The sequence below is a fragment of the Antarctobacter sp. genome (assembly GCF_048262615.1).
Classification (GTDB): domain Bacteria; phylum Pseudomonadota; class Alphaproteobacteria; order Rhodobacterales; family Rhodobacteraceae; genus Antarctobacter.
In genome coordinates, this window is sequence record NZ_JBLXFB010000004.1 from 273,936 (window position 1) to 323,765 (window position 49,830).

The 49,830-nt window shown below is 64.8% G+C and carries 48 protein-coding genes and 2 pseudogenes (1 of these 50 cut by a window edge); 21 read left to right on the plus strand and 29 right to left on the minus strand.

Going from position 1 to position 49,830, the window contains the following annotated elements:
* The 15 genes from ACN0S5_RS06755 to ACN0S5_RS06825 form a co-directional block, all read right to left on the minus strand.
* Positions 1-16: the 5' end (the start) of an ABC transporter ATP-binding protein gene (locus ACN0S5_RS06755; RefSeq protein WP_417207217.1), read on the minus strand. 974 nt of this gene lie to the left of the window's left edge; 16 of the gene's 990 nt are visible here — the first part of the coding sequence; its start codon is at positions 14-16; its stop codon lies beyond the left edge, outside the window.
* A complete protein-coding gene (locus ACN0S5_RS06760) occupies positions 13-966 on the minus strand; it encodes an ABC transporter ATP-binding protein (RefSeq protein ID WP_417207219.1) in 954 nt (317 codons plus the stop codon). Before ACN0S5_RS06760 ends, ACN0S5_RS06755 begins: the two co-directional genes overlap by 4 nt.
* On the minus strand, positions 963-1,898 hold the full coding sequence (locus ACN0S5_RS06765) for an ABC transporter permease (protein WP_417207221.1): 936 nt from the start codon (positions 1,896-1,898) through the stop codon (positions 963-965). The genes ACN0S5_RS06760 and ACN0S5_RS06765 overlap by 4 nt, the downstream gene beginning before the upstream one ends.
* On the minus strand, positions 1,895-2,824 hold the full coding sequence (locus ACN0S5_RS06770; protein ID WP_417207224.1) for an ABC transporter permease subunit: 930 nt from the start codon (positions 2,822-2,824) through the stop codon (positions 1,895-1,897). Before ACN0S5_RS06770 ends, ACN0S5_RS06765 begins: the two co-directional genes overlap by 4 nt.
* 152 nt (positions 2,825-2,976) lie before the next feature.
* Entirely contained in the window at positions 2,977-4,593 is a 1,617-nt protein-coding gene (locus tag ACN0S5_RS06775; protein ID WP_417207226.1) for a peptide ABC transporter substrate-binding protein, read from the minus strand.
* Positions 4,594-4,785: 192 nt separating this feature from the next.
* Positions 4,786-5,580, minus strand: coding sequence for a hypothetical protein (locus ACN0S5_RS06780; RefSeq protein ID WP_417207228.1), 795 nt, complete (start codon positions 5,578-5,580; stop codon positions 4,786-4,788).
* Positions 5,577-5,918 carry a hypothetical protein gene (locus ACN0S5_RS06785; protein ID WP_417207230.1) on the minus strand — a complete coding sequence of 114 codons (342 nt, stop codon included), beginning with the start codon at positions 5,916-5,918 and terminating at the stop codon, positions 5,577-5,579. Before ACN0S5_RS06785 ends, ACN0S5_RS06780 begins: the two co-directional genes overlap by 4 nt.
* Positions 5,919-5,994: 76 nt before the next feature.
* The gene (locus tag ACN0S5_RS06790) at positions 5,995-6,849 is read right to left on the minus strand and encodes a hypothetical protein (protein WP_417207232.1); all 855 of its coding nucleotides are present in this window, start codon (positions 6,847-6,849) and stop codon (positions 5,995-5,997) included.
* Positions 6,846-8,849: a dynamin family protein gene (locus ACN0S5_RS06795; protein WP_417207234.1), complete on the minus strand. Its 2,004-nt coding sequence runs from the start codon at positions 8,847-8,849 to the stop codon at positions 6,846-6,848. The genes ACN0S5_RS06790 and ACN0S5_RS06795 overlap by 4 nt, the downstream gene beginning before the upstream one ends.
* 54 nt (positions 8,850-8,903) lie before the next feature.
* Positions 8,904-10,064: a hypothetical protein gene (locus ACN0S5_RS06800; RefSeq protein WP_417207237.1), complete on the minus strand. Its 1,161-nt coding sequence runs from the start codon at positions 10,062-10,064 to the stop codon at positions 8,904-8,906.
* Positions 10,061-10,957 (minus strand): PP2C family protein-serine/threonine phosphatase, encoded by an 897-nt coding sequence (locus tag ACN0S5_RS06805; RefSeq protein WP_417207239.1) that lies wholly within the window; start codon positions 10,955-10,957, stop codon positions 10,061-10,063. The genes ACN0S5_RS06800 and ACN0S5_RS06805 overlap by 4 nt, the downstream gene beginning before the upstream one ends.
* Positions 10,950-11,861 carry an FHA domain-containing protein gene (locus tag ACN0S5_RS06810; protein WP_417207241.1) on the minus strand — a complete coding sequence of 304 codons (912 nt, stop codon included), beginning with the start codon at positions 11,859-11,861 and terminating at the stop codon, positions 10,950-10,952. The genes ACN0S5_RS06805 and ACN0S5_RS06810 overlap by 8 nt, the downstream gene beginning before the upstream one ends.
* A gap of 17 nt (positions 11,862-11,878) precedes the next feature.
* Positions 11,879-13,186 (minus strand): serine/threonine-protein kinase, encoded by a 1,308-nt coding sequence (locus ACN0S5_RS06815; protein WP_417207243.1) that lies wholly within the window; start codon positions 13,184-13,186, stop codon positions 11,879-11,881.
* Positions 13,187-13,402: 216 nt separating this feature from the next.
* Positions 13,403-14,005: a DedA family protein gene (locus tag ACN0S5_RS06820; RefSeq protein ID WP_417207245.1), complete on the minus strand. Its 603-nt coding sequence runs from the start codon at positions 14,003-14,005 to the stop codon at positions 13,403-13,405.
* Complete coding sequence (locus tag ACN0S5_RS06825; RefSeq protein ID WP_417207246.1) at positions 14,002-14,367, minus strand: hypothetical protein; 366 nt, start codon at positions 14,365-14,367, stop codon at positions 14,002-14,004. Before ACN0S5_RS06825 ends, ACN0S5_RS06820 begins: the two co-directional genes overlap by 4 nt.
* Positions 14,368-14,490: 123 nt before the next feature.
* Between ACN0S5_RS06825 and ACN0S5_RS06830 the strand changes: the two genes are divergently transcribed.
* Genes ACN0S5_RS06830 through kynU form a run of 3 tightly spaced genes read left to right on the plus strand, consistent with a single transcriptional unit; the run spans position 14,491 to position 18,196 of the window.
* Positions 14,491-16,158 carry a thiamine pyrophosphate-dependent enzyme gene (locus tag ACN0S5_RS06830; protein WP_417207248.1) on the plus strand — a complete coding sequence of 556 codons (1,668 nt, stop codon included), beginning with the start codon at positions 14,491-14,493 and terminating at the stop codon, positions 16,156-16,158.
* Complete coding sequence (locus ACN0S5_RS06835) at positions 16,155-17,009, plus strand: tryptophan 2,3-dioxygenase (RefSeq protein WP_417207250.1); 855 nt, start codon at positions 16,155-16,157, stop codon at positions 17,007-17,009. The genes ACN0S5_RS06830 and ACN0S5_RS06835 overlap by 4 nt, the downstream gene beginning before the upstream one ends.
* Entirely contained in the window at positions 17,006-18,196 is a 1,191-nt protein-coding gene (gene kynU, locus ACN0S5_RS06840) for a kynureninase (RefSeq protein WP_417207252.1), read from the plus strand. The genes ACN0S5_RS06835 and kynU overlap by 4 nt, the downstream gene beginning before the upstream one ends.
* 4 nt (positions 18,197-18,200) lie before the next feature.
* On the opposite strand, the gene ACN0S5_RS06845 is transcribed toward kynU, so the two are convergent.
* Positions 18,201-18,827 carry a Hint domain-containing protein gene (locus ACN0S5_RS06845; RefSeq protein WP_417207255.1) on the minus strand — a complete coding sequence of 209 codons (627 nt, stop codon included), beginning with the start codon at positions 18,825-18,827 and terminating at the stop codon, positions 18,201-18,203.
* Between the two features lie 157 nt (positions 18,828-18,984).
* Positions 18,985-19,803: an IclR family transcriptional regulator gene (locus ACN0S5_RS06850; protein WP_417207257.1), complete on the minus strand. Its 819-nt coding sequence runs from the start codon at positions 19,801-19,803 to the stop codon at positions 18,985-18,987.
* A 177-nt stretch (positions 19,804-19,980) separates the two neighbouring features.
* On the opposite strand from ACN0S5_RS06850, the gene bhcA reads away from it, so the two are divergent.
* The 6 genes from bhcA to ACN0S5_RS06880 all read left to right on the plus strand — a co-directional run bounded on the left by bhcA (position 19,981) and on the right by ACN0S5_RS06880 (position 27,180).
* Positions 19,981-21,171 (plus strand): L-aspartate--glyoxylate aminotransferase BhcA, encoded by a 1,191-nt coding sequence (gene bhcA, locus ACN0S5_RS06855; RefSeq protein WP_417207259.1) that lies wholly within the window; start codon positions 19,981-19,983, stop codon positions 21,169-21,171.
* 13 nt (positions 21,172-21,184) lie between these two features.
* On the plus strand, positions 21,185-22,159 hold the full coding sequence (gene bhcB, locus ACN0S5_RS06860; protein ID WP_417207261.1) for a beta-hydroxyaspartate dehydratase BhcB: 975 nt from the start codon (positions 21,185-21,187) through the stop codon (positions 22,157-22,159).
* Between the two features lie 67 nt (positions 22,160-22,226).
* Positions 22,227-23,390, plus strand: a complete 1,164-nt coding sequence (bhcC, locus tag ACN0S5_RS06865; RefSeq protein ID WP_417207264.1) for a 3-hydroxy-D-aspartate aldolase BhcC — start codon at positions 22,227-22,229, stop codon at positions 23,388-23,390.
* 78 nt (positions 23,391-23,468) lie between these two features.
* On the plus strand, positions 23,469-24,461 hold the full coding sequence (gene bhcD / locus ACN0S5_RS06870) for an iminosuccinate reductase BhcD (RefSeq protein ID WP_417207265.1): 993 nt from the start codon (positions 23,469-23,471) through the stop codon (positions 24,459-24,461).
* Positions 24,462-24,581: 120 nt separating this feature from the next.
* Entirely contained in the window at positions 24,582-26,105 is a 1,524-nt protein-coding gene (locus ACN0S5_RS06875) for an acyl--CoA ligase (RefSeq protein ID WP_417207267.1), read from the plus strand.
* Between the two features lie 97 nt (positions 26,106-26,202).
* Entirely contained in the window at positions 26,203-27,180 is a 978-nt protein-coding gene (locus ACN0S5_RS06880; protein WP_417207269.1) for a 2-dehydropantoate 2-reductase, read from the plus strand.
* A 58-nt stretch (positions 27,181-27,238) separates the two neighbouring features.
* Here ACN0S5_RS06880 and ACN0S5_RS06885 read toward each other — a convergent pair whose 3' ends face one another.
* A complete protein-coding gene (locus tag ACN0S5_RS06885) occupies positions 27,239-28,294 on the minus strand; it encodes a Gfo/Idh/MocA family protein (protein WP_417207271.1) in 1,056 nt (351 codons plus the stop codon).
* 81 nt (positions 28,295-28,375) lie between these two features.
* Between ACN0S5_RS06885 and ACN0S5_RS06890 the strand changes: the two genes are divergently transcribed.
* From ACN0S5_RS06890 to ACN0S5_RS06940, 11 genes are all read left to right on the plus strand, one after another.
* Positions 28,376-28,666 carry a putative quinol monooxygenase gene (locus tag ACN0S5_RS06890; RefSeq protein WP_417207273.1) on the plus strand — a complete coding sequence of 97 codons (291 nt, stop codon included), beginning with the start codon at positions 28,376-28,378 and terminating at the stop codon, positions 28,664-28,666.
* Positions 28,663-29,475 (plus strand): N-acyl homoserine lactonase family protein, encoded by an 813-nt coding sequence (locus ACN0S5_RS06895; protein ID WP_417207275.1) that lies wholly within the window; start codon positions 28,663-28,665, stop codon positions 29,473-29,475. Before ACN0S5_RS06890 ends, ACN0S5_RS06895 begins: the two co-directional genes overlap by 4 nt.
* Positions 29,476-29,644: 169 nt before the next feature.
* Positions 29,645-30,637 carry an inositol 2-dehydrogenase gene (iolG, locus tag ACN0S5_RS06900; RefSeq protein WP_417207276.1) on the plus strand — a complete coding sequence of 331 codons (993 nt, stop codon included), beginning with the start codon at positions 29,645-29,647 and terminating at the stop codon, positions 30,635-30,637.
* 483 nt (positions 30,638-31,120) lie between these two features.
* Complete coding sequence (locus tag ACN0S5_RS06905; protein WP_417207278.1) at positions 31,121-32,176, plus strand: TRAP transporter substrate-binding protein; 1,056 nt, start codon at positions 31,121-31,123, stop codon at positions 32,174-32,176.
* A gap of 71 nt (positions 32,177-32,247) precedes the next feature.
* The gene (locus tag ACN0S5_RS06910) at positions 32,248-32,841 is read left to right on the plus strand and encodes a TRAP transporter small permease (protein ID WP_417207280.1); all 594 of its coding nucleotides are present in this window, start codon (positions 32,248-32,250) and stop codon (positions 32,839-32,841) included.
* Positions 32,838-34,154, plus strand: a complete 1,317-nt coding sequence (locus tag ACN0S5_RS06915; RefSeq protein WP_417207282.1) for a TRAP transporter large permease — start codon at positions 32,838-32,840, stop codon at positions 34,152-34,154. Before ACN0S5_RS06910 ends, ACN0S5_RS06915 begins: the two co-directional genes overlap by 4 nt.
* Positions 34,155-34,238: 84 nt before the next feature.
* The gene (locus ACN0S5_RS06920) at positions 34,239-35,000 is read left to right on the plus strand and encodes an SDR family NAD(P)-dependent oxidoreductase (protein WP_417207284.1); all 762 of its coding nucleotides are present in this window, start codon (positions 34,239-34,241) and stop codon (positions 34,998-35,000) included.
* Between the two features lie 10 nt (positions 35,001-35,010).
* Positions 35,011-36,804 carry a feruloyl-CoA synthase gene (locus ACN0S5_RS06925; RefSeq protein WP_417207286.1) on the plus strand — a complete coding sequence of 598 codons (1,794 nt, stop codon included), beginning with the start codon at positions 35,011-35,013 and terminating at the stop codon, positions 36,802-36,804.
* Between the two features lie 127 nt (positions 36,805-36,931).
* Positions 36,932-37,096 carry a hypothetical protein gene (locus ACN0S5_RS06930; RefSeq protein ID WP_417207288.1) on the plus strand — a complete coding sequence of 55 codons (165 nt, stop codon included), beginning with the start codon at positions 36,932-36,934 and terminating at the stop codon, positions 37,094-37,096.
* Between the two features lie 149 nt (positions 37,097-37,245).
* Positions 37,246-38,136, plus strand: a complete 891-nt coding sequence (locus ACN0S5_RS06935) for a helix-turn-helix transcriptional regulator (protein ID WP_417207290.1) — start codon at positions 37,246-37,248, stop codon at positions 38,134-38,136.
* The gene (locus ACN0S5_RS06940; protein WP_417207292.1) at positions 38,129-38,776 is read left to right on the plus strand and encodes a 3-hydroxyacyl-CoA dehydrogenase family protein; all 648 of its coding nucleotides are present in this window, start codon (positions 38,129-38,131) and stop codon (positions 38,774-38,776) included. The genes ACN0S5_RS06935 and ACN0S5_RS06940 overlap by 8 nt, the downstream gene beginning before the upstream one ends.
* A gap of 6 nt (positions 38,777-38,782) precedes the next feature.
* Here ACN0S5_RS06940 and ACN0S5_RS06945 read toward each other — a convergent pair whose 3' ends face one another.
* From ACN0S5_RS06945 to ACN0S5_RS06980, 8 genes are all read right to left on the minus strand, one after another.
* Positions 38,783-40,189 (minus strand): PolC-type DNA polymerase III, encoded by a 1,407-nt coding sequence (locus ACN0S5_RS06945; protein WP_417207293.1) that lies wholly within the window; start codon positions 40,187-40,189, stop codon positions 38,783-38,785.
* 4 nt (positions 40,190-40,193) lie between these two features.
* Positions 40,194-40,694 carry a hypothetical protein gene (locus ACN0S5_RS06950; RefSeq protein WP_417207296.1) on the minus strand — a complete coding sequence of 167 codons (501 nt, stop codon included), beginning with the start codon at positions 40,692-40,694 and terminating at the stop codon, positions 40,194-40,196.
* A gap of 64 nt (positions 40,695-40,758) precedes the next feature.
* On the minus strand, positions 40,759-42,582 hold the full coding sequence (locus tag ACN0S5_RS06955; RefSeq protein WP_417207299.1) for a DUF294 nucleotidyltransferase-like domain-containing protein: 1,824 nt from the start codon (positions 42,580-42,582) through the stop codon (positions 40,759-40,761).
* A gap of 166 nt (positions 42,583-42,748) precedes the next feature.
* Positions 42,749-44,536, minus strand: coding sequence for a sodium:solute symporter family protein (locus ACN0S5_RS06960; protein WP_417207300.1), 1,788 nt, complete (start codon positions 44,534-44,536; stop codon positions 42,749-42,751).
* A gap of 6 nt (positions 44,537-44,542) precedes the next feature.
* Positions 44,543-44,824: a DUF4212 domain-containing protein gene (locus tag ACN0S5_RS06965; protein ID WP_417207302.1), complete on the minus strand. Its 282-nt coding sequence runs from the start codon at positions 44,822-44,824 to the stop codon at positions 44,543-44,545.
* A gap of 73 nt (positions 44,825-44,897) precedes the next feature.
* Complete coding sequence (locus ACN0S5_RS06970) at positions 44,898-45,584, minus strand: adenylate kinase (protein WP_417207313.1); 687 nt, start codon at positions 45,582-45,584, stop codon at positions 44,898-44,900.
* An 8-nt stretch (positions 45,585-45,592) separates the two neighbouring features.
* Positions 45,593-45,997 (minus strand): AMP-binding enzyme, encoded by a 405-nt coding sequence (locus tag ACN0S5_RS06975; protein ID WP_417207304.1) that lies wholly within the window; start codon positions 45,995-45,997, stop codon positions 45,593-45,595.
* Positions 45,998-46,414: 417 nt separating this feature from the next.
* Positions 46,415-47,392, minus strand: coding sequence for an AMP-binding protein (locus ACN0S5_RS06980; RefSeq protein ID WP_417207315.1), 978 nt, complete (start codon positions 47,390-47,392; stop codon positions 46,415-46,417).
* Here ACN0S5_RS06980 and ACN0S5_RS06985 point away from each other — a divergent pair.
* Positions 47,332-47,472, plus strand: a complete 141-nt coding sequence (locus tag ACN0S5_RS06985; RefSeq protein WP_417207306.1) for a hypothetical protein — start codon at positions 47,332-47,334, stop codon at positions 47,470-47,472. The genes ACN0S5_RS06980 and ACN0S5_RS06985 overlap by 61 nt on opposite strands.
* A gap of 132 nt (positions 47,473-47,604) precedes the next feature.
* Here the strand turns inward: ACN0S5_RS06985 and ACN0S5_RS06990 are convergent, their stop codons facing one another.
* From ACN0S5_RS06990 to ACN0S5_RS07000, 3 genes and pseudogenes are all read right to left on the minus strand, one after another.
* Positions 47,605-48,345, minus strand: a complete 741-nt coding sequence (locus tag ACN0S5_RS06990) for an ATP-binding cassette domain-containing protein (protein WP_417207317.1) — start codon at positions 48,343-48,345, stop codon at positions 47,605-47,607.
* Positions 48,346-48,527: 182 nt separating this feature from the next.
* Positions 48,528-49,255 (minus strand): annotated as a pseudogene (locus tag ACN0S5_RS06995) (ABC transporter ATP-binding protein).
* A gap of 88 nt (positions 49,256-49,343) precedes the next feature.
* A pseudogene (locus ACN0S5_RS07000) lies at positions 49,344-49,830 on the minus strand (branched-chain amino acid ABC transporter permease); the annotation flags it as partial.

A 49,830-nucleotide genomic window follows, 5' to 3' on the forward strand; every position in this document is an offset into this window, starting at 1 on the left:
AGATCGGGTTGGTCATGTCAACTCCTCCACCGGGCGGATACAGGCGCGACCGTCCTGCATTGTCGGCAAGGTCCGGTGGCATTCGGGGATCGCATCGACGCAGCGCGGGGCAAAGGGGCAGGCGGTGGGCGCGCCGGTCTGGTTCGGCGGGCTGCCGGGGATCGCCGACAGTTCAGCGTCGTCGTCGGTGATCCGGGGCACGGCGCGCAGCAGACCACGAGTATAGGGATGGCCGGGCGCGTCAAAGATCGACAGCGTCGGCGCGGCCTCCATCATGCGGCCACCGTATAGCACCATCGTGTCTTCACAAAAGCCAGCGACCACCCCCAGATCATGAGTGATCAACAGAACGGCGGTGCCCATGTCACGCTGAATGTCGTCCAGCAGCGCCATGATCTGCGCCTGAACGGTCACGTCCAGCGCAGTAGTCGGCTCATCCGCAAGGATCAGGCGCGGTTTGCAGATCAGCGCCATGGCAATCACGATCCGCTGCCGCATGCCGCCGGAAAATTCATGCGGATAGGCCCTGAGCCGGTTCTTGGCATCGGGGATCTTTACCGCGTCCATGACCTCTAGCGCGCGTTTGCGCGCGTCGCTGCGGCTGACCCCCTCATGCAGTTCCACCACCTCCCCCAACTGGCGTTCGATGGTCATGTAGGGGTTCAGGGAACTCATCGGATCCTGAAAGATCAGCGCGATTTCCTTGGCGCGCAGGCGGTTCAATTCGGACGTGGGCAGGCCGATCAGGTTGCGCCCGTTGTACAGGATTTCTCCCTCAATCTCGGCGTTGCGGGCCAGCAGGCCCATGATGGCCAGTGCGATCTGGCTTTTGCCCGATCCGCTTTCGCCCACCAGCGCCAGTTTCTGCCCCTCCGCCATGTCAAAGCTGACATCGTTGACCGCGTGGATCTTGCCGTCGCCAGAGCGGAAACGGATTTTGAGGTTTTGAACGGACAGCAGGGTCATCGGCGATCCTTGGGGTCGAGGGCGTCGCGCAATCCGTCGCCGATGTAGTACAGAGACACCTGCGCGATCACGAAAAAGGCGGCGGGGTAGGCCAATTGCCACAGCGTGCCGAAGGTCATGGTCTTGGCGCCCTCGGAAATCAGCGCACCCCAACTGGTGTTCGGTTCCTGAATGCCGACGCCAAGGAAGGACACAAGGCTTTCGGCCATGATGACCTCTGGGATGACAATCGAGGTATAGATCACGATCACCCAAAGGATGTTGGGGGCGAGGTGTTTGAAGATGATGGCGAAATCGCTCATCCCCAGCATCCGGGCGGCATCTACGAATTCGCGGTTCTTCAGCATCATGACCTGACCGCGCACGATCAGCAGTCCGGCGGTCCAGTTCACAAGGATGATCACAATGATCATCTGCGTCAGCGAGCGGCCAAAGAAGGCCTGCCAGACGACAAAAAAGATGATGTAGGGGATGGAAATCCAGATCGTGTAAAAGCCGACGATGATCTGATCCAGCCGCCCGCCAAAGTAACCCGCAAGCGCGCCCAGCGTGGCCCCCAGCAACACCGCCAGCGGCCCGGCGACAAAGCCCACCATCAGCGATGTGCGCGAGCCTTGGACGACGCGGGCAAACAGGTCACGGCCCAGTTCATCGACGCCGAAGTAGTGACCGTTCTCCCAGTTCGGCCCGCCCTCAGTCTTGATCTGGCCCAACAGGTTCCAGTCGATTTCTTCATAGCTCCACTGGGCAAAGGCATGGCCGAAGAGCGCGAACAGCAACAGCGCCAGCAGCATGAAGATCGAGAACACCGCCAGCCGGTGCCCCAGAAACCTGCGGCGTGCGTCGGCCCAGAAGGACCGCGAAACGATCATCTCTTCGGCGACGGTTTGGGCGAACTCTTGGGAATTCAGGCGTTTTTTGGCGTCTGTCACAGGTTGCTCCGCACCTTGGGATCGATCCAGGCGTACATGAGGTCAAGCAATAGGTTCAGCGTGAAGGTCAGCAGGCTGTACAGCACCGCTAGGCCCAGCAGCATGGCATAGTCGCGGCTATAGGCCCCGTCGATAAAGTCCTGCCCGATCCCGCCGGTCGAAAAGAACACGTCGATAAAGACCGACCCGGTGATCATGTAGACAAAGACCGGCCCCATATAGGTCAGCGTTGGCAGCAGCGCCGGTTTCAGCGCGTGCCGCCAGATGATGGTGCGCTCCGGCAGGCCTTTGGAGCGTGCGGTCAGGATGAAGGGCGCGTTTAACACCTCCAGCAGGGACCCCCGCGTCAGGCGCGCGACCCCGGCCATGTAGGATGTCCCCAGTGCAATCGCTGGCATGACGATGTATTGCCATTGGCCGCCGTTCCATCCGCCGCCGGGCAGCAATCCCCACGACAAGGTGAACAGCAGCACAAGGATCGGGGCGAGCACGAAATTCGGAAAGATCTGGGAAAAGATGGCGAGGCCCGTCATCGTGTAATCCCAGAAACTGTTGTGCCGCAGCGCGGCGATGATCCCCAGAGGGATGCCCAGCACCAACACAAAGACCGCCGACCAAAAGCCATAGGTCAGCGTCACCGGGAAACCCTGCGCGATCACGTCGTTCACCGTTCGGTCCTTCTGCGCGAAGGAGGGACCAAAGTCGAAGTGGAAGACGATGTTCTTGATGTAGGTCCAGAGCTGGACATACAGCGGCTGATCCATCCCGTAGCGTTCCAGCACGTTCTGCATCACTGCGGGCGGCAGGGGTTTCTCAGAGGTGAATGGCCCGCCCGGCGCCAGCCGCATCAGGTAAAAGGAAAAGATGATCAGCACCAGCAGCGTCGGAACGACCGTCAGGATGCGGCGCAGGGTATAGTTGAACATGAAGGGTCCAGTGCAAAGGGCGTCGGGCGCGAAACCCCGTCCCGGGCCTGATCCGGGACCTCTTGCCAGCAGCAAAAGGCCCCGGACCGGCGACAGGGCAGAGGCCCCGGATCAGGTCCGGGGCGGTGGGCCGCCAGTTGGCGCTGTCGCGCCTATTCGGCGACCTTGTAGAGGTCCTTTGCATACCATGTCTGTTCGACGTTGTTGATCGGCCAGCCCTGGATCGCGTCGCTCAGCATGATGTTGGTCGAGTAGTGGTAGATCGGGATCACCGGCATTTCGTCGGCAAGGATCGCCTCGACCTCGGCATACAGCGGATTGGTGTCCTGCGAGGATTTCGCCTCTGCCATCAACTCGTCCACACGGGCGTTGCTGAACTTGCCGTCGTTGTAGCCGGACTGCGAAGTCAGCAGGTCGAGGAAGGTCGAAGCCTCGTTGTAGTCGCCGCACCATGCGCCGCGCGCCAGTTCAAAGTTCTGGTTGCCGCGGGTTTCAAGGAAAACCTTCCATTCCTGATTTTCCAGCGTCACCTCGACACCAAGTTTCTGCTTCCACATCTGGCTGGCCACGATGGCGATCTGCTGGTGGCTCTCGGAGGTGTTGTAGAGATAGGTGAACGACAGCTTTTCGCCGTCCGGGCCGTAACCGGCCTCTGCCAGCAGTTCCTTGGCCTTCGCATCACGCTCTGCCTGAGTCATGTTGGCATAGGCAACCTCGGGGATCTCGAACCCGTCGGTGGCGCCGGGGGTAAAGGTATAGGCCGAGAACTGGCCGCCTTGCAGCACGCGGTCCACGATCACGTCGCGGTCCAGCGCGTAAGACAGCGCCTGACGCACGCGCACATCCTGAAACGGCTCTGGCCCGTTCTTGACGTTGAAGGTCATGTAGTAGTTGCACAGGCGCGGCAGGGCATAGGCCTCTGTCGGGAACTCTTCTTTCAGGGTCGGGTACTGGCCGGACGGAATTTCCGTCTTGTCGACCTCACCGGCGCGCCAGCGGGTCAGGCCCTGCGCGTCGTCGCCAATCACCAGCGTCACAACCTTGTCGAGCACGGTCTTGTCGTTGTCCCAGTACATCTCGTTGCGCTCACGCACAGAGCGTTCCTTGGGGACGTGTTCGGTCAGGACATAAGCGCCGTTGGTGACGATGTTCTCGGGGCGCGTCCACTCGGAGCCGTGTTCGTCGATCACCCACTTTGGTGCGGGGAAGGTGGTTGCATGGCTGACCATCTTGGCGAAATAGGGCAGCGGCTGCGACAGTTGCACAACCAGCGTGTGATCGTCGGGGGCCGACACACCCAGATCGGTGATCGGCTTTTCGCCCGCGATGATGGCGGCGCCGTTCTCGATCGACATCAGTTCCATGTACCACGCATAGGGAGAGGCCAGCTCAGGCTCGACCGCGCGCTGCCATGCATAGACAAAGTCACCGGCGGTGACGGGGGTGCCGTCCGACCATTTGGCATCGTCGCGCAGGGTAAAGGTGTAGGTCTTGTTGTCTTCGCTGACGGTGTGGCTGAGGGCGACGCCGGGCACGATCTCGCCTTCGGCGTTCTGGTTGTACAGACCCTCGAACAGGTCGCGCACAACCTCGGAGCCGTTCACATCCTCGACCACCTGCGGGTCGAACGACGAAAACTCGTCCAGCACCCGGTAGGTAAAGACCTGTTCGGCGGCAAGCTGCGTGCCATCGGGGACATCGGCGGCAAAAGCTGCGGTGACCAGCGTGGTTGACAACAGCATCGGAACAATCGCGGAACGAATTTTCATGGTTCTCCCCTTGGTTTGTTGATTTGGCCAAAGCGTGCCTCAGTTGACCGCCGAAGCAAAGGCTTTTCTCCGGTGGAATTGCCACGCCGTCGGGTCAACCGGAAGGGGATATGCTTTGGCGGTGCAGGACAGCGTTTGTCCGGCCAGGGCACCGCGATTGTTTCTGTTGGCGGATGACGCTGCCGCGACCAGTCACGCCGGATCGGAAATCAGCGGAACATTGGCCATGTTGGCCCAATAGGCGGCCACATCCGGCATGTTTTCAACCTTGAAGATCAAGGCCACGGGGCCGGTTTCCGGGTAGGCGAGCCCAAGTGCAAGATCCAAGTGCGACTGAGGGCAAAAAAAGAAGATTTCGTTATTTCTCAGGGGATTGTCTGGATTTTCAATGGTGTTGAAAGCCAGTTCCGCAAGCGTGGTCAATTCCTCGGCCAGGCCGGGGTCCGGCTGGGTCGGCACAGGGGCCTGACCGGGGCGGCAAACGGCGATCAGAACCTCTTCGGCCGCGTCGATCAGGCAGGCAATGCGGTCGGTAACGGCGTTGTCAAACGGCGTCAGGCCCAGGTGATGCAGCAGTGCCGGACAGGTCAGTCCGGCCTGCGCCGGATCGGGGGAGGTTGCGGGTGGGCCGGTCGAAAACGTGATGGTTTGCTCGCCCGGAAACAGCTGCGAAAGGAGGGCCGCGACCGGGTCGATATCCGCCGCCAGCAACGGACGACTCAGCAGGTCCGGGGCGGCGGCGCGCATCTTGGGGGTGACGTCGATCACGCGGGTCAGCGTGCCGGCGGCAGCCTCCAGGATCAGCAAAGGGCCAGAGCGGTCCCGGATTGTCAGACAGCGTGGCGCGACGCAGGCCGCGACCGCGTCCACCACCGCGCCGAGCGCCTCTTCCGGGGTCGCGGCCTCAACCCTGCGGCCAGAGGTGCCAAGCGCCGCCGCCCTTGACAGGATGGTGCCCAGATCGGTGGGCAGAACGTCCCCGGTCATTCCATGAACTCCTGTTGGAAAAGGTCCAGACCAGCCGCGCAGGCCGCGCCAAGGTCCGCCGACGGCCCGAACAACCCGCATAGCACCTCCGCCGTCTCGACAGGCGATTGCAGAAAGACCCGGCTGCCGGTGGGACCGGACAGGATGGCGGTGCCGGATGCGGGCAGTTCGCCGGCAAAGAGTGACCGGGCCAAACCGCAGAGGTGATCGAGCCGTTCCTGCCCGAAATGCACATCGCTGTTGGACAACAGAACGGTGCCCGTCGACAGATCGACCAGCATCAAAAGCTCGCAAGAGGCAAAACCGGCGCGAAACCGGAAAAGATCATCATGGGTCATGGGGCCGCCCTCACGTCCCAGTCATGCCCCGATGTCCGTTAATTTCACCTTACGACCGGCCCGATTGCCGGGACGCTCAGGCGGGCCGTTGCTCTGATCCGGCGCGGTGCCCGTGGGATTTGCTGCGGGTGATCCGGCGCGGCACAACCCGGCCGGGGCTTTTGGTTCCGGAAGATGTGCGGTTCTCTGCCCGCGTTTCAGGGGCGGGTCGACCGGCAGGTGGTGTCGCGCCGGGGGCGGGCGCGTCCAACCCTTCGAGCGCGTGGCACAGAAACTGCACAAGGGCGTCCGCGCCGGTCGCGGCCAGCACCGCGTCGTCATCGCGTCCCGCCAGCGCGCCGGTCAGCGAGATCGGCAACACGTCGCGAAACAGCGCCCCGGCCTCGCCGCGCACGCGGGCCATGACGCGGGCGCGGTCACGTTCGGTCTGCATCTGGTCGATGCGGGTGACAAGCAGCAGGCTCTTGGTCCAGAGCAGCGGCGGCACCTGTTCCCACAGGGCGGCCTCTGACTGCCGCCATGCCTGATTGGCAGGGGTGCACCAGATCGCAAGATCCACCTTTGGCAGGAACTCTGACCAGAAATCCGGTGCCATGTTGGGGTCTGCCGTGCCGGGCATGTCGATCAGGTCGCAGGCGTGCAGTATGTCCGCCTCCAGCGCGACGGTGATCATGCGCGTATCGTCGGGCCGCACCTGTGACCAGTTATCCATGGGCAACGGCTCTGATGCACCGTCACTGGCGATGCGCAGCACCTCTGGCGCACCTTGTCTGTACCAGACCGGCGGCAACTGGGTCGCCGTCACCTGCACCGGAGACCGGTCCTGCCCAAGCAGCAGGTTCGCCAGCGTGCTCTTTCCGGCGCTGAATTCGCCCATCAGGGCGACGCGGGGTTTGCGGGGGGCGGGGACGGTCGGGGTCTCATGTGTCATCGGGCTGACCTCTGGAGGCGGTTCACGGGGGCGACGGGCGGCAGGTCGACACGGGGTGGGGCGGCCTCCTGTTGGGCCAGTCCCAGCAGGATATCGCGCTGACCCTGAATGAAATCGGCAAGCGTCCGGCGCACGGCATCTGTAAAGGGCGCGGCGCATTGGTGGTGCAACGTGTCCACCACCGGCTTTGTCTCTTCGTGGATCAGCCGGGCGAAATCCTCTGAAAAGGCCTCATACCCGCGCTGACGACGCCAGAACCGCGCCCACCAACTGCCGCGCAGGTCAAGGGCGATGGTCTGGCCCAGGCTGATCGGCGCGGGCACGGCGGGCAGCGGCGGCGGCGCAATGGACGGCACGTCAGAGGCCAGACCGAAGGCGTGCTGATACAGCGCGTTGATGTCACTGGCGGCGGTTGTCAGGACATCGGTGCCGGTCTTGCCAGCGCCTTGGGCAAAGACCTTGTAGGCACTGCGCAGCAGCATCCGCAGGCCAGAGGGGTCATAGGTCCAGATTTCCGCCTCGCCAAATTGTTCAAGGTGTTTGACCAGCGATCCGGTCGCCCGGCCCAGAAAGGCGCGGCGGGCATTGTCGGTACGGCCGGCAAAGCTGTGATGGACCTTTTCCAGCCCTGATTCCAGCGCGGCACAGGCGCGGTCCTCGATCTGGTCGAACTGTTGCAGCAGGTCCTGCGCCGAGATTTGCAGATGCCGTGGCGTGGCGGCGCCGCTGGTGTCCGGCTGCGTCCGGGCGGCCAGCCCCGTCCGCAGGTTTCCCAGCGCCACCCCAAGCGTCTCTTCGATCCGCGCGCCGGGGCCTTTGTCGATCCGCTCTGAAATGGCGTCCCCCAGCGCACGCAGGCCGGACAGATGCCAGATGATCTCACGCGGGGACAACTGCGCCAGTGCGCCGTCCACATGCGCCTCGGCCCAGGAGACCAGCGCCTGTGCGCTGTCCGCCCCCAGATCGGCAAAGCTGCCCGCGACCGCATGATGCGCCCAGTAGCCGCTGCCAAAGAGAATCTCGGCCTCTTGCGGACCATCGAATTTGCGCAGGGTGTCGATGATGCTGGCGCGGATCTGCGGCACCGCGTGCACCGGGTCGGCCAGTTCGTCGATCCGGTTGACAAAGATGATGACCTCACGCGCCTTGACGTTGGAAATCAGCCGGATCAGCCCAAGGTCCACCGAGGACAGCGCCTGTTGCGCCGACAGGACCACCACGCACAGACGGCTGCCGCGCAGCGCGTTGACGGTGATCTGCTCGCGGATCATGAAGGTGTCGTTCACCCCCGGCGTGTCGCGCAGACACAGGGGCAGGGGCAGGTCGGGGCCGGCAAACCACAGATCGGCGGATTTGGTGATATCGGCGAAGCGGCCCTGATCGGGACTGCCGTCGGCCTCTTCCCAGAAATCGTCGCCAAGGCAGACGTATCGCTGGATCAATTCCCGATCAAAGGTTTCATAGTCATGGGTCTGACCCAGCAGCATCTGAAACTTGCGCCCCAGCCGCGCCTTGGACTTTTCGCGCATCTCGTCCAGTTGCGCGCGGACCTTTTCCAATTCATCCTCGGCCCCGGCGCGGGCGGCGATCTCTCCCACCCGACCGCCCTGACGGATCAGGTTGTCCCATTCCTCATTGGTGAAAAACCGGAACGAGGACCGCCGGTCCTGCGGGCGCAAGTGCGGCTGCATGTGCAGCGAGGTGACGACCGAGGTCCATGGGTTGACGTCGGCGGGCAGCAGGTCGGGCCAGCCGGTGAGCGCGTTCACAAGCGTGGTCTTGCCCGCCTTCACCTGACCGATCAGCGTGACCGAGGGTTCGAACCCGCGCAACTGACGGCGCAATTCGCGCGCCTGATGGGCAATCGCGTCTTCGCCGCATCCGGCCAGATCGACCAGCGACTTGTCCAGCGCGCCAAGGCGGGTAGCCAGTGCGCCAAGCCCGGCAAACGCCCCCAGCGCGGGCTTGTCCTGAGGGGCTGCGGGGGCCTGCGGTGTCATCTGTCTTGCCTCATGTGGTTTTACGCGGTTTCGTCTGTCGTGTGTTTTGCGGGCTCACGCGGCCAGCCGTTCCTCGATGTCGTAGCGGACCTGCAACAGCAGGCGCGCGGCGTCGCCGACCTGTTCCGCGCCGCCCTCGATCCGCAACAGCAGGGCAAGGTCGTGGGCCTCGATCACCTGTGTCGCCAGATCGGGCCACGTCTCTTGCAGGGTGTCGAACCCGGCGACCCGGTCTGCCAGCGTCTCGAACACCTCCTCGAACCGCGCCAAGAGCGTGTCGGCGTCGCCTGCGGTCCCATCGTGAACGCCGTGCATCAGGTCGTCGGCGGCGGTGCGGACCGCCTGAAACAGCCGCGCCAATTCGCCCGTGGCCTCGGTCGGGATATGCCGGTCCTCGGCCTGCGCGGCGGGATGCGGGATAATGGCGGTGCCAGTCTCCAGTGCGGGTGCGGCCTCGGTCGATGTCGGAGCGGCAGGCGCAGCACCGTAGCGTTGCAGGAACATCTGGGCCGCGTGGATGTCGTGCAGGATGGCCTCTTGGATGGTTCGGTCAAGGTAAGAGGTCAGTTTTGCACAGGCCTCTTCACCAGCCTGCGGAGTGCTGTTGAACTGCGCCTCGAACCCATGCGCCGCTGAATCCATTGCGGCAATACCGCCGCCGGTGGTGAACAGGATTGCATGGTTGCGCAGGCTGTCGGGGGCGGCATCCCAGATGCGCCGTTCTGCCTCTGACCAATCGACCGTACACCACAGGGCCATGTCCACCCGAGGCGCGGCCCAGACCAGACCGGCGCGCAGATCCTCGGCGCTGGCCTCGCTAGAGGCCAGCAGAACACTCCGCCCCACCAGCGCCGTGGCGGGCGACGTCACCTGCAAAAAGACCGGTTGCTGCGCCAATAACGCGGGTGTCGGCAAACCTGTGGCCGCAAGCCTGCTGCCGTCCGCCAGTATCGCCGTTGTCGCGGCGCTGGGACCATGTGAAACCTCAACAGTGGGTGGCGTACCGACCGGATCAAGCGACAGACCGCTCAGCGCGTGCAGCACGGCGCGCTTGCCGACGCCGGGCAGGCCAAACAGGCCGATCCGAACCGGCCTGTTCAGCTTTTCGACCAAAGAGGCGCAGTGCGTCTGCGCCCGCGCGGCAAGGCCACCACGTTGCCGCTCGGCGTCCAAGCCTGCCAGAGTCGCGGTTTTCAGGGCCGTCTGATCCGTCATGGACCGGCCCTCCGTCCCACGGCGCGCGGGCTTTGCAGGCGAAATGGCAACAGCCGTCGGGCCAGATCGGCGATGGGCGCCGGTAGTTGCGCGCCGGACAGCGATGCGGACAACGCGGGGGCAACCCGGATCACGACAAGCGAGACATTGTCCTGCTGCGGAGCCTTGCGGCTGCGCACCGCCTCCAGCAAGGCGCGCGTGACCGCCGCGCTGCCGTCGCGGGTGTGCCGCTGGAGGATGCGGGCGATTGCGGTGTCTTCAAGGACATTCAACCCGTCACTGGCCAGCAGAACAATGTCACCGGGCGCAAGCGTCAGCGCCTCGGCGGGGCAGTCGATGTGCGGAATCTGGCCCCCGGTCACCGCAGAGGTCAGGCAGTGGCGGTGCGGATGCTGGGCGGCGTCGCGGGCCTCCATCGCGCCGTTTCTGACCATCAAATCCAGCTGGATGGCCATGGAATGCAGTTGGTTCAGCTGCCGCAGCCGACCGTCACGATAAAGGTAGAGCGGGCTGTCACCGACCGAGATCCAGCGCAGCGCATTGCCCTCGACGGTGACGCACAGCAGCGTGCCGCCGGTGTCGTGGCTGATACACCCGGCGTCGATATGCTGTTTCAGGCGCGCATTGGTGCGGGCCAAAGCCTCTCGGAAAATCTCACCGGGGGTGTCCGGTCCGCCCTCCGCGCGCGCCGAGGCAAGAAAGACCTCGCCGAACATTTCGCTGGCAAGGAGGCGACCGGCAAGGTCGCCGTCGTCATGGCCGCCCATACCGTCCGACAGGACCGCGACGCCGGGCATGTCGCCTTGCGGGAACTGGGCAATGACCGCATCCTCCTGGCGGTTGCGATCTCCGATGTGCTGACCGCTGGCGGCCTCGGCCACAAGCTTAGCCATCCCCGACCCCCTGCGTTTCCGCGTCGGCCCATGAAAAGCCCGCGCCACACAGACCGATGAACCGCAGCACGGTCTTGCCGATCCTGATCGTATCACCGTTTGCCAGTTCCTCGGTGGTCAAGAGCGGTTTGTCGTTGTGCCGCACGATGTTGGTCTTACCGCCGTGGCCGATATAGGTCCGGTTCTCTTCGTCGTCATGCGCGATGGAAATATGCCGATCGCGAGAGATGCTGGTGTCGCCAAAGTCCAGCGTGACCGTCTGGTCCGCGTCACGCCCGACGGTCGACAGGCCCGCCGTCAGGGTAAAGGACGCGCCACGACCCGGCCCCTCAATGACCACGATCCAGCCGATGGGAAACCGTGGCGCGCTGGCGGTGCCACTGGCGGCGGGGGCGGCAAAGGGGTCCGGTCCGGCAGCCTCGGTGTGAAAGCCCAACAGACGTGTCTTGACCCGCTCAGAGGCGGGGCGCGGGGCGGCGGGGCTGGCCAGCCCGGCGGCGCTGCGTGCCAGCGCGGACAGCGCGGGGTCCGGCTGTGAGGGCTGCGGATCTGGCAGGGCAGGAGCGGTGTCCGGGGCCGGAGGGTCCAGATCCCAGATCTTTGGCGCGCCGCCAGCATTGCCTTGGGCTGGCGCATCTGTCTGCGGGTCGGGATCGGCGAGATCGGAGAGCTCTGCTGCCGACGGTGTCCATTCCTTGCGGGGCAGGGGTTGTGGCCGTTCGGGACGGGGAACGTGATCGCGTGCGGCGCGCGCCTCGTCGATGGCGCTATCCCGGTGGGCCGAGGCCGTGGTTACACGGGCCTGCAATTCTTCCCAAGGATCGACCAGCGGATCGGCGTCGGTCCTGGAAGCAGGTTCCGATACTGGCCGTCTCCGTGCAATCAGGTTCCTGATGCCCTGCATTCTCCGTCACCCTTCTGTCAAGCGTTTGTCTGTATCGAGTCGCGCGCGCTGCGAGAGGGCCACGGCAACAGGGCGCCTAGCGAAAACCGGCGCTGCCGCCGTTGCGGTGCGGCCGGTTCTTCGACCTCTGGCGGCACCGGAACGGGGTCCGGTTCGGGGGCCCAATCGGCGGGGTCTTCGTTCAGGATGGCCCAGTATTCCCGTTCCGCCGCGCGTTTCTCGGCCTCTGGGTCCGTGACCGGAGCCTGTGTCGGCGCGCGGGCAGGGCGCACGGAATCCGCCTCGATGGCCTGATGGTTGCTGGCCACCAGTTCGGCGATTTTCAACTCGATCTCGGGATCTTCCTGTGGCGGCTGCTCTGGTACGATGGGCGACGCCGCAGCCACCACCGAAGGCTGGCGTCCGGCCAGCGCGTCCAGCCAGTCATCGGCGCTTTGCAGGCGGTCCTTGGCGAACAGGTTCATGCAGCGGTCAATCGCCGCCAGCAGCCGTGGGTCCTGCTGCGGAAAGCGCCCCAGAAGGGGCTGATAGGGGTCCGGTTTCTGCTCGGCCACTGCGGCCAGACGCAGGCTGCTGTTGGGGGGCGGATGACCCGCAATCAGGTGTACGAAGGTGGCGGCAAGAGCGTATAGATCGCTGGACCGCGACTGCGCGCTGCCCGCGATGTAAAACTCTTGCGGCGAATACCCGTCCTTGACCGTGTGGACGCGGGACAGAACGCGACTGGCCTGTGACGCGCCCTGCCGGGCAGCGCCGAAATCAATCAGGACGGGTGTGCCCATCGTGTCCAGCAGGATATTGTCGGGCGAGATATCGCGGTGCAGGATGCCGTTGCGATGCACATAGCTGAGCGCCTGCAACAGGATCACCGCAAGTTCGCGGATCGCCTCGGGCGTCAGCGCGTTGGGGCTGTAGTCGATCATGTCGAAAAGATCGGTGCCTTCGACAAAATCCAGCGCCATGTAGGCGGTGCCATTGGCCTCGAATATCTGATGCACTCCGACGATGTTGGAATGTTGCAGATGCGCCAGCGCGCGGGCCTCTTTCTGGAACAGCTCGACCGCGCGGGTGAAATCCACGTCAAAGGTCTGTGACCGCAGGCGCACGGCCTCACCAGCACGGCAGCAGATCGCGTTGGGAAAACATTCCTTGATGACCACGCGGCGGCCCAGACTGTCGCGCGCCAGATAGGTGATCCCAAAGCCCCCGGCGTTCAGGTATTTTTCGATGATATACTGTCCGTTGCACAGCGTGGTCCCCGGCGGCAGCCCGTCCCCGACGTGCTGCGCGGCGGCAGAAGACTGGATGTTCGACTGATGCGTCATACCGGGTCCTCCTGTGCGAATGGGACGGGCTGTGGTCACGTCTGGACGGGGTGTCTTGCATGGACAGGGTGCGAAGACAGGGAAATTGCGATTGCGGATGCGGTCAAATCACCAGCAAATGCGGTCCGGGCCGTGTTCGAAAATGGACGAAAACATGTCGCTTGGTTCGACTAAAATTAAATATTTACAAGAGTTTATATCAAGGGCGTTTGCGGCTCACCGCGGCTTGCGCCCTTTTCGCAATTTCAGCACCAACAGCCCCGCAAGCGTTACCGTCATGGCGGCGGACGCGATCATGCCTGACCAGTTCGTGACGGCCTCTGTCAGGTCTTCAAGGCGGGTGCCAAAGGCAAAGCCAAGCGTCACATAGGCGGATACCCAGATCGTTTCCCCGGCGATATCCCAAAGCGTGAAGCGCCAGCGCGACAGCCGCGCGGCCCCGGCGATCAGGTTGACCCACGGCCCCAGCGGCGCAAACAGCCATGTCGAGAAAAAGACCCCGACGCCGCCCCACCGTTGAACAGTGTCACGCGCTTGCCCGATCAATTTGTGGCGACCTGTTCGTCTGGCGATGGCGTCGATCAGCGGGGCACCGCCCCAGCGGCCGATGTGAAACCCGGTCTGATCACCGGCCACGGCCGCCAGCCATGCGATGCCAAGGACCTGCCAGAATACCAGATCGCCCGCCGCGGCGAACCCCCCGGCGGCCAGCATCACCACCGCGGTGGGGATCGGGATCGCAAGACAGGACAGAAAGGCCGATCCGGCCACGACCCAAAGGCCGTATGTCGATACAAGCGCAAACAGGGTGTCGGTCACGGATGCGCCTCGCGGTGCGCGGCGATGGCAGCCTCTAGGTCTGCGACCAGCGTCTCGACCGGCACGCCACGTTCGGCGGCGAGTTGGCCAAGTGTGATCCGCCCCTCTCTGCGGTCGTGCGAGAGCGCCAGCGCATCGGCCACCAGATCCGGCGGCAGGTGCCATGAATGCGCGACAAAGCGCGGCGTCATCCAGGCTGCGGGCGGCACATCGCGGTGCGCCGGGTCTGCCCAGAAGATCGCGCCCATCACAAACCGGCCCGCAAAGAAAAGTGTGACGGCGCAGGCCAAGACAAAGGCGCCGCTCAGCAGCGGCGCCTCGCGCCACATCCGTCTGAATATCCCCGGTCGGGCTGCTGACATCTGTGTCTCCTTTTCGCGCCGCGCATGGTGGGCGCTTTGGGTTTCCTCGTCGGGCGCTTGCCGCTACAAACCTGCGAGGCACAACAGGGTGCCGGCGCGACACCATCTTCGAGGATATCCGACATGATACGCAACGGCGGGCAACTTTTGGTCGATTGTCTGATCGCGCTCGGCGCGCGCAAGGGGTTCGGCGTTCCGGGCGAAAGCTATCTGGCCGTGCTGGACGCGCTGCACGACACGGGCGGCAAGCTGGATTTCGTGCTCTGCCGGAATGAGGGCGGCGCGGCTTTCATGGCCGCCGCATGGGGCAAGCTGACCCGCAGCCCCGGCATCTGCTTTGTCACGCGCGGTCCCGGCGTCACCAATGCGTCGATCGGGATTCACACGGCGATGCAGGACAGCGCGCCGATGCTGATCTTTGTGGGGCAGGTGGGCACCGACATGAAAGGCCGCGAGGCTTTTCAGGAAATCGATTTCGCTGCGGTCTTTGGCACCATGGCGAAATGGGCGGTCGAGATCGACCATGTGGACCGTATCCCCGAGATCCTCGCCCGAGCGTGGAAAACGGCGGTGACGGGCCGACCCGGTCCGGTGGTGATTGCGCTGCCCGAGGACATGCTGACCAGCATGACAGAGGTCGGGCCGATCACCGGCCCCTCGGATATCCGCGAACCGTCGCCGGATGCGGCGACAATTTCGGATGTGACGGCGCATCTGCACGCGTCCAAGCGCCCGTTGATCCTGATGGGCGGCTGCAACTGGACGGATGAGGGGACGTCCGCCTTGCAGGCCTTTGCCGAAGCCTCTGACATCCCTGTCATCGCCGCCTTTCGCTATCAGGACCAGTTCGACAATTTTTCACCCGTCTTCGCGGGTGAGGCCGGGGTGGGGATGCCGCCCCATGCGCGCCGTCTGATGTCAGAGGCAGACACGATTCTGGCCATCAACGTCCGCTTTGGCGAGATGACGACCGATGCCTATACACTGCTGGAGGTGCCAGAGCCGCGCCAAAAACTGATCCATGTCCATGCCTCGGACGCTGAAATTGGCAAGATCTACGTGCCTGTGCTGGGCGTTCAGGCGGGGCCGAATGCGTTTGCCAAGGCCCTCAGCCCGGTTCAGGGCGGCTGGGCCGACTGGCGGGCGCAGGCGCGGGCGGACTTTGAGGCAAGTCTTGATTGCCCGCCGCAGCCATCCCCGGTTGATATGGGCGCTGTCATGCGCCACCTGTGGGAGGTGCTGCCGGACGACGTGATCCTGACCAACGGGGCGGGCAATTTCGCGGTCTGGCCGAACAAGTTCTATCAATTCGGCCCCAAGGCGCGCCTGCTGGCACCACAATCGGGCGCGATGGGCTATGGCTTGCCCGCCGCCATCGCGGCGCGGGTGGCGTATCCGGATCGCATGGCGCTGTGTTTCGCCGGGGACGGGGATTTCCAGATGAACCTGCAAGAACTGGCAACCGCGGCGCAGGCGGGCGCGCAGCCCATTGTCTTGATCCTGAACAACGGCATTTACGGCACCATCCGCGCCCATCAGGAACGGCATTATCCGGCGCGGGTTTCCGGGACAAACATGGTGAGCCCGGATTTTGCCATGCTGGCGCGGTCCTATGGCTTTCACGGGGAACGGGTAGAGCGGACCGAGGATTTTGCCGCCGCGTTTGAGCGGGCTTGTGCCTCTGGGACCGGGGCGGTTCTGGACCTCGTGATCTCTGAAGAGGCGCTAACCCCGCGCCGGACGCTCAGCCAAATGCGCGAGGCGGCACTGGCGGCGCAGGGACAGCCATGACCGGAAACCGTGACGAGACACCCGGTTTCGACCCGTCCACCGACGGGGCGAAGATGGGCTTTGCCGACGCCATGTCCTATGGCGACTATCTGCGGATCGAAACCCTGTTGGGGCAGCAACACTGCCTCAGCGACGCGCATGACGAACTGTTGTTCATCATCCAGCACCAGACCTCGGAACTGTGGATGAAGCTGGCGATTCATGAACTGGGCGCGGCGCGGGATGCGCTGTTGTCCGGAGACACGGCGCAGATGTTCAAGATGCTGGCCCGCGTCAGCCGGATCTTCGAGCAACTCAACAACCAGTGGGATGTGCTGCGCACCATGACGCCCGCCGATTACACGCGTTTCCGCGAGTCGCTGGGTCCGTCCTCGGGGTTTCAATCGCACCAGTATCGGCAAATCGAATACATCCTTGGCAACCGCAACACCCACATGATGCAACCGCATGAACATGTGCCAGAGGTCCGCGCGCTGCTGGAGGCGGAACTGGCGCGGCCCAGTTTCTATGATGAGGTGGTGGCGCTGCTGTTCCGCACGGTCGACGGCGACGAGGCCGCCATGCCCGCCCCGCAACTGGACACGCCGCATGCGGCTGTGCCGGAGATTCAGGCGCGCTGGAAGGTGGTCTACGAGGATATCGATACCTACTGGACGCTCTATGAACTGGCCGAAAAGCTGGTCGACCTTGAAGATTACTTTCGCCGCTGGCGGTTCAACCATGTGACGACTGTCGAACGGGTCATCGGTTTCAAACGCGGCACCGGCGGCACCTCTGGCGTGGCCTATCTGCGGCGCATGTTGGGCGTCGAACTCTTTCCCGAACTCTGGCACCTGAGAGGTGAGCTATGACCAATTTGCCCCGTAAGGAGCTGTTTCATCTGCCCGAGGGCGTCATCTATCTGGACGGCAACTCGCTGGGCGTGCTGCCGAAAGGCGCGGTCGAGCGGATGCAGCAGGTCATGACGGCGGAATGGGGGCAGGAGCTGATCCGCGCGTGGAACACCGCCGACTGGATGGCGCTGCCTGCCAAAGTGGGTGACCGCATCGGCCGTCTGATCGGTGCGCCCGCCGGGGCGGTTGCCACCGGCGACACGCTGTCGATCAAGGTCTATCAGGCGCTGGCGGCGGCGCTGAAGATGCGCCCCGACCGGCGGGTGATCCTGTCGGACGCGGGCAATTTTCCCAGCGATCTTTATATGGCGCAGGGGCTGATCGGCACAATCGACAAAGGTTATGAACTACGCACCCCCGCGCCCGAGGACGTGGCCGACGCGATCACCGATGAGGTGGCGGTGGTGATGCTGACACAGGTCGATTACCGCTCTGGCCGGATGCACGACATGACGGCGATCACCGAAGCCGCCCATGCGGCGGGGGCGGTCATGATCTGGGATCTGGCCCATAGCGCGGGCGCAGTGCCGGTGGACGTGACGGGCAGCGGGGCCGAATTCGCCGTGGGCTGCACCTATAAATACCTCAACGGCGGGCCGGGGGCGCCGGCGTTCATATATGTCCGTCCCGATATCGTCGAGACCCTCGAACCGGCGCTGTCGGGCTGGCTGGGCCATGCCGCACCTTTCGCGATGGAGCCGGGCTATCGCCCTGCCATGTCGACCGAGCGAATGCGCGTCGGCACACCGCCGATCCTGCAACTGGCGGCGCTGGACGTGGCGCTGGACGCCTGGGAGGGAGTCGACATGGGGGATCTGCGCGCCGCCTCTGTCGCGCTGTGTGACCGGTTCATCACCGAGGTCGAGGCGCGCTGCCCGATGTTGACCCTTGCCTCGCCGCGTGATGCGGCACAGCGTGGGTCACAGGTGTCCTTCGCCTTCGCCGAGGGATACGCGGCGATGCAGGCGCTGATCGACCGTGGCGTGATCGGCGATTTCCGCGCGCCTGACATCATGCGCTTTGGCTTTACGCCTCTCTACATCGACGAGGCGGATGTGGTCGCGGCGGTGGATGTGATGGCGGAAATCCTGCGCGATGAGGTCTGGCGCGATGCGAAATATCAGGTGCGATCGCGCGTGACCTGACGGCTCAGGGCGAATTGTCCCGGCCATCGCCCAGCAGCGCCTGCAAAAGCTGCGGTGGCACCGGTGGGCGGGCCGGGGGGAGCGGGCAGGTCGGCGCGTCGCATGTGGCCCCCGGCACCTGGTCCAGAAACTCCGCCGTGACGAGCAGACTGTCCGTCCATGCCCCTTCGGCCAGCAACAGCTCATGCCGGTCAAACAGCAGTTGAACAAACGCCGTGGGACGGTCGGAAAGCGCGGAAACGCCCTTGAGCCCGGTCAGTTGGGTTGCGGTCACCGTGGCCTCCGCCAGCCCGAGAAGGTGGCGCAGACGCGCGCCGCCGACAAGGAACCGCTGTCCGGGTGCAACCAGCAGGACGCGGTCCGGCACCCCGCGTCCCAGCGCCCCTTTGCGAATGCGGATTGTCATGCCCGGCACCGGGCCGGGGACAATCCGCCCGGTCCAGCGCAGCGGTTGATAACCGTTGTCGCGGGTCAGGACGGGGTCGCCGGGGCGCAGCTCGCTGGCCCGCCGCTCACCGCGCAGGGTCTTGATCCGCGCGCCACCGGGCAGCCCTCCGGTGACAAGATACGCGCCCGGCCGCACCTGACCGAGACCGATGCCGGAGTCGTCCGTGGTCTCCACCGGAAACATGCCGATGTCCGGAAAAGTACCACTGCGTTCCATCGCTGCCCCGTAACCCGTAACCCATACCTTGCTTGCCGGTAACTGTGCCCCGCGAAGGGTCAGGAATTTACCAACAAGAGGATGCGAAACGCGTGGGTTTTTAGGCGAAGTCTTTGCGCTCTGATCAGGTGCGGATCGCACCCCCCGAGAGTTCGGTGATTTCCAGTGCCGCCTCGGCCACGCGGCGGCCAAGGTCGGCGACGCGTTCACCGCTGAACCGGACCGTCGGCCCCGAGACGGAAATCCCGGCGCAGGGTTCGCCCTGTTCGTTCAGGATGGCGGCCCCGATGCAGGACATCCCGGCATAACGTTCCTCGCGGTCATGCGACCAGCCGCGCGCGGTAATGCTGTGCAGATCGGCGGTCAGGCCGGACAGCGTGACATGGGTGCTGGCGGTAAACGGCGTCAGGGCCATGTCCTCGATCAGCCGCTGCATGGCTTGCGGGCGCATGGCGGCAAGGATCGCCTTGCCGGTCCCGCTGGCGTGCATCGAGGTGCGCGTGCCGGGCGGAAAGAAGGCGCGGATCGGGTTCGGCGTCTCGACCTGTCCGACAAAGACCACCTCCGGCCCGTCCGGCACGGCAAGGTTGGCGGTCTCGCCGGTTTCCTTCATCAGGCGGCGCATGATCGGGCGGCCAATCTCGACCACGCTGTTGCGTTTCAGAAAGGCGGTGCCGGTGCGCCATGCCTCGATCCCCACCGCCCATTCCTGACGCTCTTCGTCAAAGGTGACGAAGCGGTGGTTTTCCAGCGTGGTCAGGATGCGGTGGGTGGTTGCCGTGGGAATGTCGATTTCGCGCGACAGGTCCGACAGGGTTGTCCCCTCATCCCGCGCCAGCGCGATCAACACGCCAAGCGCACGGTCAAGCGCCTGTAGCGTTCCGGCAGAGCTTTCCTTGAAGGCCGATTTGGGGCGGCCGCGGGGGCGTTTGGCGGTGGACATGAGTGGTCTCTTTCGAAAAATGTTTTCGCTGCATCTGCGAAGCTGGTGGAGTGAGAAACTGAAACGGAATTTGAATCAGTGGCTTGAGGTGATAATTCCGTAAATGAAAATGTTTTTCAAGAAAATTGCACGGGCGGGCGGAATGCAGGATTATGAGGAGGAGAAGGAGATCAAGCCATGACTGACCAGAATCCGGTTTTCATTCCCGGCCCGACCAATATGCCCGACCGTCTGCGCCGGGCGTTGCAGGTGCAGACGCAGGACCACCGCGCACCCGATTTTGTCGACACCTTCGCCCCGGTGCTGACCGACACGCTCAAGGTCTTCGGCTCCACCGCAGGCAAGGTCATCACCTTTCCCGCCAGCGGCACCGGCGGCTGGGAGGCGGCGATTTGCAACACCCTGTCCCCCGGCGACAAGGTTCTGGTTGGCCGCTACGGCGTTTTCAGCCACCGCTGGATCGACATGTGCCAGCGGCACGGGCTGGACGTGCAGATCGTCGATGTCCCGTGGGGGCAGGGCGCGCCCGCCGACCGCTTTGCCGAAATTCTGGCAGCCGACACCGCGCATGAGATCCGCGCCGTCCTGACCACGCACAACGAGACGGCGACCGGCGTTCGGTCTGACATCGCCGCCGTGCGCGCCGCGATGGATGGGGCCGATCACCCGGCGCTGCTGTTTGTCGATTGCGTCAGCTCGCTGGCCTCAATGCCGTTCGAGTTCGACGCCTGGGGCGTGGATATCGCCGTCGGCGGATCGCAAAAGGGCTTTATGCTGCCGACCGGCATGGCGATCCTGTGCGTGTCCCCCAAGGCGCTGGAGGCGATGGAAACGGCAAAGCTGCCGCGCACCTTCTTTGACTTCCGCGACATGATGAAGGCCAATGCCACCGGCGGTTTCCCCTATACGCCGCCCTTGCAGTTGATCTACGGGATGCGCGAAAGCCTGACCATGCTGTTCGAAGAGGGGCTGGAAAACGTCTATGCCCGCCACTTCCGTCTGGCCGAAGGTGTGCGCCGCGCGGTCGATGCGTGGGGTCTGCATTTGGTCGCCAAGACACCGGACCTGTATTCGCACACCGTCAGCGCGGTCTGCGTGCCCGAAGGTTTTGACAGCAATGCCCTGACCGATCACGCCTACCGCGCCTACAAGGTGTCCTTTGGCGTCGGGCTGGGAGAGTTGAACGGCAAGGCGTTCCGCATCGGCCACCTTGGCAGCCTGACCGATGTCATGGTCCTGTCCGGTCTTGCCACCATCGAGATGGCCATGGCCGATCTGAACTATCCCATCACGCTGGGCAGCGGTGTCGCCGCCGCGCAGGAGTATTATCGCCACAGCAGCGCGGTTGCGCTGAAATCCGCAGCCTGAGGAGGGGGAACACATGCTGGACGCCATGACACTGGCAGATGCGCTGACCATCGACGACATGCGCGCCGCCCACGCGCGGATCAAGCCGCACATCAACTATACGCCGGTGCTGCGCTCACAATATCTGGACGACCTGACCGGCGCGCAACTGTTCTTCAAGTGTGAGAACTTTCAGGAGGCGGGCGCCTTCAAGGTGCGCGGGGCCTGCAACGCGGTCTTTGGGCTGTCGGATGAGGCGGCCAAACGCGGCGTCTGCACCCACAGCTCCGGCAACCACGCGCTGTCGCTGTCCTACGCGGCAGGGCGGCGGGGCATCCCCTGCAACGTGGTCATGCCGCGCACAGCACCACAGGCCAAGAAGGACGCGGTGCGCCGCTATGGCGGCATCATCACCGAATGCGAGCCCTCGACCAGCAGCCGTGAGGCGGTCTTTGCCGAGGTGCAGGCCCGCACCGGCGGGGAGTTCGTGCATCCCTACAACGATCCGCGCGTGATCTGCGGGCAGGCCACTTGTTCGGCAGAACTGCTGGAACAGGTGGACGGTCTGGATGCGGTTGTGGCCCCCATCGGCGGCGGCGGCATGATCTCCGGCACCTGCCTGACGCTGTCGAACCTCGCACCGGAGGTGAAGATCTATGCCGCCGAGCCAGAGCAGGCCGACGACGCCTATCGCAGCTTCAAGGCCGGGCACATCATCGCCGACGACGCGCCCGAGACCATCGCCGACGGGCTGAAAGTGCCGCTGAAAGAAAACACATGGCATTTCGTGTCGCACTTTGTGACCGACATCCAGACCGCCTCGGAGCAGGAGATCATCGACGCCATGAAGACGACGTGGAAACATCTGCGCATCGTGATGGAGCCAAGCTGCGCCGTGCCGCTGGCGGTGATCCTCAAAAACCCCGACGCCTATCGCGGCAAGCGCGTGGGCGTCGTGATCACCGGCGGCAACGTCGATCTGGACAAACTACCTTGGCTGGTGGGTTGAAAACCCACCCTACGCAGGACCGCAGGGCAAAACCCGGCCCGCGCCACCCGACAACAGGAGCAATGACATGAAAGACGTGACCAACCTCGACGATTTCGAAGTCGGCTATGACATTCCCGCGGCCATCGGCATGAATGAGGCGGAGATTCAGACGCCTTGCCTCGTGCTTGACCTCGATGCGCTGGAACGCAACATCAAGAAGATGGGTGATTATGCCCGCGCCCATGGCATGCGCCACCGGGTGCACGGCAAGATGCACAAATCGGTGGACGTGGCCAAGCTGCAAGAAACCCTTGGCGGCTCCTGCGGGGTCTGCTGCCAGAAGGTGTCCGAGGCCGAGGTGTTCGCCCGCGGCGGCATCAAGGACGTGCTGGTGTCCAATCAGGTCCGCGACCCGGCCAAGATCGACCGGCTGGCGCGGATGCCGAAACTGGGGGCGCGCACCATTTGCTGTGTCGATGACTTTGCAAATGTGGCGGATCTGTCGGCGGCGGCTGTCAAACATGGCACCCAGATCGAATGTCTGGTGGAAATCGACTGCGGCGCGGGCCGCTGCGGCGTGACCACGACCGCTGCGGTGATCGAGATCGCCAAGGCGATCGAGGCCGCGGAGGGGCTGAAGTTCGCCGGCATCCAGGCCTATCAGGGCGCGATGCAGCACCTCGACTCGTATGACGAGCGCAAGGCCAAGATCGACGTGGCCGTGGCCATGGTCAAGGACGCGGTGGACGGGCTGAAGGCCGAGGGCATCGACTGCGACATCGTCGGCGGCGGCGGCACCGGTTCCTACTATTTCGAGTCCACCTCGGGCGTCTACAACGAGCTTCAGTGCGGCTCTTACGCGTTCATGGATGCGGATTACGGCCGCATTCTGGACAAGGACGGTACGCGCATCGACCGGGGCGAATGGGAAAACGCGCTGTTCATCCTGACCAGCGTCATGTCCCACGCCAAGGCGGACAAGGCCATCGTCGATGCCGGCCTCAAGGCACAGTCGGTGGACAGCGGCCTGCCGGTGATCTTTGGCCGCGACGACGTGGAATACGTCAAATGCTCGGACGAGCACGGCGTTGTGGCGGACCCGAAGGGCGCGCTCAAGGTCAATGAAAAGCTCAAGCTGGTGCCGGGACACTGCGATCCCACCTGCAACGTGCATGACTGGTACGTCGGTGTGCGGGGCGGAAAGGTCGAAACGATCTGGCCGGTGTCCGCACGCGGCAAGGCCTATTGAGCCTCGCAGAACGGCACGGAACGACAGGACGCCGGGCTTGTCCCGGCGTCTCCATTCGCGACAGAAGGACAAGGAAAGATGAAGGATATGCCGCAATCCAAGGGACTCGTGATCGTGGGCGAGGCAGAATGTGAACGGCTGGTCGGGCGCAAGGATGCCTTCGACGCGGTTCAGGCGGTGTTTGCCGCGATGGCCAAGGGCGACGCCCGCAACTTTCCGGTGGTGCGTGAGGCGCTGGGCCATGCGGAGGCGCTGTACGGCTTCAAATCCGGCTTCGACAAGGCGGGGATGGTGCTGGGGGTGAAATCCGGCGGTTACTGGCCCGGCAATATGGCCAAGGGGCTGACCAACCACCAGTCGACCGTCTTTCTGTTTGACCCGGACACCGGGCAATTGTCGGCGCTGGTCGGCGGCAACTATCTGACGGCGGTGCGCACGGCGGCGTCCTCTGCGGTGTCCATCGCGCATCTGGCGCGCAAGGACGCGCGCGTTCTGGGGATGGTCGGGGCCGGACACCAGTCCGCGTTTCAACTGCGGGCCGCGGCCGAGCAGCGCGCGTTTGACAAGGTGATCGCATGGAACCCGCATCCCGACATGCTGCCCAAACTGGGGGCCGTGGCCGAGGAACTGGGCCTGCCGTTTGAGGCTGTCAGCCAAGAGGATCTCGGCGCGCAGGCGGATGTGATCATCACCATCACCTCGGCCTTTGAGCCGCTGTTGATGAAGGACTGGATCAAGCCGGGCACCCATATCGCCTGCATGGGCACCGACACCAAGGGCAAGCAAGAGGTCGATGCCGCGCTTGTCGCCTCGGCCACGGTGTTCACCGATGAGGTGGCCCAGTCCATCACCATCGGCGAGGCGCAGCACGCGATTGCCGATGGCAGCGTGACCGAGGATCGCATCACCCCCATCGGCGCGGTGATCAACGGGGACCATCCCGGACGGTCCAGTGACGATGAGATCACGCTGTTCGACGGCACCGGTGTCGGGCTACAGGATCTCGCCGTGGCCTCTGTCGCGGCGCGTCTGGCCGAGGCGGACGGATCGGCGCAGCGCATCAGCCTTTGATCGCCGAGGGCAGGGGCGAATTCGCCCCTGTTCATCGTGCCGCTCCTGGTCAAGTATCCCCGGACAGCCGCGCGCGGGACATCGCCACGCGCGGACCGGACGACAGGGAGGACTAGGGGTATGGCGGGGACATTTGCGGACCTGATGGCCGCACATCCAGAGGCGGCACCGGCGATTGGTGCGCCGTCAAAGGACTGGCTCAGCTACGGCGGTTTGCGCGCGCTGTCGCAGGACGTGCGCGGGCAGTTGCGCGCGGCGGGTGTCGGGCCGCAGGACCGGGTGGCGATTGTTCTGCCGAACGGGGCCAGCATGGCAACGGCCTTTGTCACGGTGGCGGGGGCGGCAACGACGGCACCGCTCAACCCGTCGTACCGCGAGGACGAATATGCCTTCTACCTTGAGGATCTGAAGGCCAAGGCCATCATCCTTGAGGCGGGCTATGACGGCCCGGCGCTGGCGGCGGCGCGCCGGTTCGGTCTGACGATCCTGCGGCTGTTGGAGGATGCGCAGACCGCTGGCCTGTTCCGGCTGGAGGCTGAGGGCGCGGTCACGGCGGCAGAGGATGGCACGCCGGGGCCAGAGGACATCGCCCTGATCCTGCACACCTCCGGCACCACCTCGCGCCCCAAGATCGTGCCGCTGATGCAGTCCAATCTTGCCGCCTCGGCGGGGCATATCGCGGGCTCTCTGGCACTGACGCCGCAGGATCGCTGCCTGAACGTCATGCCGCTGTTCCATATTCACGGGCTGCTGGCGGCGGTCTCTGGCTCGCTTTCGGCGGGGGCCTCGGTCTTTTGCGCGCCGGGGTTCAACGCGCTGAATTTCTTTGCCCAGATGCGTGAGGCGCGCCCGACGTGGTACACGGCGGTGCCGACCATGCATCAGGCGATCCTCTCCCGCGCGCCGCGCAACTCGGACGTGATCCGGGACGTGCCGCTGCGGTTCCTGCGCTCGTCCTCGGCCTCATTGCCCGCGCAGGTCATGGCGCAACTGGCCGAGACGTTTGACGCGCCGGTGATCGAGGCCTACGGCATGACAGAGGCGGCGCACCAGATGTGCTGCAATCCGCTGGAGGTGCAAAAGCCGGGCTCTGTCGGTGTGGCGGCAGGCCCGGAGGTGGCGATTGCCCATGAGGCCGAGAACCGGCTGATCGACGGTGTCGGAGAGGTCGTGATTTCTGGCCCCAACGTGACGCCGGGCTATGAGGCGAACCCGGAGGCGAATGCCAAGAACTTTTTCGAGGCAGGCGGCAAGCGCTGGTTCCGCACCGGCGATCAGGGGGCCTTGGACGCGGATGGGTTCCTCAGCCTGACCGGGCGTTTGAAAGAGATCATCAACCGGGGCGGCGAAAAGGTCTCTCCTTTGGAGGTGGACGGCGTGCTGATGGACCACCCATCGGTGGCGCAATGCGTGGCCTTTGCCTTGCCGCATCCCAAGCTGGGCGAAGAAGTGGCGGCGGCGGTGGTGCTGCGTGAGGGCTGCGCCGCGACCGAACAAGAGATCCGCGCCTTTGCCACCGAACGCATGGCCGATTTCAAGGTGCCGCGCCGGGTGGTGATTTTGGAGGAGATCCCCAAGGGGGCCACGGGCAAGATGCAGCGCATCGGCATGGCTGAAAAGCTGGGGCTGGTTGCAGCCACCTGAGCTTTTGCTCCGGCGGCGGTATCTGTGGCCGGTGTCGGAGCCTCCGGCGGGGAGTATTTTGACAGAGAAGAAGCACGGGGGCGTGCGAGGGGACGGGATGAAGATCTGCATTTTCGGGGCTGGGGCAATCGGCGGCTATCTGGGCGTCAAGCTGGCGCAGGCGGGCGCGGATGTCAGCCTTGTGGCGCGCGGGCCGCATCTGGCGGCGATGCAGGCGGATGGGCTGCGGTTGATTGAAGAGAGCGGTGAGACCTGCGTGCCGGTGCGGGCCTCCGAGGATCCGTCGGCGCTGGGCGTGCAGGACTATGTGTTTGTGACCTTGAAGGCGCACTCTGTTCCGGCGCTGGTGCCGAAGATGGCGCCGTTGATTGGTCCGGACACGACCGTGGTCAGCGGGGTGAACGGTGTGCCTTGGTGGTATTTCCACGGGGTCGGCGGCGACCTGGAGGGCACGCGGCTGGTCTCTGTCGATCCGGGTGATGCCCAGTGGCAGGGGTTTGGCCCGGATCGGGTGCTGGGCTGTGTGGTCTATCCGGCGGCGGAGGTGAACCGGCCCGGCGTGATCCGGCATGTGGAGGGCAATCGCTTTTCGCTGGGTGAGCCATCGGGGGAGAAATCGGAGCGGGCGCTGGCCTTGTCCAAAGCCCTGGCCTCGGCGGGGTTGAAGGCGCCGGTCAGGCCGCGTTTGCGCGATGAGATCTGGGTCAAGCTGTGGGGGAACCTGTCGTTCAATCCGATCTCGGCGCTGACCCATGCGACCTTGGACGTTTTGTGTACCGATCCGGGCACGCGCGGGGTGGCGCGGGGGATGATGGGGGAGGCGCAGGAGATCGCGGAAAAACTGGGCGTGAAGTTCCCCATCGATGTGGAGCGGCGGATTGATGGCGGGGCGGCTGTGGGGGCGCATCGGACCTCGATGTTGCAGGATCTGGACGCAGGTAGGCCGATGGAAATCGATGCGCTGGTGGCCTCGGTTCAGGAGCTGGGGCGGATCACCTCGACGCCCACGCCGACCATCGATACGGTGCTGGCGCTGGTGCAGTTGAGGGGGCGTGTGGCGGGCCTGTATGGGTGAGTGTCCACATGTGGCGGCTTAGGTGACGTCGCGTCTTCAATGGGTTGCAGAGGCGAATTTACCTTTCGTTAGGACGGTCGGGTTGGTCCAGCGCCAGTTTTCGGCCCTCGGCGGCGGAGGTGTAGACGGCGTTCTCGATGGTGATGACGGGCAGGTAGGCGCGGGCGGTGTTCTCGGGCGTCTCGCCGCTGCGCAGGCAGGACACCACGTGGCTTTGCAGGGCAAAGACGCAGTCGCCGCCGAAGGTGCCGGAGGTGTCGGGCGGCAGGATCGTCTGCGCCTCCATCGCGCCGAAGCGGCGCAGGTGCAGCGCGCCGTCGCCGGTGAGGGTCAGGGTGCCTGTGGTGCCTTCGGCCAGCGCCTCGCCCATGGTGCAGCGGGTGTTGCAAGCGGCGTGATCCAGATGGCGGTTGCCGTCGAACAGGGCGCGTGCGCCGCCCGGATGATCGAACAGGATATAGCCTGCGTCTTCTCCCGCGATCACCGGATTGACCTGCCGCAGGTCGGCATAGACCGCTAAGGGCGCGCCCAGCAGATAGCGGAAGGTGTCGATCCAGTGGACGGCGGTTTCATGCACCAGAAAGCGCGGCATCTGTTGGAAGTAGGGTTGCCGGTCAAGGTAGGCATCCGGCCCCTGACCGTCGCCGGGGCGCAGGCGAAAGGTGATTTGCTGGACGGTGCCGATCTCTCCGGCCTCAAGGCGGGCCTTCAGCACGCGATACCACGGCTGAAAGCGAAAGTTTTCGTGGATGACCAGCAGCGCGCCTGCGGCTTCGGCCTCTTGGGTGATGGCATGCGCCTCTGCCGGGGAGGTGCAAAAGGGCTTTTGACAGATCAGCGCGCGGACCCCGGCGGCCAGTGCGGTGCGGATCGCCTGCGCCTGCGCCGGGGGCGGCACGATCACGTCGAGCAGGTCGGGCCGCGTCGCGGTGAGCATGGCGGCCAGATCGTCAAAGGCGGGCGCGCCGGTGTCGCGCGCCTTGGCGAGGTCGAGATCGCAGGCACCGGCCAGATCGACACCGGCAATGCGCCGCCAGCCGTCATAGTGAAAGCGGCTGAAATATCCTGCGCCAAGGCAGGCCACCCGCAAGGGGTCAGGAATGTTGCGCGGCATGTGTTCTCCGGGTTTTCAAGCAGCATAGACCTGCGCGAAGGGGCTGCCTACAGTGTGCGCGAGCCAAGGGGAGGAAAGCCGATGTATGCCGTGACCGTGTGTTTCGAGATCAAACCGGAAACGGCCAGCGCCTTTCTGGACCTGATCCGGCAGAACGCCCGCGCCTCTGTCCGCGATGAGCCGGGATGCCACCAGTTTGACGTCTGCACCGACCCCGACAGCCCCGGCGAGGTGTTCCTGTATGAGCTTTACGACGACCGGGCGGCCTTTGCGGCGCATATGACCACGGCGCATTTCATCAGCTTCGAGGCGGCCAGCGCGCCCTTTGTCGTGGCCAAGGCCGTGCGCTGCTATGCCGAGGTGCATCAATGAGCGACTGGGAGGTCTTTGCCATCCGCTATGCCGACCGTGCGGCGCGGGTGCGGGCGGACAGTTTTATCTTTGATGACAACCACGACGCGCCGCACCCGATGGATTATTACATCTGGCTGCTGCGGCGCGGCGCGGAGGTGATCCTTGTGGACACCGGCTATGACGCGGCAGAGGGGCAGGCGCGGGCGCGGCCGATCCGGCTGGACCCGGTGGCGGCGCTGGCCCCCTTGGGCGTGACGCCGGAGGCGGTGACGCAGGTGATCGTGACCCATCTGCATTACGATCATGCGGGCGGATTGCATCTGTTTCCCAACGCGGTGCTGCACATGCAGGCCGCCGAGATGGCCTATGCCACCGGGCCGTGCATGTGCCATGACGTGCTGCGGATGCCGTTTACCGCCGGTCATGTCTGCGAGGCGGTGCAGCGGCTGTATTCCGGCAAGGTGGTCTTTTACGACGGCGACGCAGAGGTGGCCGAGGGGGTGACGGTGCATTGCATCGGCGGCCATTCACGCGGCTTGCAGGCGGTGCGGGTGCGCACGCGGGCGGGGTGGATGGTGCTGGCCTCGGACGCGGCGCATTTTTATGAGAACCTCTGGCTGCGCAAACCCTTTCCCATCGTGGTGGATTTGCAGGACATGCTGGACGGATTCGGCACGTTGGAGCGGCTGGCCTCGTCCCGCGCACTGGTGGTGCCGGGGCATGATCCGCTGGTGCGGCGGCTGTTTCCCGCAGGTCCGGCGGCGCATGTGATCCGGCTGGATTCTGGCCCGCAAGAGGTGATCTCGCCGGCGCTGTTCATGCCCTGATATGGCGTGAGACATGGGTGATGTCTTTTGAGCGCGCGACTCGCACGAATGAAAGAAAAACGGGCAAAGCGCGGCTGGGTGGCTTGACCGAACCACCCCTTGTTCCTGCATATCCGATCAACCCTGCGGCGTCGTGACATGCCGTCGAGGTCTATTCCGGGAGAGAGACATGACACTTGGATTTGCAATTCTGGGCGCAGGCCGGATCGGTCAGGCGCACGCCCGCGCGATCTCGGCCACGCCGGGGGCGCGCTTTGTCGCGCTGTCCGAGCCGATGAAGGCTGCGGCAGAGGACATGAAGGCGCGCTATGGCTGCGACCTGCGCAGCATCGATGAGATCGCCGCCAGCGACGACATTCAGGCGGTGGCAATCTGCACGCCGACCGACACCCACGCCGACCTGATCGAGAAGTTCGCCAAGGCGGGCAAGGCGATCTTTTGCGAAAAGCCGGTGGATCTGTCGGCAGAGCGGGTGCGGCAGGCGCTGGCCACGGTCGAGGCGACCGGCGCCAAGCTGATGGTCGGGTTCAACCGCCGGTTTGACCCGGATTTCATGTCGGTCAAGGCGGCGATCGACGACGGCCGCATTGGTGACGTCGAGATGGTGGTGATCACCTCGCGCGATCCCGGTCCGCCGCCGGCCTCCTATATCAAGGTGTCAGGCGGGATTTTCCGCGACATGACCATCCATGATTTCGACATGGCGCGCTGGCTGCTGGGCGAAGAGGTCACGACGGTGGTGGCGCAGGGGTCGGTTCTGGTCGATCCCGAGATCGGCGAACTGGGCGATTTCGACAGCGTGAACGTGATCCTGAAGACCGCCAGCGGCAAGCAGGCGGTGATCACCAACTCGCGCCGGGCGACCTATGGCTATGACCAGCGGATCGAGGTGCATGGCTCTGCCGGGATGGCCTCTGCGGCGAATCGGCACGAAAGCACGGTCGAGGTGTCGGGCGGGGCCGGGTACACCCGTCCGCCGCTGCTGAACTTCTTCATGGATCGCTATGCGGCGGCCTATGGCAATGAGATCGCGGCCTTTGTGGCGGCGGTGAACGACGGCACCGCGCTGCCGACCACCGGCGCGGACGGGCTGAAGGCACTGGAACTGGCCGATGCGGCGCTGGAATCGGCGCAGACCGGCAAGGCCGTGACGCTGGGCTGATTCTGTAGGCGCGTCCGGCACGCCGGGCGCGCCCATTTCCACCATTGCGTGTGTTGCGCCCCGAGGGCCTCACTTGTGCGAATGGTAGCGCCGCAACTGGCGTGGACTCCCCCTCAAAACTTGTTTCCTAGTGGATTAATCTGGACAATGGAGTCCGGACCTGCTCCTGTGTGGGTGGCTTGGGCCATGGTGGACAGAGGCGCGTCGGCGTATAAAACCGACCGCACGGGTGGGAAATGCATTGTGATATAGTGCAGACCGTGCAAAATTGTGCACAATACTCCGGCGCGACCGGGGCATTCTGAAGGGGAGGTCAGGATAGGCTAGATCGATCCGCGTTCAAATTTCCGACAGCAGGGCATGAGCACCAAAGTTTCGTTGCAAATGCAACGGAAGGGTGTATCACTGCGAACGGGGTGAGGAAAAGCCTCACCGTTCTGCGACGCGGAACGCAAGAATTAAGGTCATTCAGGGAGGTAAGACATGACCACACGTAGAACAGTTCTGGGAATCGCCGGGGCCGCGCTGGCCGCGATGATGACGACCACATCGGCCATGGCGCAGGAGGTCACGCTGACGCTGCACCAGTTCCTGCCGGCACAGGCCAACGTGCCGAAGCTGGTGCTGGACGTCTGGGCCGACCGCGTCGAGGAAGCCTCGGGCGGACGGATCGAGATCGAGCGTTATCCGTCGATGCAGCTGGGTGGCAGCCCGCCCGAGCTGATGGACCAGGCGGCCGATGGCATCGCCGATATCGTCTGGACCGTGGTCGGCTACACGCCGGGCCGCTATCCGACCACCGAGGTCTTTGAACTGCCCTTTATGGTCGAAGACGCCCGCGCGGCCTCTTACGCCTATTGGAAAATGTTCCAGGAGCACATGGAGAACGACGAATTCGCCGATCTCAAGATCCTTGGCACATGGGTCCACGGACCGGGCATGTTCCACACCAACAAGCCGGTTGTGGTGCCCTCTGACCTTGAAGGCATGAAGATCCGGGGTGGTTCGCGCCTTGTGAACGACCTGCTGACCCGCGTTGGCGCAGAGCCGATCGGCATGCCGGTTCCGGCAGTATCCGAGGCGCTGTCCAAAGGGGTCATCGACGGCACCACGATCCCGTGGGAAGTGACCGCCGCGCTGAAGGTCCCGGAACTGGTGACCAACCACACCGAATTCGACGGTCCGGCGCTGTATAACCTGACCTTCGTGCTGGCGATGAACAAGGATCGTTACGAAAGCCTGCCCGAAGACCTGCAAAAGGTGATCGACGACAACTCCGGTCTCGCCTTCTCGATCTATGCAGGCGGCACGCAGGCGGACGCCGACGGACCGGCCCGCCAGATCGCCGTCGATCTGGGCAACAACATCATCACCGTGTCCGAAGAAGACACCGCAGAATGGGACGCTCTGGTGAACCCGATCTACGAGTCATGGATCGCGGACATGAATGCAAAGGGCCGCGACGGTCAGGCGCTGATCGACGAAGCCCGCGCCCTGATGGCGGAATACACCTCCGACATGGACACTTACGGCAAGTAAGGCACTGAAACCTGGGGTCGCGGACGGGAGTCCGCGACCCTTGTCGAGACAAAGAAGGGGGGACGTCTGCGATGAACGGCTTGCACCGCATCGTCTTGGGACTTGCGCGCATCATGGCGCTGCTGGGTGGGGTCGTACTGACCTTGCTGGTACTTATCACCTGTATTTCGATTCTTGGCCGCGTTGCCAACACCGCCCTGCATTCGGGCCTGATGATGTCCGTCGCGCCGGGACTGGCGACATGGCTGATCGACATCGGCGTGGGCGCGATACGCGGCTCTTATGAACTGGTCGAGGCGGGCATGGCGTTTTGCATCTTTGCCTTTCTCCCGTTCTGTCATGTGACCATGGGCCATGCCTCTGTCGACATCTTCACCAATGCGCTGCCGCGCGGGGTGAACCGGTTTCTGGAGTTCCTGATCGCAACGCTGTTTGCCGTCGCGCTGGTGACCATCGCGATCCAGTTGAACGAAGGCATGCTGCGCAAGTTCAGCTCGGGGCAGACCTCGCTGTTGCTGGAATTCCCGATCTGGTGGGCCTTTGCGGCCAGCCTTGTCGGGGCCGCGCTGGCCGCCGTCACATCCGTCTATGTCGCGGTCATGCGGCTGTATGAATTTCTGTCCGGGCGCATGATCGCGCCGAATGCCGTGGGAGCGGATCATTGAGCAATCTCGAAATCGGGATCTATTCCTTTCCGGCCCTTCTGCTGCTGATCTTTCTGCGTGTGCCAATCGGGCTGGCGATGTTCGTCACCGGCTTTGCGGGGTTCTATTTCGTGATGGGCAGCGCGCGGCTGCCGCTGGCGCAGTTGAAAGACCTGACCTATTCGACCTTTTCCAGCTACTCGCTGTCGATTGTGCCGATGTTCCTGCTGATGGGGTATTTCGCCACGTTGGGCGGCATGTCTCAGGCGCTGTTCAAGGCTGCTGAAAGCTGGCTGGGCCATCGCAAGGGCGGTGTGGCCATGGCGGCCATCGGTGCCTGCGCGGGCTTTGGCGCGATCTGCGGGTCGTCGCTGGCCACCGCCGCCACCATGAGCCGCGTGGCCCTGCCGGAACTGAAACGCTATGGCTATGAGGGCGGGTTTTCGACCGCCACGCTGGCGGCGGGCGGCACGCTGGGCATTCTGATCCCGCCCTCCGTGGTGCTGGTGATCTATGCCATCCTGACCGAGCAGAACATCGCCAAGCTGTTCCTTGCGGCCTTTATCCCCGGCGTTCTGGCGGCCATCGGCTATATGATCGCGGTGTCGATCTATGTCCGCATCAATCCCGACTCCGCAGGTGTCCGCGAGCCGGTGCCGTTGGCGCAGCGGTTCCGCGCCATCATCGACGTCTGGCCGGTGCTGCTGGTCTTCATCTCGGTGGTGGGCGGCATCTATGGCGGCATCTTTACCCCGACCGAGGGCGCGGCGGTGGGCGCGCTGGGCACCGGCATTATCGCGCTGGTCGGCGGCGGGCTGACGTGGCGCACGCTGCTGGACAGTTTCACCGATACGGCGCGATCCTCCGCGATGATCTTTTTCATCGTCTTCGGGGCGGCGTTCTACAACCTGTTCCTGGCTCGCACGCGGGTGCCGCAGGAACTGTCAAGCTGGGTGGTCGAACTGGGCATGTCGCCGATTGCGGTGCTGTCGCTGATCCTTGTGATCTACCTGTTGCTGGGCTGTTTCATGGACAGCCTGTCGATGATCCTGCTGACGATCCCGATTTTCTATCCGGTGATCTCGGCGTTGGATTTCGGCATGAGTCAGGAACATGTGGCGATCTGGTTCGGCATCCTTGTGCTGATCGTGGTGGAGGTCGGGTTGATCACGCCACCGGTGGGGATGAACCTGTTTGTGATCAACGCGATGGACCCGGAAACGCCAATGGTCCAGACCTATCGGGCGGTGATCTACTACGTGGCGTCGGATCTGGTGCGGGTGGTGATCCTTGTGGCCTTTCCGGCGATCACGTTGTTCCTGATACCGGGGTAGGGGCTGTGCCCGGTCGCGGCGGGGCCGCGACCCCCCGAGGAATCCTGTAACCAAGAAAACCCGGAAATGCGGGAGGAGAAAGTCATGGACATCAAGGGGCATGTTGCCATCGTGACGGGCGGGGCAAGCGGTCTGGGCGCGGCGACGGCGCGGCGGCTGGCGTCCGAGGGCGCGCGGGTCGGTATCCTCGATTTCGACGCGGATCGGGGGGCGGCTGTGGCCGCCGAGATCGGCGGCCATGCGGTGCGCACCGATGTGGGCGATGAGGCATCGGTCGCGGCGGCGGTGGCCGAGATCGTGGAACGGCTGGGCGCGCCGCGGGTGGCGGTGAGCTGCGCGGGCATCGGGCTGGCCGGGCGGATCGTGGGCCGCGAGGGCAAGCTGTCGACCGATCTGTTCGAAAAGACCGTCCGGGTGAACCTGATGGGCACCTACTATGTCATGTCGCACGCGGCGCGGGAGATGATGGCGCTGGAGCCGCTGGACACCGGAGAGCGCGGGGTGGTGATCAACACCGCCTCTATCGCGTTTCAGGACGGGCAGATCGGGCAGGCGGCTTATGCGGCCTCCAAAGGCGCGATTGCCGCCATGTGCCTGCCCGCCGCGCGCGAGATGGCCAAGCAGGGCGTGCGGGTGATGGCGATTGCGCCGGGTCTGTTCAACACGCCGATGATGGAGGGGCTGCCGGAGGAAACCACCGCTGGCATCGTCGCCAATGTGCCGTTCCCGCACCGTTTGGGCGATCCGGCGGAATACGGCCAGATGGTCAGCCAGATCGTCGCCAACCCCTATCTGAACGGCACCACCATCCGCCTTGATGCCGGTGTTCGCCTGCCGCAGCGCTGAGGAGGCGGTCATGACCCAGTATCGCGCGCATTCCGTCACCCGTGAGGACCGGGCCGATGGCACGATCCTGTTGCGGTCCGGCCATGCGATGACGGCACCCGCGACCCGGACCGGCGACTGGCTGGACCACTGGTCCGAGATCACGCCGCATGCGGTGTTTCTGGCGGAACGGTCGGGGGGGGGCTGGCGCGAGGTGACCTACGGTGAGGCGCGCGACGCCGTGCGCCTGATCGCGGCCAGCCTGCTGGCGCGCGGCATGAACGCCGACACGCCGATCCTGATCCTGTCGGGCAACGGGGTGGATCACGGCTTGCTGACGCTGGCGGCGCAATATGTCGGGGTGCCGACCGTGCCGCTCGCCGAGCAATACGCCCTGATCCCCGGCGCATGGCCGCAACTGGAACACTGTGCGCAACTGGTGAAACCGGCGATGGTCTTTGCCGACGACGGCGCGCGGTTCGCCACGGCGCTGGCGCATGACCTCTTTGACGGGGTAGAGCGCGTGGTGGCGCGCAACCCGCAGGCGGGCGAGACCGAACTGGCCGCCATGCTGCGCGCGGGGGACGGGCTGGCGGTGGCGGCGGCGGCGCTACAGGTCGGGCCAGAGACAGTGGCGAAATACCTGATGACCAGCGGGTCGACCTCACACCCCAAGGGCGTGATCACGACGCAGGCGATGATGTGCGCCAATCAGGCGCAGATCGCCGACGCGCTGCCCTTTCTGCGCGAACGCGCCCCCCGGATCGTCGACTGGCTGCCGTGGAACCACGTCTTTGGCGGCTCGCACAACTTTAACATGATGCTGGCCAATGGCGGGGCGCTGTACATCGACGGCGGCAAGCCGATCCCGGCCAAGATCGCCGAGACGATCGAGAACAACCGCCTGATGAACGGCACCATGGCGTTCAACGTGCCGGTCGGCTTTGCCATGCTGCGCAACGCGCTGAAGGCGGACGCCGATCTGCGGCGGCAATACTTCGAAGACCTCGACATGTTGTTCTACGCCGGGGCCTCGCTGCCGCAGGATGTCTGGACGGATCTTGAGGACATGGCGCGCGCGGTGCGCGGCGAGGCGCTGTTGGTGAACTCGTCCTGGGGGTTGACCGAGACCGCGCCGGCCTGCCTGATCCAGCACGAACCGACCACCATGTCCGGCATCATCGGCGTGCCGATGACCGGGGTCGAGGTCAAGCTGATCCCCGACGCAGACATGCGTTGCGAAATCCGTGTGCGTGGGCCGAACATCATGCCCGGCTATCTGAACGACCCCGAGAAGACGGCAGAGGCCTTTGACGACGAGGGGTTCTTTCTCACCGGCGACGCGGTGAAGTTTGTCGACGAGGGCGATCTGACCAAGGGCATGCGTTTTGACGGGCGCATCTCCGAGGACTTCAAGCTGTTGACCGGCACATGGGTGCGCGCGGCGACGCTGCGGCTGGAACTGATGATCGAATATGCGCCCTTGGTGCAGGATATCGTGGTCTGCGGCGCGGACCGGGCGGAGGTGGGATTGATGATCTTTCCCTCGGCAGAGGCGCTGGCGCTGGCGGGCGACACGAAGGACGGCGGCGCGCTGATGAGCGCGGCCCTGCGCGCGGCCCTTGCCGCGAAGCTGGCGCTGCGGACGGGTCACGGCTCTGCCGCGCGGATCACGCGGGTGATTGTGCTGGCCGAGCCGCCGTCGCTGGGTGATGGCGAGATCACCGCCAAGGGCAACCTGAACTACCGCAAGGTGCTGTCGCGGCGGGCAGATCTGGTCGACCGGCTGTATAGCGACGGCGATCCGGCGGTTGTGCGGCTTTGACCGGCGCGTGGGGGGAGGCGATTTTTCGACGAAAAATCGTCCCTGCCTTGATCTGGGACAAGGACCGGCACCATGCAGCGGCTATCCTTGGGGTTCGACATTTCTGATGCGAACAGGAAGACCCCCCATGCATACAGACCGCCTGATCGGCCACGCCCCGCGCAGCCGCGCCTTTGGCGAAAAACTCCATTCCACCCCCGGCACCTGCATCGGGTGCAAGGATTGCACCGGGCTGTGTGCGGCGCTGATCGACGTGCTGATGGTCCCGGAAACGGTTCTGGGCCGCGACTGAGCCGCCGACCGGGGCGGAGTTTGCGACCACCCACACCATTGACTGCGTGACGTGGCGTCGCCACGTCAAACCCCGTTGCTTTTCAGCGCGATCCCCTTTCTTTATGCACTATAGTTCATAGCAACGGGCATGGCGCGGAAGGGATTGCAGTGGCGGTGGAATTGGAGGGACAGGGCGCGGCGGATGACGCGGTTGCCACGCTGATGACCCGCGTCGGCGGGCGTGTCCGGCAGGTGCGTGAACAGCGCGGCATTTCGCGCCGCGTCCTGTCGGAAACCTCGGGGGTGTCGCCGCGCTATCTGGCGCAACTTGAAAGCGGCGCGGGCAATATCTCGATCGGGTTGTTGTACCGGGTTGCGGCGGCGCTGGATTTTCGGATGGACTGGCTGTTGGGCGAAGAGGACCCCTGGACCTCGGAGGCGCTGCAAATGGCCGAGATGTACCGGCAGGCCGAGAGTTCCGTGCAGGGGCAGGTGCGGGCGTTGCTACTGGACGGCGCGCCGGGGGGGCGGCGGGCGCATCGGATCTGCCTTGTCGGTCTGCGCGGTGCGGGCAAATCCACCCTGGGGCGGTTGGCAGGGGCGGCGCTGGAGCTGCCTTTTGTCGAGTTGAACCACGAGATATCCGAGGTTGGCGGCATGCCGGTGGCCGAGATCATGGCGCTGTACGGGCAGGAAGGCTTTCGCAAGCTGGAGGCGGACGCGCTGGACCGGGTGATTGCCACCCATGAACGGGTGATCCTTGCGGTGGGCGGTGGCATTGTCGCCGAACCCGCCACCTACAACCGGCTGCTGTCGCATTTCCACACCGTCTGGCTGAAGGCCGCGCCGGAGGAGCATATGGCGCGGGTGCGCGCGCAGGGCGATGAGCGGCCCATGGCGGGGCAACCCGAGGCGATGGGGCAGTTGAAATCCATCCTGCAAGCGCGCGAGACGTTGTATGAACGCGCCCATGCGCAACTGAACACGTCTGCGGCCTCGCTGGACGACACTCTGAGGCGGCTTGTCGCCCTGATCGAGAAAGAGAAATTCCTTGGCTGAGACGGGGGCTGAAACGCTGGCCGAGCGTCTGCGCGGCCCGTTCCGGGACGCGGCGGAGGCGGTGTTCCTGCACGGCTCGACCCCGTGGGAGGTGGACGAGGCTGTCGAGGCATTCGGGTTCACCGAGGGGCCGTTTGCGGCGGAGGACCGGATCGGGCTGGATCTGGCGTGGCAACGGCAGGGGCCGGACGGCGGGCCGATCCTTGGGCGGATGATGGAACTGGGCAAGCTGGGCCGCATGGCCGGGGCGGGCTGGTATCGCTATCCCGGCGGGGGCGGCAAGGTGGATGATCCGATTGTGGCGGATCTGGCGCTGGAAGAGGCGCATTTTCACCGGATGACGCGGGTGGCGTATTCCGAGGAAGAGATCCGGGCGCGGCTGTTGACGGCCTTGGTGGTGGCGGCGGTTGAGCTGCGCGGGCAGGGTTTTGCCGAGGCCGAGATTGACCGCGTGTCGGTCGCGGCGCTGGGGTTTCCGGCGGACAAGGGCGGTGTGCTGGTCTGGGCGCGGGCTATGGGCGCGGCCCGTCTGGGTGCGATGATCGGTCCGGTGCGGGACGAGGGCCGGGTGCCGCTGCGCCCCTCGCGCTGGCTGGACGACGGGCGCTGGCTGGACGACGGGTGCTGGCCCGCGGGCTGACGGCGGTCAGTTCAGGTCTTCCAGCAGACGTCCGTGACGGCGGGTTTCGGCGATCACTGCGCCAAAGGTGGTCAGGCCGCGCGCCTCCAGCATCGGCAGCATTCTGACCAGAACCTCGGCGGTGGCGCGGGCGTCCCCCAGCGCGGTGTGGCGCAGCGCCTCGGGGATGGTCACGTCCAGCCGCGCGCAGAGCGCGTCCAGCGTGTGCGTCTCGGAGGCCCCGAACAGCACCGCCGACAGCAGCACGGTGTCTAGGATCGGGTGATCCCAGACCACCCCCATCCGGGCCTTGTGACGTTGCAGAAAGGCCATGTCGAAGGGTGCGTTATGGGCCACGATCACCGAATCCCGCGCAAAGCCGTGGAACTTGCGCCCGGCGCGGGCGATGCCGGGCTGCCCGGCGACCATCGCGTCCGTGACCTTGTGTACCTTGGTCGAGGCGGGGGGGATCGGGCGGCCCGGATCGACAAGTTGGTCGATCACCTCGCCGGGGATAATGCGCCCATTCACCACCCGCACCGCGCCAATCTGCACGATCTCATCCTTGTGGGGCAAAAGGCCCGTCGTTTCGGTGTCGAAGACGGTGAAGGTGAGTTTGCCGATTGGCGTTTCGTCGAGGTTTGACGCGTCGCGGCGCTCCATCAGGTCGAAATCATAGACCAGCGGGCGGGCGGACTCTGGCGGGATCTCGATATGGGCGGCGTCGATGATCATCATGAAGCCGCCGCCCTCGACGGGTTTGAACCGCGCGTCATAGCTTTGCTTGCCGTCGAGACCGTGCAGCGGGCGGCTGACATCCTTGCCGACCTTGTTCATCGCCTTGCGCGCGGCCTTGACGCCCGCCGGATCAAAATAGTCGGCCAGCGGGGCGTTCAGACGGGGGACGGCCTGCTGGGCCAGCACCTCGGCGGCCTGACCGTCATAAAGCACGATCTGGTCATCGGCGTTGATCAGCAGCGTGGCCACCGGGATTTCCGTCAGCAGCGCCGTCAGGTGCGCTTTTTCGGCGGCCAGACGGGCGGTCTCTGACGCGATCCGCCGGGCGGTGGAAACCGCGTTTTGGGACAGGGCGGCGGTGATGGCATCGGCGGCGGGCGCGAGGTCGCCCAGATAGCGCGCGCCGCCGGTGTCCACGGTGGCACCGGTCCCGGCATGGGCGCGGGCGCGCATATGGGCGGACAGCCGTTCAATCGGTTTGGCGATATTCTCGTCAAACAGCAGCCAGACCCCGGTGCTGAGCGCGACAAACCCGAAACTGGCAAGGATACCGGCAAAGACAAAGCCATTGGCGGGCGTGGTGGCCAAGGCCCGCGCAAAGCCGGCCCAGAGCGCACCCAGCACGATGCCGACACCGCCAAGCGCCAGAAGGCAGAAGAACAGAAAGATCCGCAGGCGCAGGCTGAGCTTGCTCATGGGATCAGACCTCGGCGCAGACGGTCTTGACGACCGGATCGTCGGGGCCGACATCGCGCCACAGCGGCGGCGAGCCATCCCCCAGAACCGGATCGGCGCGGCGGTGGCCTGCGCAATCGACCATGACCTGCACGATCTGGTTGGACCGCCAGCGCCCGTAGAAATAGAGCTTTACGAGGTACAGTCCCTCTGTCTCTGCGTTCTTGAGCGGGCTGGCGGTGTCGACCGCGACAAAGCGGTCTGTCAGCGGATAGACGTAGGTCCAGGGCCGCCACAGGGCGCTGGTCTCGACCGTTTGCGCAATGCTCAACCCTTTGGGCAGATTTTGCGCGGTGCGGCTGTACCAGCTGTATTCGCTGGCGATCCCGGCGATCAGCATGGCGGCCCCCGCGCCGACGGGCACACTCCAGCGCGGCAGGCGGCGACCGGTCAGCGCCGACAGGATCATCATGAGACCCGCGCCGACGAAACCCGCCACAAAGACGGCGATCAGTTCCAGAAACATCTTTCTCTCCTCCTCGGGGCGCGGGTTATGTCCCGTTTGCCCCTTTGTGGCCTGTGCCGTCGTGCTAGCCAAGCATCCCCTTGCCGTGACCTACCGCCGATTGCAGCGATTTGACCACGACAAAGGCGTTTCGCAAATGACTCCGCTCAAAGTCTGACAGGTCAGCGGGGGCCAGATAGTTGTCCGGTGCGTTGCCTGCCTTGATCTGACGCGCCTGATGGTCCAGCCGCGTCTCGGCGATCAGGTCATAGGCATCCAGCAGGTCCTGCCCGCCGGACTGGCTCAGCACGCCGGTTCCGATGGCGGCCTCCAGCCGGGCGCGGGTGTTGACCGCGGTCAGCGATCCTTGCAGCGCATAGACGCGGCCCAGATCGACCACCGGCACAACCCCGTTGTGTTTCAGGTCCAGCTGGTTCTTGTGCTCGCCCGAGCGGATGGTGGCAAAACCCCGCAGCAGGCCAAGGGGCGGCGTGTGTTTCATCGCGTTCGAGATCATATGCGCCACGAAGATCGAATTTTTCGCCGCCTTGGCAAGGGTCTGGTCCTGAAGGTTGTCGAACAGGGTCGCGGTGCCGCCGATCGGGCGCAGGTCGAACATCACAGAGGCCAGCATCTGCGCCTCTGGCACCGGTTTGGCGATCCAACTGTCGAAATAGCCGCGCCAGACGCGCAATGGTTGGCACCAGCGCGGGTTTGAGGCCATCATCTCGCCGGGGCAATAGACATAGCCGCAGGTGTTCAGCCCGTCGGTGACGATCCGGGCGAGGTTTTCGAAGTAGGGGCGCATGTCTTCGGTAAAGTCGTCGTGCAGGATCAATACGTTGTCCTGATCCGAAACGCCGGTTTGTTCCTGTCGTCCCTGACTGCCGCAGGCGGCCCAGAGATAGGGCACAGGCGGCGCGCCAAGGTCCGCCTCCGCCATGGTCAGCAGGCGGCGGGTGGCGGTGTCGGCGATGTCGGTGATCAGGCGGGTCACAACCTCATGCCGGTTGCCGCCCGCCACCAGTTGCACCAGCAGTTGCGGAATGCGGGCGGTGACGCGGGCCATGGCCTCTGGCGTCTTGGCCAGCGCCAGTTCCGACACCAGTTCCGCCGAGGTCGTGGCCTGAAAGCGGGTCAGGTCGGTCTGGGTGACGATGCCCACCAAATTGCCGCCTTCGGTGACGGGAACATGGCCAATGCGCCGCTCCATCATCATGTGCAGCACATCCGACCCGATGGCCGAGGGCGGCAGGGTCAGCGGATCGGCGGTCATGATTTCCGACAGGGGGGTGTCATGGGACAGGCCGCCGCCCACCACCTTGCCCGAGATATCGCGGATGGTGGCGATGCCGCGCAGCACCTTGCCCTCGGTGATGCAAACCGATGAGATGTGGCGCGACTGCATGAGCTGGGCGGCGTCGCGCACCGGCGTGTGCGGCGGGCAGGTCAGCGGGGCGGGGGCCATCAGGGTTTCGACCCGCGTGGTGGTCAGGTCAGCGCGTTTGGGTTTCGCGGGGCGCTGGCGGTCAAAGAACTTTTTCACCGCGGGCTGGGTGTCCATGAGATGCCGGAACTCTGCCGGGGGCAGCACCAGCAGGCGGGTGTCCTCGCGGGTGCGCGCCGAGGTGGCGGCCAGCCCGTCGCGGACAAGGCCGCGCTCGCCAAAGCTGTTGCGCGGACCCAGCAGCGAAATCTGCGCGCCGTTGCTGTCGGTGACGTCGACCGCGCCCTTGTGGATCAGATACAGCCCGTCCAGCGGTTGGCCCAGCGTATAGATGTCCTGACCGGCCTCCAGTGTCTGCTGGCGGAAGGCGGGCAGCAGATCCTCCAGCACCTGCGGTTCAAGCGCATCGTAGGGATGGACGGCGGACAGAAAGCGGTGAAGGTCGGCGCGGTCGATGGGCATGGGGCATCCTTGCGCGGGAAATGAAACGTCCCGCCCGGCATAGTGCCGGACGGGACGGGGTGTCATGCGGCGGGCGGTCTTGGCCCGCCGTCCCGTCCCGGTCTTGCACCGGGACCTCTGGCGCGCTGGCCCGAGGTCCCGGCGCGGGGGCCGGGACGGGGTGGTCTCAATGGTCCGCAGCCGCGGCACCGGCACCGCGCGGCACACGCACCGATTCCACCAGATCTTCGATCTCTTGCGGGATCGGCTGGGTCATCTTCGACACCGTAAAGGCCACGGCGAAGTTGATGATCGCCCCGACAGCCCCGAAGGAGGTCGACTGGATGGTGCCCAGCAGCGGGTCCGCATCGGTAAAGCTGTTGGTGTCAGGAATGAACAGCCAGCCCTTGTGCAGGAAGATGTAGACCAGCGTCACCAGCAGACCTGTCACCATGCCTGCAACCGCGCCTTTGTTGTTCACCTTGGTGAAGATGCCCATCATCAGCGCCGGGAAGATCGAGGCCGCCGCAAGGCCAAAGGCCAGAGCCACGGTTTGCGCCGCAAAGCCCGGAGGGTTGAGGCCCAGATAGGTGGCCACCGCGATGGCAACTGCCATGGCGACCCGTGCGGACATCAGTTCACCCTTTTCCGAGATCTGCGGGTTGATCGAGCCCTTGATCAGGTCGTGGGACACGGCAGAGGAGATCGCCAGCAGCAGGCCCGCAGCGGTGGACAGCGCGGCCGCAAGACCGCCCGCCGCGACCAGACCGATGACCCAGCCGGGCAGGTTGGCGATTTCGGGGTTGGCCAGAACAAGGATGTCACGGTCGAACTTGGTCAGTTCGTTTGCGTCACCCCAACCGGCGGCTTCCATCTTGGCCACGGTGGCTGCATCGGCATCGTTGAAATACGCGATCTTGCCGTCACCGTTCTTGTCTTCCCAGCCCAGAAGGCCGGTCTTTTGCCAAGTTTCCATCCAGTCATAGCGGGTGTCGCCCTCGATCATCTCGACGGAGACAGGCTCACCGGCTGCACCATTGGGCCACATCATGTCGGTGATGTTCAGGCGTGCCATCGCACCCACAGCCGGGGCCGTCAGGTACAGCAGCGCGATAAAGACCAGCGCCCAGCCAGCGGACCAGCGTGCGTCAGCCACGCGCGGCACGGTGAAAAAGCGCATGATGACATGCGGCAGACCCGCCGTACCGATCATCAGCGACAGGGTGAACAGCACCATGTTGAGGGTGTCGGAGTGGTGGGTGGTGTACTCGTTAAAGCCCAGTTCGGCCACGATGGCGTCCAGCTTGGCCAGCAGCGGCTCGCCGCTGGCGGCATGATCGCCAAACAGACCCAGCGCCGGAACCGGGTTGCCGGTCAGTTGCAGCGAGATGAACACCGCCGGGATGGTGTAGGCCATGATCAGCACGACGTATTGTGCGACCTGCGTATAGGTCACGCCCTTCATGCCGCCGAAGACCGCGTAGGCAAAGACCACGCAGGCCCCGATCAGCAGGCCGGTTGTGTTGGAGACCTCAAGGAAGCGGCCAAAGGCCACGCCAACGCCGGTCATCTGGCCGATCACATAGGTGAGCGAGGCCACCAGCAGCGCGATCACCGCCACGACCCGTGCGGTCGGCGAATAGAAACGGTCGCCGATGAATTCCGACACGGTGAACTTGCCGAACTTGCGCAGGTAGGGCGCAAGCAGCAGCGCCAGCAGCACATAGCCGCCGGTCCAGCCCATCAGGAAGGTCGAGTTGTCATAGCCGGTGAAGGCGATGAGACCGGCCATACCGATGAAAGAGGCCGCGGACATCCAGTCCGCCGCCGTGGCCATGCCGTTGGTGACGGGGTGAACGCCGCGACCGGCGGCGTAGAATTCCGATGTGGAACCCGCACGGGCCCAGACCGCGATGCCGATGTAGAGCGCGAAAGACGCGCCGACAAACAGCAGGTTGATGGTAAACTGATCCATAACGTCTTACTCCTCCTCGACGCCGTATTCACGGTCGAGCTTGTTCATCCGCCAGGCGTAGAAGAAAATCAGCGCCAGAAAGACGATGATCGACCCCTGCTGGGCAAACCAGAAACCCAGATCGGTGCCGCCGACCTGAATGCCCGAGATCATCGGGCGCAGCAGGATGCCAAAGCCGAAAGATACCAGCGCCCAGATGATGAGGCTGACAACGATAATGCGCACATTGGCCGCCCAGTAGCCCGCGTCGGACTTTGCCTGTTCAGCTTGTGAAGTGTGATCCGCCATGATGCGGTTCCTCCTCTTTCCTCCAAGGAACCCGCCGCGCAGGGAACGCGGCGGGCAGTTCTTTCGGCTCCGCTCAGGCGGTGGCCGTCTTTACGATCGCGGACAGCTTGCCCGCGATATCGTCGATGTCGCCCATGGCATTGATGCCGATCAGCGCGCCTTGGGCGGCGTAGTGTTTGATCAGCGGGGCGGTCTGGGCGTGATAGGCGTCAAGCCGCGAGGCCACGGTTTCGGCGTTGTCGTCGGCGCGGCGGTTGAAGTCGGTGCCGCCGCACTTGTCACAGGTGCCGCTGGCCTTGGGCTGCTTGAAGGCGTCGTGATAGCCTTCGCCGCAGCCGGCGCAGGTGTAACGGCCCGAAATCCGCGTCACCATGGCGGCGTCGTCCACCTCAAGGCTGACGGCGGCGTTGATCTTTTGCCCGTTCGCAGCCAGCAGATCGTCCAGCGCCTCGGCCTGTGCGGCGGTGCGCGGGAACCCGTCAAGGATGACGCCCTTGGCGCAATCCGCGTCGGCCAGCCGGTCGCGCAGGATGGCGATGACGATCTCGTCCGAGACAAGCTCACCCGCCTCCATCACCGCCTTGGCCTGCTTGCCCGCGTCGGTGCCTGCGGCCACGGCGGCGCGCAGCAGATCGCCGGTCGACAGCTGCACAAGGCCAAAGGTCTCTTCCAGCATCCGGGCCTGCGTACCCTTGCCGGCTCCGGGGGGGCCAAGCAGGATCAGCACCGGGGCGGCGGCGGTTGTCTTGCTTCCGTCCATCATGTCCCTCACGCCTTGTTCATGCGGTTGTCGATGAGATCGTCGACAACGGAGGGATCGGCGAGGGTGGAGGTGTCGCCCAATGCGCCGTAGTCGTTTTCGGCGATCTTGCGCAGGATGCGGCGCATGATCTTGCCGGAGCGGGTTTTCGGCAGGCCGGGGGCCCATTGGATCAGGTCGGGCGAGGCGATGGGGCCGATTTCGGTGCGGACCCAGGTGCGCAGCTCCTTGCGCAGTTCCTCGGTCGGCTCGACCCCGTTCATCAGGGTGACGTAGCAGTAGATGCCCTGGCCCTTGATCTCGTGCGGGTAGCCCACGACCGCCGCCTCGGCGACCTTTTCATGCGCCACCAGCGCCGATTCCACCTCGGCCGTGCCCATGCGGTGGCCGGAGACGTTGATCACGTCGTCCACCCGCCCGGTGATCCAGTAATCGCCGTCGGCATCCGCGACAGCCGTCGCCGGAGAAGGTAGCCCTTGCCAGTCCGAAATAGGTCTTCTCGAACCGCTCGTATCGCCCAGACGGTGCGCATCTGCCCCGGCCAGCTGTCGGCGATGGCCAGCACGCCTTCGGTCGGGCGCTCCTCGATGATGGCGCGGAGGTCGGTTTCAGCACCACGGGCCTGATGCCGAAGAACGGCTTCATCGCCGCGCCCGGCTTGGTCGCATGGGCGCCGGGCAGGGGTCATCAGGTGGCCGCCGGTTCGGTCTGCCACCAGGTGTCGACGATCCGGGCCGCCGCCACCGACCTTTTCGTTATACCAGTTCCACGCCTCGGATTGATGGGTTCGCCCACGGTGCCGAGATTTCAGCCAGGATAGTCGCATTTCGTTACGAAATCGTCACCCTGGCCATCAGCGCGCAGATCGCCGTCGGGGCGGTGTAGAACTGATTTACCTTGTGTTTCTGCAAACCTGCCAGAACCGGCGTCGGGCCAGGTCGGCGCCCTCGAACATCAGCGTCGTCGCGCCGTTGGCCAAGGCCCGTAAACAATGTGGAATGCCCGGTACCCAGCCCCGTCGGCGCTGCACCAGTAGATGTCGCCCTCGTGGTAATCGAAGGTGATCTCGTGGTCATGGCGGCGTAAACCAATATCCACCACTTGGTGCACAGCCCCTTGGGCTTGCCGGTGGAGCCGCTGGTGTACAGGATGAACAGCGGGTCCTCGGCATTCATCAGCGCGGCGGGCGGTCGGGGGCCGCCGTCTCCATCGGCGCCAGGAGATCGACGTCGCGGCCGTCGGTCAGGTGTCTGGTCGCCGGTGTGCTTGACGACCAGGCAGCGCACCTTGTCAGGCAGTGCAGCAGCGCGGCGTCGGCATGGACTTGAGCGCGGTGCGCCGCGCCCCGCGGGGCGGTGTCGGCGGTGATGACGACCTTGGCGCCGGGATCGTTGACGCGGTGGCCAGCGCGTCGGGCGGAAAGCCGGCGAAGACGATGGAGTGGATGGCGCCGATGCGCGCGCGGCCAGCATGGCATAGGCGGCCTCGGGGATCATCGGCAGGTAGATGACGACGCGGTCGCCGCGCATGACGCCCTGGCTGAGCAGGACGTTGGCCATGCGGTTCACCTTGTCGTAGAGCTCGGCATAGGTGATGTGGCGGGCGGGGTCCTCGGGGTTGTCGGGCTCGAAGAGGATGGCGGTCTGCGCGCGCTCGGGCGGGTGGCGGTCGTGCAGTTCGCCGCGACGTTGAGCACGCCGTCCTCGTACACTTGATGCTGACGCTGCCGAGATCGAAGCAGGTGTCCTTGATCTTCGTCGGCGCCGAGATCCTCCAGCCGCTCCGCCTGCTCCGAAACCCGTCCGGATCGCTCAGCGACCGCGCCCATCTCGTCATACCGCGCCGCATCGACATGCGCGCAGACGTGAACGACGGCGACGGCAGGTAGGATTTGTTCGTCATGGGATTGCTCCTCCTGTTTCGGGGCAGAAACGCCCGGCCCCGATGACAAGGCTGCTTGGTCGCAGGAGGGGCCGGAGCGCGTTCAGATGGCAGATATTCTGCCCGCAGGCTTTCATTTTCAAGCACTTCCGCGGCGGTTCCGTCGAAGACGATGGATCGGTGTCGGGATGATCGCCCGGTCGGCAGTTGCAGCGCCCGCACGGCGTTCTGTTCGACGATGATCGTGGTCATGCCCTGCTCCTTCACGTGGCGCAGGGTCTTTCGTCTCGTCGACGATCCAGGGCAAGACCTTCGTAGGGTTCGTCAGCAGCAACACCTTGATATCGCGCGCGAGCGCGGCGATGGACAACATCTGCTGCTCGCCGCCGGAGAGGTGACGCCCTCCTGCGGCGTTCTCCAGTCGCGGGAAGAGTTCGTAGATCGCTCGATCGACCAGCCCACCGGCGGCGCGATCTGGGCAAGCTGCAGGTTCTCCTCGACCGTGAGGCCAGGAATGATGCAGCGATCCTCGGGCGCAGGCCGAGGCCGCGCCCGCCGCCTCGTAGGAGGTCATCTTGTGCAGCGGCTGGTGATCAGCCAGATCTCGCCCTTCTGCACCTGCGGCGAGCCCATGCGCGATCGAGCGCAGCGTCGTCGTCTTGCCCGCCCCGTTGCGCCCGAGCAGGGCGGATCTCGCCCTCGTGGACGTTGAAATTGATGCCCTGAACGATGTAGCTCGCCGTAATAGGAATGCATGTCCCAGACGGAGGAAGGCCGGCGCGGTTTCGGCCATGTTGGCGTTCTTGGAAAAGTCGGTCTGACGTTCATCTTTTCGCTCCGTGATTTTGCGCTTCGATGGCCGCCCGGGCGGGGCGGTCATATGGGGACACCAGTCGGCTTCGATCTGTCGGCCCGGTTCCGGGTCGGATGCGAATGGCGTCCTCTGCCGCTTCGCACTGTTGCCGGGTCTCGGGCTTCCGTCACGACCTGGCCCAGCAGTCGTGGCGGTGTAATGACGAAGATCAGAAGAAACATCCCGGCCCCCATTCCTGCCCTCCGCCGTCACGCGTGTTCGCCAAGGTAGGCTTCTGTACAGCGGATGGCCCTTGATTTTCTCGGGCACGTCCTCGACCAGCGGGGTGCCCTGCGCCAGAACGGTGATCCGGTCGGCAAGGCTGAACACCACGTGCATGTCGTGTTCGATGATTGCGATGGTGATGTCGCGCTCTTCCTTGATCTGCTTGAGCAGGTCGATGGTATTGTTGGTGTCGGCCCGCGCCATGCCGGCGGTGGGTTCGTCCAGCAGCAGCAGCTTGGGCGACTGCACAAGGCACATCGCCATCTCCAGCCGCCGTTTGTCCCCCCGCGACATCGAGGCGGAATGCATGTGGCGCTTGTCCAGCATCCGGACCTCGGCCAGCACGCCTCGGCCCGAGTGATCAGGTCGGACTCGGACTGCCGGATTTCACCGCATGCAGGCGGTAAGAACCGTCCCGCTTGGCGAAAAGCGGGATCATCATGTTTTCGAAGACCGTCAGATCGCCAAAGATCTCTGGCGTCTGGAAGACGCGGGAAATCCCCATCTGGTTGATCTCGTGCGGGCTGCGCCCCAGCACCGACTGGCCCTGGAACAGGACCGAGCCGGTGTCGGGGATCAGCTTGCCCACGAGGCAGTTCAGCAGCGTGGATTTGCCCGCCCCATTGGGGCCGATGATCGCGTGGCAGGTGTTTTCCTGCACCGAGAGGTTCACGTCCGACAGCGCCTTGAGGCCGCCGAAGCGCTTGTTCACGTCCTTGGCTTCGAGTGCCCGGTGCGCTCCTTATTCGGCCGGATCGGTGACGGCGGACTTGCTGTCGCAGGTCGACCACGCAGGGCGCACCGATGCGCAGCCGCCCTCGGAGGCCTCCCGGCAGGAAGATCACGATCAGCATGAACATCAGGCCCAGCGTCAGGTGCCAGCCCTTGCCCACGAGGATGGACGGGGTGACGACCGATCCTCAAGCCCGTCGGGCATGAAGCTGAACCATGTGTGCAGCACGTTGTCGTTGATCTTGGAGAAGATGTTCTCGAAGTACTTGATGAGGCCTGCGCCCAGCACCGGGCCGATCAGGGTGCCCGCGCCGCCGAGGATGGTCATCAGGACAACCTCGCCCGAGGCGGTCCATTGCATCCGCTCCGCACCGGCCAGCGGGTCCATCGCCACCATCAGGCCACCGGCCAGACCGGCATACATGCCGGAGATGACAAAGCAGGTCAGCATGTAGGGTTTGGGGTTGAGGCCGGTGTACTTCAGCCGCTGCTGGTTCGATTTGATCGCGCGCAGCATCATGCCGAAGGGCGAGCGGAAGATGCGGATCGCCAGGT

Coding starts and splice junctions, on each gene's coding strand:
- ACN0S5_RS06920 (WP_417207284.1), top strand. CDS start 34,239: ATGGACATCAAGGGGCATGTTGCCATCGTGACGGGCGGGGCAAGCGGT.
- bhcD (WP_417207265.1), top strand. CDS start 23,469: ATGAAGGATATGCCGCAATCCAAGGGACTCGTGATCGTGGGCGAGGCA.
- ACN0S5_RS06970 (WP_417207313.1), bottom strand. CDS start 45,584: ATGGACGGAAGCAAGACAACCGCCGCCGCCCCGGTGCTGATCCTGCTT.
- ACN0S5_RS06775 (WP_417207226.1), bottom strand. CDS start 4,593: ATGAAAATTCGTTCCGCGATTGTTCCGATGCTGTTGTCAACCACGCTG.
- ACN0S5_RS06830 (WP_417207248.1), top strand. CDS start 14,491: ATGATACGCAACGGCGGGCAACTTTTGGTCGATTGTCTGATCGCGCTC.
- ACN0S5_RS06800 (WP_417207237.1), bottom strand. CDS start 10,064: ATGACGGATCAGACGGCCCTGAAAACCGCGACTCTGGCAGGCTTGGAC.
- ACN0S5_RS06955 (WP_417207299.1), bottom strand. CDS start 42,582: ATGCCCATCGACCGCGCCGACCTTCACCGCTTTCTGTCCGCCGTCCAT.
- bhcA (WP_417207259.1), top strand. CDS start 19,981: ATGACTGACCAGAATCCGGTTTTCATTCCCGGCCCGACCAATATGCCC.
- ACN0S5_RS06875 (WP_417207267.1), top strand. CDS start 24,582: ATGGCGGGGACATTTGCGGACCTGATGGCCGCACATCCAGAGGCGGCA.
- ACN0S5_RS06960 (WP_417207300.1), bottom strand. CDS start 44,536: ATGGATCAGTTTACCATCAACCTGCTGTTTGTCGGCGCGTCTTTCGCG.
- ACN0S5_RS06950 (WP_417207296.1), bottom strand. CDS start 40,694: ATGTTTCTGGAACTGATCGCCGTCTTTGTGGCGGGTTTCGTCGGCGCG.
- ACN0S5_RS06785 (WP_417207230.1), bottom strand. CDS start 5,918: ATGACCCATGATGATCTTTTCCGGTTTCGCGCCGGTTTTGCCTCTTGC.
- ACN0S5_RS06880 (WP_417207269.1), top strand. CDS start 26,203: ATGAAGATCTGCATTTTCGGGGCTGGGGCAATCGGCGGCTATCTGGGC.
- ACN0S5_RS06790 (WP_417207232.1), bottom strand. CDS start 6,849: ATGACACATGAGACCCCGACCGTCCCCGCCCCCCGCAAACCCCGCGTC.
- ACN0S5_RS06945 (WP_417207293.1), bottom strand. CDS start 40,189: ATGAGCAAGCTCAGCCTGCGCCTGCGGATCTTTCTGTTCTTCTGCCTT.
- bhcB (WP_417207261.1), top strand. CDS start 21,185: ATGCTGGACGCCATGACACTGGCAGATGCGCTGACCATCGACGACATG.
- ACN0S5_RS06845 (WP_417207255.1), bottom strand. CDS start 18,827: ATGTTTCCGGTGGAGACCACGGACGACTCCGGCATCGGTCTCGGTCAG.
- ACN0S5_RS06760 (WP_417207219.1), bottom strand. CDS start 966: ATGACCCTGCTGTCCGTTCAAAACCTCAAAATCCGTTTCCGCTCTGGC.
- ACN0S5_RS06965 (WP_417207302.1), bottom strand. CDS start 44,824: ATGGCGGATCACACTTCACAAGCTGAACAGGCAAAGTCCGACGCGGGC.
- ACN0S5_RS06815 (WP_417207243.1), bottom strand. CDS start 13,186: ATGACGCATCAGTCGAACATCCAGTCTTCTGCCGCCGCGCAGCACGTC.
- ACN0S5_RS06770 (WP_417207224.1), bottom strand. CDS start 2,824: ATGTTCAACTATACCCTGCGCCGCATCCTGACGGTCGTTCCGACGCTG.
- ACN0S5_RS06890 (WP_417207273.1), top strand. CDS start 28,376: ATGTATGCCGTGACCGTGTGTTTCGAGATCAAACCGGAAACGGCCAGC.
- ACN0S5_RS06990 (WP_417207317.1), bottom strand. CDS start 48,345: ATGACCGCCCCGCCCGGGCGGCCATCGAAGCGCAAAATCACGGAGCGA.
- ACN0S5_RS06825 (WP_417207246.1), bottom strand. CDS start 14,367: ATGTCAGCAGCCCGACCGGGGATATTCAGACGGATGTGGCGCGAGGCG.
- ACN0S5_RS06910 (WP_417207280.1), top strand. CDS start 32,248: ATGAACGGCTTGCACCGCATCGTCTTGGGACTTGCGCGCATCATGGCG.
- kynU (WP_417207252.1), top strand. CDS start 17,006: ATGACCAATTTGCCCCGTAAGGAGCTGTTTCATCTGCCCGAGGGCGTC.
- ACN0S5_RS06895 (WP_417207275.1), top strand. CDS start 28,663: ATGAGCGACTGGGAGGTCTTTGCCATCCGCTATGCCGACCGTGCGGCG.
- bhcC (WP_417207264.1), top strand. CDS start 22,227: ATGAAAGACGTGACCAACCTCGACGATTTCGAAGTCGGCTATGACATT.
- ACN0S5_RS06850 (WP_417207257.1), bottom strand. CDS start 19,803: ATGTCCACCGCCAAACGCCCCCGCGGCCGCCCCAAATCGGCCTTCAAG.
- ACN0S5_RS06780 (WP_417207228.1), bottom strand. CDS start 5,580: ATGACCGGGGACGTTCTGCCCACCGATCTGGGCACCATCCTGTCAAGG.
- ACN0S5_RS06930 (WP_417207288.1), top strand. CDS start 36,932: ATGCATACAGACCGCCTGATCGGCCACGCCCCGCGCAGCCGCGCCTTT.
- ACN0S5_RS06835 (WP_417207250.1), top strand. CDS start 16,155: ATGACCGGAAACCGTGACGAGACACCCGGTTTCGACCCGTCCACCGAC.
- ACN0S5_RS06805 (WP_417207239.1), bottom strand. CDS start 10,957: ATGGCTAAGCTTGTGGCCGAGGCCGCCAGCGGTCAGCACATCGGAGAT.
- iolG (WP_417207276.1), top strand. CDS start 29,645: ATGACACTTGGATTTGCAATTCTGGGCGCAGGCCGGATCGGTCAGGCG.
- ACN0S5_RS06810 (WP_417207241.1), bottom strand. CDS start 11,861: ATGCAGGGCATCAGGAACCTGATTGCACGGAGACGGCCAGTATCGGAA.
- ACN0S5_RS06905 (WP_417207278.1), top strand. CDS start 31,121: ATGACCACACGTAGAACAGTTCTGGGAATCGCCGGGGCCGCGCTGGCC.
- ACN0S5_RS06795 (WP_417207234.1), bottom strand. CDS start 8,849: ATGACACCGCAGGCCCCCGCAGCCCCTCAGGACAAGCCCGCGCTGGGG.
- ACN0S5_RS06885 (WP_417207271.1), bottom strand. CDS start 28,294: ATGCCGCGCAACATTCCTGACCCCTTGCGGGTGGCCTGCCTTGGCGCA.
- ACN0S5_RS06925 (WP_417207286.1), top strand. CDS start 35,011: ATGACCCAGTATCGCGCGCATTCCGTCACCCGTGAGGACCGGGCCGAT.